Origin of the sequence: Nakamurella panacisegetis (assembly GCF_900104535.1) — a bacterium.
GTDB classification, from domain to species: Bacteria; Actinomycetota; Actinomycetes; order Mycobacteriales; family Nakamurellaceae; genus Nakamurella; species Nakamurella panacisegetis.
The window spans coordinates 1-57,671 of sequence record NZ_LT629710.1 but is presented as its reverse complement, the minus strand read 5'-3'; the positions used below and the strand labels follow the sequence as shown (position 1 = coordinate 57,671).

The following is a 57,671-nucleotide window of genomic DNA, read 5'->3' as shown; positions in this document are numbered from 1 at the left end:
TGGCGGCCGGACTACGTGATGATCGTCGTCGTCGCCATCCTGGCCATCGCCTATCTGCGCACCCGACGGCGCGCGGCCACGCAGGGAATCGCGTGGGCGCGGCACCGCGACATCGTGTTCTGGGTCGGCGTCGCGGCCACCGTCTGGACCACGAACGGCTTCCCGCAGGCCCGCGGCTTCCAGCTGATGTGGGTCTGGATGACCCAGGAGCTGCTCCTCCTGCTCATCGTGCCGATCGTCATCATGTCGGCCCAGCCGGTGTCGCTGGTGACCACGGTGCACGGACCGGACAACCTGCTCGCCCGGGCCCTGCGCACCCGGACCCTGCGGTTCCTGGGCAGCCCGTTGGTCAGCCCGGTGCTGGTGCCGGTGCTCTGCATGCTGCTGATCTTCGGCGGGCTGGGCTCGTTCGCGGTCAGTTCGGTGTGGGCCGGAGGCGTGGTTCACCTGCTGCTGCTGGCGGTCGGCGCGCTGATTGCCCTACCCCTGGTCAACACCGACGACCAACGATCGTCGCTGGCCGTCGGGCTGTCGCTGGCCGTCGGTTTCGTGGAGCTGATCCTGGACGCCTTTCCCGGCATCGCCCTGCGATTCCAGACCCATATGACGTTGGTGCACTTCGCGGTGAACCGGCCCGCCTTCTCGCCCGTCGCGATCGACGACCAGCACGTCGCGGGCGGCATCCTGTGGGTGGTGGCCGAGGTTCTCGACCTGCCGTTCCTGATCCTGGCGGCCACCCGCTGGATCAAGGCCGACGCCCGGGACGCGGCCCGGGTCGACGCCGAACTGGACGCCCGGCAGCACTGGGACGCCGCCGGTGAGGCGGTGGCCGACCCGCCGGTCGACCGCCCGTGGTGGCTGGACGACCCGGCCCTGCAGGACCGGTTCGGCGGGCACAAGGGTGTTGCTCCGGTGCGGCCGCCATCTGATCAGCCCGCCGATTGATCAACAGCGCGCCGGTCCGGATGTCGGATCCCGGCCCGACCGGGCGCAGGCGTTACGGTTCCGGCGTGACTTCCTCCGGTGCAACGCACCCTGACGATCTGACCCTGGCGCTGGCCCTGGCCGACGCCGCCGACGCGATCAGCCTTCCTCGGTTCGGCGCGTCGGATCTCAAGGTGACCGCCAAGCCCGACCTGACCCCGGTGTCGGACGCCGATCTCGCGGTCGAGACGGCCATCCGGGCCATCCTCACCGCGCAGCGGCCCGACGACGTCGTCGTCGGCGAGGAATTCGGCGGTGGGGCGGCCGACGCTCCGACCACCGGTCGCCGCTGGGTGGTGGATCCGATCGACGGCACCAAGAACTACGTGCGCGGGGTGCCCGTATGGGCCACCCTGATCGCGCTGTTCGACGGGGACGACGTGGTGGTCGGGGTGGTCTCGGCGCCGGCCCTGGCCCGGCGCTGGTGGGCCGCGCAGGGCGGTGGGGCGTTCACCCGGTTCGCCGGGGGACCGGTGAAGCAGATCTCCGTGTCGGGTGTCGCCGACCTGGCCGACGCGTCATTGACCTACTCCGATCCCAAGGAGTGGCAGGAGCAGGGCCGCGGCCCGCAGTTCGCGGCGCTGCTCGACGCCTGCTGGCGCACCCGGGGCTACGGCGACTTCCTCCCGTACATGCTGGTGGCCGAAGGGGCGGCCGATATCGCGGCCGAACCCGAACTGAGCCTGTGGGATCTCGCCGCCCTGGTGCCCGTGGTGCGGGAGGCCGGCGGCCGCTTCACCGACGTCGACGGGGCCGCCGTCGATCAGCGGACGGTGAGCGCCATGGCCACCAACGGGCTGCTGCACGCCGAGGTCGTGGCCCGGTTGGCCCGCTGACCGGCGCGCGGGCGCAAGCGCGGGCGAACGGCTGACAACCGGCTGAAATACCGCCGCGCACCGGCCAGGTCACACCGAGATAACGAGAACCGGAAGTAGAGTGACGGCTGTGATTCACCTGTCCCATGTGTCGAAGAGCTACAAAACCTCCACGCGTCCAGCACTGGACGACGTCTCCATCGACGTCGACAAAGGTGAATTCGTCTTCGTCATCGGGCCGTCCGGCTCGGGCAAGTCGACGTTCCTCCGGCTGGTGCTGCGGGAGGACGTCCCGACCAGCGGGCAGATCCAGGTGGCCGGCAAGGACCTGGGCAAACTCCGTCGTTCGAAGGTTCCGGCGCACCGCCGCCGCCTCGGCTGCGTGTTCCAGGACTTCCGGTTGCTCACCAACAAGACGGTCGAGCAGAACGTCGGCTTCGCCCTCGAGGTGATCGGCCGGCCCCGCGCGGCCATCCGCAAGATCGTGCCCGAGGTGCTGGAACTGGTCGGACTGGAGGGCAAGGCCCGGCGGCTTCCGCACGAGCTGTCCGGTGGTGAGCAGCAGCGGGTGGCCATTGCCCGCGCGTTCGTCAACCGGCCGCTGCTGTTGCTGGCCGACGAGCCGACCGGCAACCTCGACCCGGACACCAGCGCGGACATCATGCTGCTGCTGGAACGGATCAACCGCACCGGCACCACCGTCCTGATGGCCACCCACGACAACAACATCGTCGACTCGATGCGCCGCCGCGTCATCGAACTGCAGCTGGGCAAGGTGGTCCGGGACGAGTCCCGCGGCGTGTACGGGGTCGGCCGCTAACCGCGGCTGTCGAAACAGCTTCCACGTGTTGGCCCGTTCTCGGTGGCTGACGGTCACCATCTGCGAGAGGAACAAATGCGAGCCGGATATGTGTTCGGCGAGGTCCTGACCGGGCTTCGACGAAACATCACGATGACCATCGCGATGATCTTGACCACGGCGATCTCGCTGACGCTGCTCGGCGGCGGGCTGATCGTGGCCCGCCTGACCCAGGCGACCCAGGTGCTCTACGGCGACAAGGTCGAGGTGATCGTCTACCTGAGCGTGGCTCAGTCGACCAACGATCCGGACTGCCGGGACGCCGTCTGCCAGGCCATCCAGACCGCGCTGAAGAAGAACGCCGACGTCGAGCTGTCCACCTATCAGACCCAGGCCGACGCCTTCGCGCAGTACAAGCAGCGTTTCGCCGGCCAGCCCGAGATGCTGGCCATCGTGCAGGAGAAGGCGCTGCCGGCGTCCTTCCACGTGAAGCTCTACGACCCGCAGCGCTTCAAGGTGATCTCGCAGCAGTTCACCGGGCTGCCCGGGGTCGACTCGGTGAACGACCAGAGCGACTTCCTGAACCGGCTGTTCGGGCTGCTCAACGGGGTCCGCAACGTCACCATCATCATCGCGTTGATACAAGCCCTGGCCGCTCTGCTGCTGATATCGAACATGGTGCAGATCGCGGCCTACACCAGACGCACCGAGACCTCGATCATGCGGTTGGTCGGGGCCTCTCGATGGCGCACCCAACTGCCGTTCATGATCGAGGCCGTGGTGGCCGGAGTCATCGGTGCCCTCCTGTCGGTCGGGCTGCTGGTCCTGGCCAAGGTGGCTTTCATCGACAAGCTGCTCGGGTCGGTGATCAACTCCGGCGTTCTCGCCCCGCTGCAGAACTCCGACCTGGTCTGGGTGTCGCCGTACCTGGTCATCGCCGGGGCCGGTCTGGCCGCTGTCTCCGCCTACGTGACGTTGCGGCTGTACGTCCGGATCTAGCCCGGCTCCGCTCGGCGGGTGAATCCGCTGGCGCGGACGGCTAACCTGGACGGGTTATGGCAACAGACAAGAAGAAGGCCGATCGCGCCTCCGAGGCCCGGAACCTGGGCCGGTCATTGATCGCGTCGAACCGGAAAGCGCGTCACGACTACGCGATCATCGACACCTACGAGGCCGGCATCTCGCTGACCGGCACCGAGGTGAAGTCGCTGCGTGCCGGGCGGGCGTCGCTGATCGACGGGTTCGCCACCGTCTCCGACGACGAGGTGTGGCTCCGCAACGTGCACATCGCCGAATACGCCGAGGGCACCTGGACCAACCACGCCCCGCGCCGGGCCCGCAAACTGCTGCTGCACCGGTCCGAGATCGACAAACTGATGCAGAAGCTGCGCGAAGGCGGCGTCGCACTGATCCCGCTGTCGATGTACTTCTCCGGCGGCAAGGTCAAGGTCGAGATCGCCCTCGGACGCGGCAAGAAGGAATACGACAAGCGGCAGACGCTGGCCAAGCGGGACTCGGACCGCGAGCTGGCCAAGTACGCCGGCCGCCGGGCCAAGGGCATGGGCTGATCGTCCAGTTCGTGAGGTCAGCATCCCGAGGGTGGTGGTGCCTGCACGCTCGTTCGCCGGTGCGGTCACCACGAAATGACCGCCGGTGCAACGCAGCGGGGTGATCGCCCGTCTCAGCGCCATGAACAGCTCCCCACAGCCCTTCCCGGCCAACCTCCGCCGGCGCGCCCTGTCGTTCGCCGGGGCGTGCGGCGCGGTGGTGGTCCTGGCCGCCTGCTCGACCGCGGACCGGACCCCGGCCGTCGCCGCCACCTCGGCGCCGGCGTCCACGGCCCCGTCCTCCAACCCGTCCTCGAACCCGCCGTCGAGTCCCACCGCGCCGATCACGGCCTCCCCGCCCTCGTCGATCCCGGCCACATCGATCCCGGCCACATCGACCCCGGCGGCGGGCGGGACCGCACATCCGGTGCCGGCCGATTGCGACACCACCTCGGTGCCGAAAGCAGTCCCGCGGACGCCGTCGGGAGCACCCCTCATCTCCGTCACCGCCGGGGCGAACGCCTGGATCGCGCACCGTGACACCGAACCGATCCGGCTGGCCCTGTACGCCGATGGCACCGTGATCACCACCAAGGGCTACGGCAGCATCAGCGAAGCGTTGCCGGTCGCGAGCATCGGGACGGTGGCCGACTGCCTCCGGGACTGGGCCGTCACCGAGTTCGGCGACCTGATGGACCTGAACATGGGCCAGAGCCAGGTGACCGACCAGGGCACCACCGTGGTGACCCTGGCCCCGCCCGGACGGACCGTGCGGACCCTGCCGATCTACGCCTTCGGCAGCGGTGACGACGCACTGCCCGACCCGGCCCAGCGGGCCAACCGGCAACGGTTGCACACGGCCATCGCCACCGTGACGGCCGGCGTGGTCAACCAGACCTCCTGGACGCCGAACCGACTCCGTCTGATCAAGACGGCCGACGGCAAGAACATCCCGGCCCACCGCTGGCCGGGGCCGACGACGCTGCGCACGCTGCTCGCCGGTCGGACCGGCCAGGGATGCATGGAGGTCACCGGGGAGACGGCGGCCCGGGTGATCAAGGAGATCGGATCGGAGCCGATGCTGGCCCGGTGGGACGACCCGGGACGGGGAACCGGATCCGGCGGCACCTTCTACCTGGGCATTCTCCTGCCCGGACAGCCGGCCTGTGCCATCTGACGGACACGCGGGCAAACCAGGAGCGGCCCGGCCGGGAGAGCGGGTAGAGTGGATGTTGCTTGTCTCCCCGAGCTCTTGGGGGTGATTGGTCTCGACAGCGGCTGTCGAGTGAGGTGAAGCGGGCCGAGGAAGGCAACGATGATCTCGTTAACCATCCGTTGCAAAAAAATCAAGCGCCGACAACAGTCAGCGCGAGTTCGCCCTCGCCGCCTGAGCGAGTAGCGACTCCGTCAGTCCGGGTGTTCCTCCGACCCGGATACTGGCGCCGTTAAGGAGGATTACCTGACGATCCGGTAACGGGATCCGATGGGACAACAAACAGTTACTGGGCCTGTCACACCAGCACGTTCGCATGACTGGTGGGGTCAAGTAGAGACAACGCGAGCTGCGCCCGGAGAAGCCCTCACAACACAACGTTGGACGCGGGTTCGATTCCCGCCACCTCCACAGTGATGTGGTCCGACACTGAAGGCCCCACCCGATCCGGGTGGGGCCTTCAGTGGTTCTAGGCCGGAATCAGGGTGCCGATCGCGATCGGTCAGCTCGACAGCCACCCCGCCGCGGGTCGCTCCCACCCGGGTCGCTCACACCATGGCCGCGAGTGCCTTGGCCAGCCGCTCCGCCGAGCCGTCGGCGTAGCGGAGGAACAACTCCGGCTCGATCAGTTCCAGTTCCATGATCAACGGGTTGTCCTCGGGACCGACCAGATCGACGCGGGCATAGCTGAGCACGTCGGAGCCGCCCGGGACGACGGACAGGGCCGCGGCCGCCGCCGCCAGTTCGGCCCCCGAGGGCTGATGCGGCCGGTTGGACCCGCCGAATCGCTCCTGCACCCGGTAGTCGCCCTCGGCCGGCGTCTTGCGCACGGCGTGCGAGAACACCCCACCCAGGTGGATCAGTGAGCGTTCACCTTCGGACACACCCGGCTGGAACGGCTGGACCAGAGCATCGGCGGTCCGCAGGGTGGAGGTCAGATGATCCAGCGCCGCCGCCGAACCGTCGGCGAACCGTCCCACCCCGGCGCCGCCGGCCGACACGGCCGGCTTGATGACGATCTCCGGCGTGTCGAAGGAGGGCAGCACCACCGGGTCGCCGGCGGCGAAGTCGGCGGCGCGGAACAACCGGGTGGGAACGACCGGGGCGCCGGCCTCGGCCAACTCCACCAGGTAGCCCTTGTGAGAGTTCCACCGGACCACCTCGACCGGGTTCGACAACACCATCGGCAACCGCCCCAGCACGTCCAGGAACTTCGGCAGGGCACCGGTGTAGTCCCAGGTCGAACGGATGACCGCGAGGTCGGCCGGGATGTCGGAGAGGCCGTCGGCGTCCCACGGCACGATCTGCGACTTCACCCCGAGGTCGGTCAGGGCCTCGGCGACGAGCGCGGTCTCGTAGTCGTCGTGGGGGAGAACTTCGGCAGTCAGCAAGAGGATCGTGGGCACCACCGGATGCTGTCACGCGGGGATCGACGGCGCCAAACGCGGGTCAGGGCCGCGGTTCGCTCGCATCGGGGGCCGATTGACGGTGATCGACCGAGGGCTCCTTCGTCGCCTGCTTGGCCTTGCCGGCCGACTTCTCCCGTTTCGGTTTCGGCGCGATCGTGTCGTCCAGGTCGATACGCAGTCGCTCGAGTTCACCCCGCAGATAGTCGCGGGTGGCGATCTCGCCGATGGCGATCCGAAGGGCGGCCAGCTCCCGAGCCAGGAACTCCGTGTCGGCCTTGGTTTGCGCCGCGCGTGACCTGTCCTCGTCCACGGTGATCCGGTCCCGGTCGTCCTGACGGTTCTGGGCCAGCAGGATCAACGGCGCCGCGTAGGCCGCCTGCGTCGAGAAGGCCAGATTGAGCAGGATGAACGGGTACGGGTCCCACCGGAGACTGACCGCGAACAGGTTCAGCGAGATCCACAGGATCACCAGCAGGGTCTGCCAGAACAGGAACTTGCCGGTACCCAGGAATCGGGCCAGGTTCTCCGAGAACCGGCCGAAGGCCTCCGGGTCGATGTCCAGGTTGAACCGCCGGTTGCTCCGCGGCTGGTCAAGGCGCCGGCCGCGGAACTCAGGCACGGCCCGCCTCCTTCATCCGCGGGGACGTGCGGGCACGGGTGGGCATGTCACCCAGGCCGAGCTCGCGCCAGTTGTCCGGCAGCAGATGGTCCAGCACGTCATCGACCGTGACCGCCCCGAGCAGATGTTCCTCGTCGTCCACCACCGGCGCGCAGACCAGGTTGTAGGCCGCGAAGAACCGGGTCACCTCGGCCAGGCTGGCGTCGGCCGACATCCGGGCCATGTCCTTGTCGATCACGCCCGCGACCAGGTCGAACGGTGGCTCGCGGAGCAATCGCTGGGTGTGCACGGCGCCGAGATAGCGGCCGGTCGGCGTGGCCTGCGGCGGGCGGCAGATGAACACCATCGAAGCCAGCGCCGGGGTCAGGTCGGGGGAGCGGACCCGGGCCAGGGCCTCGGCCACCGTGGCGTCCGGGGTGAGCACGATCGGCTCCGGCGTCATCAGACCACCGGCGGTGTCGAACGAGTACTGCAGCAGTCGCCGGACCGGCTCCGACTCCTCCGGCTCCATCAGCTCCAGCAGCCGTTCCTGCACGCCGGAGGGCAGTTCGGCCAGCAGGTCGGCCGCGTCGTCCGGGTCCATCGCTTCCAGGATGTCGGCCGCGCGGGCCTCGTCCAGGTGGGCCAGCAGATCCTTCTGGTCCTCCTCCGGCAGTTCCTCGATGACGTCGGCCAGCCGGTCGTCGTCGAGCGCGTCGGCCACCTCGTACCGTCGGGCCGGCGGCAGGTCGCGCAGCACGGTCGCCGCGTCGGCGGCGCGGATGCCCTCGAACGAGGCCAGCAGCTGCTGGGTCCCCAGGGTGGTGTTGTCCGACAGGTCGGTGAGATCGGTGCCGCGGACGTCGGTCCAGTTCAACAGCTGGACCGGCGACCGGCGGGACAGCCGCCCGGTGCGCTCGCGGACGGCCAGCCGGTTGACGATCCAGTCGCGGGTGCGGGTGCGCTCCATCCCCGCGTCGATGACGGTGGCCGCCGACGCAGTGGTGGCGATCCGCACCTTCTTGTCGATCAGCTGACCGATCACCAGCACTTCGGTGCGGCGCTGCTCGAAGCGCCGCAGGCTGACCGACCCCGTTGACAGCGCGACGGCGTGCGATTCCAGCGAGGTGACCCGCAGCATCGGGACGAAGATCGGCCTTCGGGTGGGCAGTTCCACGACGATGCCGAGCACTCGCGGAGGCCTTCGGTCGAGCCGGAGGGCAGCGACGATATCCTTCACCTTGCCGATGGACTCGCCGCCGGGGCCGAACACGGGAAGTCCGGCCAGCTGGGCGACGAAGACGCGCGGGGTACCTGCCACCCGCTCAGACTAGGGCCAGCGGGACCCTGTCCGGACCCTCGGGTTGAGCCTCGATCGGCCCGGCCGATGTCGCACCGATCCGGCCGGCCCCGGTTGCGCGGGCCGGCATTCACATCTGGTGAACAGGTCGGTTGCGTAGGGTGTCCAAGCCAGCCCGGAATCTCCGGAGCCCGACACGGGTAACGCACTGGCGCTGAACAACTCTGCCGAGCGTGCTCTGGCAGCTGAAGAAGAAGGATTCTCCATGCGCATCCGGGCCGTCATCGCCGCCCTTCCGCTCCTTGTGCTCGCGGCGTGCAGTTCGAGCTCGACCGCCGGCTCCACCAGCTCGGGTGCGGTGGCCGGATCGTCCGGCGCGGCTGCCTCGTCGGCAGTGGCGACCGGTTCGGCCAGGTCCAGTGCCGCCCCCGACCTGGGCCCCGCGGTCCCGGCGGCCACCGCCGTCGCTCCGGCGGTGGCAGCCTCGGAGTTGCCGACCGCGACCGGCAAGTTCGGTGAGAAGCCGACGCTGACCTTCCCGAAGACCCCGGCCGTGCCGTCGCTCCAGCGGGAAGTTCTGAGTGAGGGCACCGGTGCTGTCACGAAGAAGGGTGACTACCTGGTCACCCACTATCTGGGTCAGGTCTGGGGTGGGACCAAGGCGTTCGACAACTCGTACGACCGCAAGCCGAACACCAGCACCTTCCAGATCGGCGAGGGCAAGGTCGTCCCGGGGTGGGACGTGGCGCTGGTCGGCGTCAAGATCGGCAGCCGGGTGCTGCTGAGCCTGCCGCCGTCGGACGGTTACGGCTCGGCCGGTGGGGCCAACGGCGCCATCAAGGGCACCGACACCATCGTGTTCGTGGTCGACGTCGTCGGCGTCATCTCCCCGGACGCCGCGGGCCAGACCGACGCCGTCCCGCAACCTGCGGTGAAGGGGATCCCGACCGTCACCGGTGCCTTGGGCAAGGAGCCGAAGATCACCGTCCCGAAGGGTCTGGCCGAGCCCAAGACCAACGCGGTCTACGTCCTGGCCAAGGGCACCGGCGCCAAGGTCGTCGCCGGGAACGTGCTGGCCCAGCTGGTCGTCACCGACTGGACACAGAGCCAGACCCAGTCCACGTGGCCCAAGGCCGGCGCCAAGGCCAGCGCCAGCTCGTCGACCGGGCTCCAGCAGATCACCGTCGACAGCAGCGGTGCGCTCAAGGGCCTCATCGGGGTGCCGCTCGGCAGCCGGGTGCTGGTCGTCGTGGCCGCATCGACCAATTCGTCGACCGGGCAGACCTCGTCCGCCGCGGTCGCCGTCCTGGACATCGTCGCCCAGGCCTGAATCCCGCGGCCCGATCCGGGCCGGACATCGCAACCCTCGACGGCGGGCACGAACTTTCGTGTCCGCCGTCGACGCGTGTACGGCCTAAGGCCGGGGGTCCCGACGCGGCGCCGAACGCGTCTCCCCATCAAGATGAACAACAGATGACGCTTGGTCGAACATTGATCTTGACCAGGCAAAACGCTGGTCGGGCCGATGGACACGGGATTCCGGCGCCGACATGATTCGGCCCATGACAGAGTTCATCATCTTGGTGTTGGTCATCGGGACCGCACTCGCTTTCGACTTCACCAACGGCTTCCACGACACCGGCAACGCCATGGCCACCTCGATCGCCACCGGCGCCCTCAAGCCCAAGGTCGCGGTCGCCCTGTCCGGCGTGCTCAACCTGGTCGGCGCATTCCTGTCCATCCAGGTGGCCAAGACGGTCGCGAAGGTGGTGCACATCCAGGACTCCAAGGGCGCCCCGCTGCCGTTCTTCAACGCGCCGGGCGGGCACCACCTCCTGATCACCATCGTGTTCGCCGGGCTCGTCGGCGGCATCATCTGGAACCTCACCACCTGGCTGCTGGGCCTGCCGTCCAGCTCCTCGCACGCCCTGTTCGGCGGGCTCATCGGCGCGGCCATCGCCGGCCTCGGATTCTCCAGTGGCGTCGACTGGACGCTCGTGATCACCAGCATCGTGATCCCCGCCGTGCTGTCCCCGGTGGTCGCCCTGGTGATCTCGAGCGTGGGCACGTGGCTGGTCTACCGCATCACCGCCCGCACTCCGGAGAACGCTCGTGAGAAGGGCTTCCGCTGGGGCCAGATCGGTTCGGCGTCCCTGGTCTCCCTGGCCCACGGCACCGGTGACGCGCAGAAGACGATGGGCGTCATCTTCCTGGCCCTGGTGGCCCACGGGTCCCTCTCGGCCAAGGGCGACATCCCGTTGTGGGTCAAGGTGGCCTGCGCCGTGGCTATCGCCCTTGGCACCTACCTCGGCGGATGGCGCGTCATCCGGACTCTCGGCAAGGGTCTCGTCGAGATCGAGTCGCCGCAGGGTATGGCGGCCGAGTCGGCCTCTGCGGTCGTCATCCTCACCTCGTCCCACCTCGGCCTGGCCCTGTCCACCACCCATGTCGCCACCGGCTCGATCCTGGGCACCGGCGTCGGGAAGAAGGGAGCCCGGGTCCGCTGGAATGTCGCCGGCCGCATGGCTGCGGGCTGGCTGATCACCCTCCCGGTCGCGGCCGTCGTCGGCGCCGTCTGCTGGTACATCGCCGACATGCTCAAGGGTCCGGCGGATGGCCTGTTCGGCATCCTGCTGGTGTTCGCCATCCTCGTCGCCGTCGCGACCTACATCTACGCCAGGTCCCGCCGGGCCCCGGTGCACGCCGGCAACGTGAACGCGGAATGGGACGACGGTTCGCCGGCGGCCCAGCCCCCGGCCCCGGTCGACGCCCGCAGCTCCGCCTCGGTCTGAAGGAGAACAGAGAAATGTCAACCGTCCTCACGTCCATCAGCCCGATCTGGAAGGTCCTGGCCGTCGGTCTCGTCCTCGGAGCCGGCCTGCCCGCCTTGTTCGCCCTGGGTATCCGGACCTCCGCCGGGACCGTCAAGGCCGACGGCAGTACCGCGGCGCCGAACCCGGCCGGCCGGGTCGTGGCCGGGCTCTCCTTCCTGATCGTCGGTCTGGTCGTGGTCGCCGCCATCGTGATCCTGGCCTCCACCAAGGCCTTCCTGGCCAAGTTCGGTCTCTCCTGATGTCGGTCGAGAGCAAGCCCGGCGTGATCTCGTCGGTGCTCAACTGGCTGCGCAAGGGGTACCCGGACGGGGTGCCGACCACCGACTACTTCCCGTTGCTCGCGCTGTTGCGGCGCCGGCTGACGAGCGCCGAACTGGATGAGATCGTCTCCGATCTGACCTCGTCGGGACATCTGCCGGCCGACCGCTCGGTGGTGTTGGCCACCATCGAACGGATCGCCCAGCAGGAACCAACCGAGGAGGACGTGTCCCTGGTGGCGGCCCGGCTCGCCGCGGCCGGATGGCCCCTGGCCGGTCGTCCGGAACCCACGGAGCCGTCGTCGCCGGAGCACCCGACGGTCGGCGCCGCGGCCCAGTCCACCTTCCTCAAGTCGGTGGTCGGCTGGCTGCGCGAGGGCTATCCGCAGGGCGTGCCGCCGCAGGACTACATCCCTCTGCTGGCCCTGCTGCGCCGTCGCCTCACCGACGAGGAGACGATCAAGGTCGCCCAGGAGATCATCGCGGCCGGCGACCGCCCGGCCACCCCGTCGGACATCGGCGTGCTGATCACCAAGGTGACCAACGAGCTGCCGTCCGAGGACGACATCACCCGGGTCCGCGAGCACCTCGAGGAACGGGGCTGGCCGGTCCGTCCGGTCGCCGGTTCCTGACGGCTCTCCCCGGGCCGGAACCTCGGCCGACGGCCAGGGCCACAACGTTTCCTCATCCGGGCCAGCTACGGTGACCACGATCGGTCGCACGCCGTGGAACAAGTGCAGCCCAAACGACCGGCACCAGAGGCGAAAGCCTCCGGTGCCGGTCCTGGTCGTGAGGAGTGTTGTGGCCCAGGGTAAGAAAGCCCAGACCGGATCCGGTCCGAAGCCGGCGCGCGAGCGCAAACCGGTGGTCGACCGCCGGATCCAGCCGCCTCCGGGCACCCGGCAGTCGGTGGCCGCAGCGCGGCAGACGAACGCCGCTTCCAACCGGGTCCAGCTGCGGATCGGCATCGTCGCCGTCGTCCTGATCGCGGCGGTCGTGGTGATCGGCCTGGTCATGAACAAGCAGCAGAACGCCGCTCCGGTGACCGATCACCCGACCTCGACCGCCTCGACGGCCACGGTGGACGCCGGGATCGTCACCGTCACCGGCCCGGGTGCGCCCAAACTCACGCTCGACTTCTACGAGGACGGCATCTGCCCGGCCTGCCAGGACTTCGAGGGCCAGTACGGCCAGCAGGTGATGAAGGCGGTCGACGAGGGCAAGCTCACCGTCCGCTACCACTTCATGAACTTCCTGGACGCCGAGTCGGCGTCGAAGACCTACTCGACGCGGGTGGCCGCGGCCTTCGAGTGCGTGGCCGCCATCCCGGCTGCGGAACAGCCGAAGGGCCTGTTCCTCAACTTCCACACCCGCATGTTCACCTCCGGCACCAAACCGGCCGAGAACGGGAGCGCCGACCTGTCCAACTCCGACATCGCGGCCATTGCAACCAAACTGGGTGCGCCGGCATCGGCCAGCTCCTGCATCAGCAGCGGCGCCAACGTCGACCAGGCCAAGAAGACGGCCGACCAGGCGAAGGTCACGCTGCAGGCGGCCACTCCGAGCGGCCAGGAGATCGCCACGCCGGCGGTCGTCAAGGATGGTGCGGTGCTCAACCTCAACAGCACCAAGTGGCTCACCGATCTCCTCACCTGATCTTGTCGGCGTGGCGTCGGTGCCGGGTCGGCCGGCGGCCTCGGTTCGCCCAAAACGACCGAGACCGGCGCTCTGAACTGGGGTTTCGCGCCGATTAGGAACTGCTCGGTCCCTCTTGGTAATGTTGCCGAGCAGCTTCACGGGGCTGTGGCGCAGCTGGTAGCGCACCACACTGGCAGTGTGGGGGTCAGGGGTTCGAGTCCCCTCAGCTCCACCGTGAACGCAGGGCCCGTCCTCTCCACGAGAGGACGGGCCCTGTTGCATTTGGTCCTGTGTGCTGTCCGGCTGTGTTCCGGTCGACCCCGACGTGCCCGCCCGGGGGACGGCCCGAGCGCCGCCGTAGGTTGGAGGCCGTGAACACAGAGCTTCGGGGCACGTTCGGGATGGTCGCCACCACGCACTACCTGGCCAGTGCCGTCGGAATGGCTGTGCTGGAGGCCGGCGGCAACGCGGTCGACGCGGCGGTGGCCGCCGGGTTCACCCTCCAAGTGGCCGAACCACACCTGAACGGACCCGGCGGCGACATGACCCTGCTGGTCGCCGCAGCGGGCCGCGCGCCGGAGGTGCTGTGCGGGCAGGGCCCCGCCCCGGCCGGTGCCACTCCCGCGCACTACATCGACCTCGGGCTCGACCTGGTCCCGGGCACCGGACATCTGGCCGCCGCCATCCCCGGCTCGACCATGGCCTGGCTCACCCTGTTCCGTGACCGCGGTACCAAGTCGCTCTCCGAGGTACTGGGCTACGCGATCGGCTACGCCCGAGGCGGGGTGCCGGTTCTGCCGGCCATCCATCGCGTCATCGACGGCGTGACGGACCTGCTGCGCGACGAGTGGCCCACCTCGGCCGCGATCTACCTCCGGGACGGGCACGCGCCCGCCGCCGGGAGCATCCTGACCAACCCGGCTCTGGCTGACACCTACGAACGGCTCCTGCGGGCCGGTGGTGAGGGCGATCGCGAGCAGCAGATCGATGCGGCCATCGCGGCCTGGAGGACGGGGTTCGTCGCCGCGGCGGTGGACGAGTTCGCCCGGGTACCGCAGATGGACTCATCGGGGGAGCGGCACGCCGGGGTCATCACCGGAGCCGACCTGGCCGGGTGGGCACCGACCTACGAGCCGCCGGTGTCGGCCGGTTTCGGTGAGTGGACTGTGTACAAGGCGGGCCCGTGGAGCCAGGGACCGGTGCTGCTCCAGCAACTGCAACTGCTCGAAGAACTCGGCATCGCGCCCGGTGCCACGGGTCTCGACCCGCTCGAACTGGCGCACACCACGCTGGAGGTGACCAAGCTGGCCTTCGCCGACCGCGAGGCCTGGTACGGAGATTCAGCGGCGGTGCCGCTGGCCGACCTGCTCTCGCCGGACTACACGGCGTCCCGGGCCCCGCTGGTGGGGCCGACGGCATCGATGGAACTCCGGCCCGGACGGCCGGGTGGCCGCACGCCCCGGCTGGCCGAGGGGATCGGCCGGTCGTTGGACCTTCCGCCCGAGATCGGGATCGGCGAGCCGACGGTGGCCCGGGACGGCCAGACCAAGGGTGACACCTGTCACATCGACGTCGTCGACCGGTGGGGCGGCATGGTCGCGGCGACTCCCAGCGGCGGGTGGCTGCAGTCGTCGCCGGTCATCCCGGCCCTCGGATTCGGTCTGGGCACCAGGCTGCAGATGTCCACGCTGGAACCTGGGCTGCCTGCGTCCCTGATGCCGGGGCGACGCCCGCGGACCACGCTGTCGCCGTCGATGGCCGGGCGGGGCGACCGGGTGGAGATGGCCTTCGGCACCCCCGGCGGGGATCAGCAGGACCAGTGGCAGTTGGGATTCCTGCTGCGTCTGCTGCTCGATCCGCGCGGCCGGGACCTGCAGCGGGCCATCGACGGCCCGTCGTTCCACTGCACCGCCTTCCCGAGCTCGTTCTATCCCCGGGAGAGCTACCCCGGCCAGGTCGTGATCGAGGAGCGATTCCCGGACGACGTCCTGGACGGCCTGGCCGCGCGCGGACATCAGGTGGTCCGCGCCGGACGGTGGGCCCTGGGCCGGATGTGCGCGGTGGCGCGGGATCCGATCACCGGCTGGCTCGCCGCCGGGGCCGACCCCCGGAGCAACCAGGCCTACGCCGCGGGACGTTGATCTTGTCCTGCTCGTGGCCGCCGATCGGACCCGCCCCGGTGGCCGGAACGGGTAGGGGAAAGGCGCGAGTCCCGGCGCCCCGGCGTCGTCTTCTACGCATTGTCGGACTAAGCTCCTACACGTCGCCGGTCCTGCCATTTGGGCTGCGATGCCAGTGCGCCGATTTGCTGGAGGACCGCCCGTGACAGCCGTAGCCCCACGCCCCGTTGTGAGTCGGGCGTACCCCGTCAACAAGCTCCGACCCGGAGTCGCCCTGCTGGGCTACCTGAAGACGACCGACCCGAAGACGCTGGGCAAGATGTACATCTGCACCGCGTTCTTCTTCTTCATGGTCGGTGGGGTGATGGCGCTGCTGATGCGCGCCGAGCTCGCCCGCCCGGGTATGCAGTTCCTGACCAACGAGCAGTACAACCAGCTCTTCACCATGCACGGCACGATCATGCTGCTGTTCTACGCGACGGCCATCGTGTTCGGGTTCGCGAACTTCGTACTGCCCCTGCAGATCGGCGCACCCGACGTCGCCTTCCCGCGGTTGAACTCGTTTTCCTACTGGCTGTACCTGTTCGGCTCCTGCATCGCCGTCTCCGGGTTCTTCACCCCGGGTGGCGCCGCGGCCTTCGGCTGGACCGCGTACACCCCGTTGTCGAACTCGGTGAACTCCCCGGGGGCCGGTGGCGACCTGTGGATCATGGGTCTGGCCGTTTCGGGTCTTGGCACCATCCTCGGCGCGGTCAACATGATCACCACGGTGATCTGCCTGCGCGCCCCGGGTATGACGATGTGGCGACTGCCCATCTTCACCTGGAACATCATGGTCACGTCGATCCTGATCCTGATCGCCTTCCCGGTGCTCACGGCGGCGCTGTTCGGATTGGCGGCCGATAGACATTTCGGCTCCCATGTCTTCGACCCGGCCAACGGCGGCGCGATCCTCTTCCAGCACCTGTTCTGGTTCTTCGGACATCCCGAGGTGTACATCATCGCGTTGCCGTTCTTCGGCATCGTCTCCGAGGTCTTCCCCGTGTTCTCCCGGAAACCGCTGTTCGGCTACCGCGGACTCATCTACGCGACGCTGTCGATCGCCGCGCTGTCGGTGGCTGTGTGGGCGCACCACATGTTCGCCACCGGCGCCGTGCTGCTGCCGTTCTTCTCGTTCATGACGTTCCTGATCGCGGTGCCGACCGGCCTGAAGTTCTTCAACTGGATCGGCACCATGTGGAAGGGACAGATCACCTTCGAGACGCCGATGCTGTTCGCGGCCGGCTTCCTGGTGACGTTCCTGTTCGGCGGGCTGACCGGCGTCATCCTGGCCTCACCGGCGCTGGACTTCCACGTCTCGGACTCCTACTTCGTGGTGGCGCACTTCCACTACGTGCTGTTCGGCACCATCGTGTTCGCCACCTACTCGGGCATCTACTTCTGGTTCCCGAAGATGACCGGGCGGTTCCTGGACGAGGGGCTGGGCAAGTTCCACTTCTGGACCACCTTCTTCGGATTCCACTTGACGTTCCTGGTGCAGCACTGGCTGGGCAACATGGGTATGCCGCGTCGCTACCCGGACTACCTGCCGTCGGACGGGTTCACCACCCTGAACACCATCTCGACGATCGGCTCGTTCATCCTCGGCGCGTCGACCCTGCCGTTCATCTGGAACGTCTTCCGGTCCCTGCGCCACGGCGAGGTCACCACGGCGGACGACCCGTGGGGCTACGGCAACTCGCTCGAGTGGGCCACCAGCTCGCCGCCGCCGCGCCACAACTTCACCTCGCTGCCGCGGATCCGTTCCGAGCGCCCCGCGTTCGAACTGCACCACCCGCACATGATCGAGCGGATGCGCACCGAGGCGCACCCGAACCGCGACTGGGTGCCACTGGATCAACTCGAATCCAGCGATGCCCTGAGCATCCCGAAGAGCTGACCGTTCGTCCACGGCGAGGTCCGCGCCGCGCATCTGCGCAGCGCGGGCCTCGTTGCATGTCGGTCTGAAGTTGGCACCTCTCCTGGTACGTCTCGCATCGGTAAGAAGGAAATCCGTCATGGCCTCAGTGCTGATCACCGTCAGCGGACCGGACAAGCCCGGCGTCACCGGTGTGCTGTTCACCGCGCTGTCGGCCCACCGGGTCGAAGTGCTGGACGTCGACCAGGTCGTCATCCGCGGGGCGTTGACCCTCGGAGTGCTCGTCGCGACCCCTGGTGACCCGGAATCGTTGCAGGAGCACGTCGAGCAGGCGATGCATTCGCTGGGCATGCGGGTGTCGGTGGCCATCGACCGGGCCGGCGACGACGAGCGACGCAGCGCGACCCACATCGTGGTCGTGCTGGGCCGCCCGCTGCAGGCCAGCGCCATCGGCGCGTTGGCCCGGACCTTCGGCGACATCGGGGTCAACATCGAGACCATCACCCGCATCGCCGACTACCCGGTCACCGGGCTGGAGCTCTCGGTCACCGCGCCCGACGACGAGCAACTGCGGTCGGCGGTCGCGGCCGTCGGCACCCGGGCCGGGGTGGACATCGCGGTCCAGCGGTCAGGTCTGGCCCGTCGGGCGAAGCGGTTGATCGTCTTCGACGTCGACTCCACCCTGATCACCGGCGAGGTGATCGAGATGCTGGCCGACCACACCGGCACGCGGGCCGACGTCGAGCGGATCACCGCCGCGGCCATGCGCGGTGAACTGGATTTCGCCGAGTCGCTCCGGGAACGGGTGGCCATGCTGGCCGGCCTGGACGCCGCCGTGCTGGACCAGGTCGGGGAGAGTCTCGAGCTGACCCCGGGGGCCCGGACCACGATCCGCACCCTCAAGCGGCTGGGTTACAAGTGCGGCATCGTGTCCGGCGGGTTCACCCAGGTCGCCGCGCATCTGGTGCGGGAGCTCGACCTGGATTTCGTCGCCGCCAACACCCTCGAGGTCGTCGACGGCCGGCTGACCGGCCGGGTCGAGGGCGAGATCGTCGACCGGGCCGGCAAGGCGAGGGCACTCGAGCGGTTCGCGTCGCTGTCCGGAGTGCCGATGGACCAGACCGTGGCCGTCGGCGACGGGGCCAACGACATCGACATGTTGACCACGGCCGGCCTCGGCATCGCGTTCAACGCCAAGCCGATCGTCGCCGACGCCGCGGACACCGCGTTGAACCAGCCGTTCCTGGACCCGGTGCTGTTCATCCTCGGCATCACCCGCGAAGAGGTCGAGGAGGCCGACGCCGCCGACGGTCACCTCCGCCGCGTCCCGCTCGCCTGACCGCCGTGGCCGACCGACGCTGCCTGCCGGCCTGCGCGGGCCGGCCGGCTCAGAGGACCCCGGGTGTGCCGTCGTTCGGCGTGGATCAACTTCGCAGGCATGGACGAAGTTGACGACTTCTGCCTCAGGCGTCCCAAACCGTGAAAGTTGATCCACGCCGAACCGACGACCAGGAGCCACGATGACCGGTGAAGTGCTTGCTCCGCTCCGCGCCCGTTACGCCTATTGGCTGGGCCTGGACGACGACGAGGTACTCGTCGACCGGGAAGAGGCGGCGGGCGACATCCGTGCCCTGCAGCTGTTGCTGCGGATGGAGCGGGACCGGCCCCCGTCCTGGCACACGGCATTGGCGATGGCCGCGACCGGGAGCGCGGCCATCTGCCTCGACCCCCGATCGGAACCCGACGGCGAGTGGTACGAAGCGGTGCGCGACTACTGCGCCGGGCACATCCGAAAGGTCACCCGACGCGGCCGGGGGGCCCAGTGGGAAGCGACCGCCGTACTGCCGGGGATCACGATGACCGACGGGGACACCGAGGTCAGGGCACTGGTGCCCGGGCGCGTCCAGGACCTCGACAAGCGGGTGGCCAAGCTGCAGGTCGGCGGCACCGATGTCGAGCCCGACGAGGTGGCCGCCCGGCCGGCCGACAACGCGTTGCTGATCTACCTGCCACCCGCCCCGATCATGACGCTCGGGAAGGCGATGGCGCAGACCGGTCACGCCGGGATGATCGCCGCGGCCCTACTGGCCGGTGATCAGCCACGCCTGCAGGCCTGGCTCGACGCCGGCCTGCCGTCGGCCGTCCGTCGGGCGACGGTCGATCAGTGGACCGAGTTGGCCCGGGCCACGGCGGACGACGGACGGGCATGGACCGGCGAGCGCCTGCTGGCCGTCCGGGACGCCGGCTTCACCGAGGTCGCCCCGGGCACGATCACGGCGATCGCGCGGGCCGGCTGGTGACGTTCGGGCCCTCCGGGCGCTGACGCGCGTGCGTCAGCCCGCGGTGATCCACAGGGCGGCGTAGGGCGGCAACCAGACGTTCCCTTCATCGCCCGGACGGACGGCATCGCCCGAGATCTGATCGATGCCGTCGGCCAGGCCGAACTCGGCCAAGCGGTCTCCGGGCCAGGACCGCCAGCTGTCGGTGACGTTGTACAGCTGCAGCATCGGGCCGACCGGATGCCGCCGCAGCACCGGCAGCACCCCCGGGTCGGACAGCGCCGGGATCTCGGCCGCGACCGAGGCGTGCAGGTGGGGCAGACCGGACCTGACACCGATGAGATGGCGCAGCACCCCGAACATCCGGCCGGCCGGCGTGGTGCCGTCCGTCCGGCGGGCGGCCAGGTCCCACGGCATCGACGGTCGATGAGTCCAGCGGTTGTCGTTCTCGTGCCCGGGTTCGTCGGCCCAATGCAGGTCGTTGGTCAGGGCGAGTTCGTCGCCCATCCAGACGACGGGGATGCCGCCCCAGCCGAGCACCATCGCATAGGCCACGAACATCCGCCCGATGACGAGATCGAGTGCTGCGCTGTCGTTCTGCTCGATCGCGGATTCGAGACCGTTGAGGCTGGCCGCCATTCCGCTGATCCGGCGGTCACCGGTGGCCGGGTTGTACTGGAACACCAGGCCCCGGGCCGGGGAACCGGGAAACACCCCGGAGTAGTAGTCGGACAGGAATGCCCGGTGGTCGCGCCCGGACAGGCCCAACGCCGCGGCGTCGTCGTCATCGATGGCCCAGCCGATGTCGTCGTGACACCGCAGGTACGTCACCCACGCCGTGGTGCTCGGCGCGACCGGCAGGTTCCGCAGGGCATAGGCGGCCGGCCGGGCGTCCCGCGCGGCCAGCATCGACCAGATCTGCACCATCAGCGTGTTGTGATAGGCGATGTCGCTGACCTTGCCGTGGTGGTTTCCCTGGCCGAGGTAGTGCACCAGGTCGGTCGGCCCGACGATCGCCTCAGCCTTGAAAGTCACTGCCGGACAGGCGATCCGGGAAACCGCTCGCAGGGCCTGGGTGATGAAGTGCACCTCCGGCTGATTCTGCGAGTTCGTCCCCAGTCGTTTGAACATGAAGGCAATGGCATCCAGTCGCAGGACCTGCACCCCGGTATTGGCCAGGAAGAGAATGATGTCGGCGTACTCGTAGAAGACGTCCGGGTTGGTCCACTTGACGTCCCACTGGAACGAGTTGAACGTCGTCCAGACCCAGGCCTTCAGGTCGTCGTCGAAGGTGAAATTCCCGGGCGCGAAATCCGGGAACACCTCGGGCAGGGTGCGCTCGTAGGCGTCGGGCATCGTGCGGTCGGGGTAGGTGTAGAAGTACTCCCGGTATCGCTCGTCTCCGGCCCGCGCCTTCTCGGCCCATTCGTGTTCGCGGGCAACATGATTCAGGACGAGGTCCAGGACCAGGCTGATGCCGGAGTGTCGCAGCGCGGTGGCCAGCGTGGTCAGATCGGCCACGGTCCCGAGGTCCTCCCGGACCGTGCGGTAATCGGCCACGGCGTAACCGCCGTCGCTGTCACCGGGCCGGGGCCGCAACAACGGCATGAGGTGCAGGTATGTCACGCCCAATTCCTGCAGATACCCGATCTTGTCCTGCACCCCAGCGATCGTTCCGCCGAATCGGTCGGTGTACGCGGCATAGCCCAGCATGTCGCTCTGCTGGAACCAGTCCGGCGCCAATGTGCGCTCGGCGTCCAGACGGCGCAGTTCCGGATCACGCGCCAGAAACGCCGCGGCGGCCAACCGCACGAGCCGTTCGCCCAGGCCGTCGGCATCCTCGGGGGAGTAGACGCCGGCCAGGCCGTCGCGCAGATCGGCCCACCACCGGTCGAGGCGGAGGCCGAAGGTCTCCCGCAGATCGGCTGGTGCCGCGGCGAGGGCCTCGTCGGCGATGGCGTGGACAGACTCCGGAGCGCGGCGCATCGTCTCATTCTGGCGTAAGTTCCGCCCCCGGGTGAACCCGGTCATCGAGCCGGCGCCGGACCGACGCCGAGCACGTGTTTCTGCTCGACCGTCGGCGCCGGCGAGACAGGATGCAGCCGACCGCAGGACCACCGCGGCGGAAGCGAGCGGGCGACGTACGTCCGGCTGCCCGCTGTCGAAGCATGTGTCGGGAAGCGGACGCCGGCCGGTTCGGTGCCGCCTGTCGACGGACCCCGCCCATCGATGGACCAGGCGCCGCTGCTCACCGCGCTCACCGGGTGGACGACATTCCTGGGTGCTGAACCGAGATGCGACCACGGCCCGTCGGCTATCGCTTCGGCGGTGGTTCGCCGATCGAGCCGCGGCGGTGGAATTCGGTCGGGAGGATCAGGTGCTGGTGCGGTCGGGCGGGATCGGCGATGCGCTCCAGGAGCATTTCTATTGTTCGGGTACCCAATTCATAACCCGGCTGCGCGACGGCCGAGATCGCCGGATTCGTGGCCAGCGCCCAGGGTACGTCGTCGCCCATGGCGAAAGAGATGTCGGCCGGGACCACCAGGCCGGCATCGCGGATGGCCCAGAGCACCTCGATGGCGATCACGCTGTCGGACGCGAAGATGGCGGTGGGTCTCTCGGGCAATGCCAGCAGGTCCGCGGTCACCCGGTAGGCCGCGCCGGTGACGAAACCGGCCAGTCGCAGATATTCTGCGGCCGGCGCCCTTCCGGGCAGTGTTTGCATTGCCTGCAGATAGGTCTCGATGCGGTCGGCACCGCTGGAGGTGATGGTGGAGAGCCCGTCCGGCTGGTCCAGGCTGTCCGGGTCGGCGGCCGAGATGAATGCGATGCGGCGGTGTCCGGCGGCGATCAGGGTCGCAAATGCGTCGCGCGCGCCCAACTTGTTGTCGGCGGTGACCTGGTCGCAGCCGAGGTCGTCGATCCGGCGGTCGAGCAGCACCAAGGGGAATCCTTCGAGCTGCGCCTCGACCAGGTGTTGAATGTCCGTCCGGGACGCTGCGGCGACCACGACGCCGTCCACCCGCTTGTTGAGGAGCAGTTCGAGGCCCAGCTCTTCCGCTTCCAGGCTTTCGTCGGTGTTGACCACCATGACCTGGTAGCCCTGGCGTCGGGCGGCATCGCTGATGCCGCGGGTGGTCTGCGCGAAGAACGGATTGCTCATGTCGGCCACCACCACCCCGATGGTCGAGGTCTTTCCGGTGCGGACATTCCGGGCGACGACATTGGGCCGGTATCCGAGTTGGGCGGCGGCATCGGCGACACGCGTGCGGACCGAGGGACTGACCGACCCGTAGCCGCCGAGCGCCCTCGACGCAGTGGCGCGGCTGATGCCGGCCAGGCGTGCGACATCGGCGAGAGTTGCTGCGGTCAAGTGTTTCGTCGAGGTCACGGGCAAGTTTTCTTCCTGTCGGGTCTTGACACGACTCTACCGGGGACTTCATGCTGCTCTCGTGGTTGAGATCGATCTCAACAATACGCCCCGGTCGCGCCGAGCGGGTGTCTTTCCATTGCCCGTCGTGTTCGCCCCTGGATTGAGGAGATCGCCCCGTGCCAGTTCTGGACGCCGAGTTCGCTGTGGTCGGTCTGGGTGCAATGGGTTCACATGCGTTGTGGCGGTTGGCTTCCCGTGGCAAGGAAGTGCTCGGCTTCGAGCAGTTTCAGCCGGGCCATCCATTCGGGTCGACCCACGGCAAGACCAGATTGTTCCGGACCCTGTGTCTGGAACACCCCGGTCTGGTGCCAATGGCCCGCCGTTCGATCGACCTTTGGCGGGAACTGGAGGCCGAGACGGACACGTCCATCGTCTCGTTGTGCGGCTTGTTGAACATGGGTGCCACGGAGTCCGGGGTGATCCGCGGGGTGCAGGCCGCCGCCGCGGCACACGGCCAGGCGGTGCGGAGGCTGACCGCGGCGGAGATCCGCAAGGAGTTTCCACAGCATGGACGGGTCGGCGACACCGACGTGGCGATTCTGGATCCGATCGCCGGTGTGGCCCGACCCGAAGCGGCCGTCCTGGCCGCGACGAGCGCGGCCGCGGCGGCCGGTGCCCGGCTGTTCACCCAGACCGGGGTGATCGACGTGACCGTGGTCGACCAGGGGGTCCGGATCCGCACGGCGGCGCGCGATTTCCTTGTCGCCCAGGCGATTGTCACGCCCGGACCGTGGTTGAGCCACCTGATGCCCGGCCTGCCCATGCTTCCCACCCGCACCCCGTTGACCTGGTTCACCCCGTCGCATGATCCGGGGACGTTCTCGGTCGACCGCTTCCCCGCCTTCATCCGAGATCTCGGTGAAGGCAATCGCATCTGGGGTCACGGGTCGGACACCGACCACGACGTGAAGGTCGGTCCGGAGGACGATCCGCACTACAGCCTGGTCAACCCCGATCTGGTCGACCGATCGATCAGCACCGACGACTACGCCCTGGTGTCCCGGTTGGTGAGCGAGTTCCTGCCGGACCTGGACCCGCAGCCCAGCGGTGTCGCCGCCTGCATGATCACCCGAACGCCGGATCACCAGTTCCTCCTCGGCCGCCCGTACGGCGATCCACGCCTTCTGCTGGGTGGCGGCGACAGCGGCCACGCGTTCAAACATGCCCCCGGCCTCGGCGAGGTGCTGGCCCAACTGGCCTGCGGGGAAGAGCCGTTCACGGACATCGACTTCATGGACCCGAACCGCTTCCGGTAGTTCCACCGTTCGGCAGAACGCCGACCGGCCACGCTCTGAACAGGAGATCCACCGTGACACGACCCATCGGTTCGATCGTGCGCCGCACCGGCGCCGCCGTAGCCCTGAGCCTGACCGCCGTCCTGGTCGCGGCCTGTGGCAGTTCGTCGACCAGCACCGCCGCCTCCTCCGACACCTCGGCACCGGTCGCGGCGTCGCTGGCGGCCATTTCCGCCGTCGCCGCGCCGGCCAGTCCGGCCGCGTCGATCAGTGCCGGCCCTTCCTCGGCCCAGGCCTCCGCCGCACCCGGCAGCGCGGCCGCCGTCCCGGCCGTCACGACGCAGACTCCGGGAACGTTGCTGGTCGGCACCGTGTCCGACGGGAAGCCGAACGCCTACCTGGAGAACAATCAGTGGAAGGGCTTCGACCTGGATCTGATCACCGCGATCGCGAAGGACATCGGACTGAAGGTCGAATTCCGGGCCATCGACTTCTCGGCATTGTTCCCGGCCGTCAGCTCCGGCCGGTTCGACATCGGGGCCGCCTCCAGCGCCGGAACCGTCGAGCGGCAGAAGATCGTCGGGTTCAGCAAGGGGTACCTGATCGGCTACCTGGGTGTGCTGACCAAGAAGACCTCCGGCATCACCAACGCGGCCTCGACCGCCGGCAAGCGGATCGGGCTGCTCCAGGGCTCCATCCAGGAGGCCTACGCGAAGCGGGACTTCCCGAAGGCAACCGTGGTCGAATTCCCGGACAGCAATTCCGGGGTCGCCGCCCTGGAATCGGGCACCATCGATGGCTACTTCCTCGACTACGTGGCCGGGCAGCCCTACACGAAGCAGCACACGGACCTGGTGGAGCCCATTTCCGTCCCGGCGTTCGATCTGCCGGCCGCCTTTCCGATCGCCAAGTCCAACACCGGACTGATCGCCGCGGTCAATGCGGCCATGGTGACGGAAGTGAAGAACGGTACCTATCTGCGGCTGTACAAGCAGTACTTCCCGGGCATCCCGGTCCCGGGTCAGCTCCCGCCGTACGCGCTGCCCACCTCCTGATCCGGCAGGGTGCTGTCGCGGCCGAGCCGCGGCAGCACCCGCTCCTGCACAGTAAGGGCGTGCACCGATGAACAACTTTCTGGAGACGTTCTTCAACTGGACGTACATCAAGCAGGTCATTCCTGACCTGCTGGCGACCGGCCTGAAGAACACCATCATCCTGGCCGTGAGCTCGTCCATCCTGGGCTTCGTCCTGGCCATGGTGCTGGCCGTCATGGGGCTGTCGGCTCGCTGGTACATCAGATTGCCGGCTCGCATCTTCACCGACGTCTTCCGTGGCCTGCCGGCGATCCTGACGATCCTGGTGCTCGGACAGGGACTGGCGCCGCTGGGTATGCGGATGTTCGGCCCGTCTCCGTACCCGCTGGCGATCCTCGCCCTGGCCCTGATCACCGCGGCCTACACCGGCGAGATCCTGCGGGCCGGCATCCAGAGCGTGGAGAAGGGTCAGCTGGAAGGGGCCAGGGCCCTGGGAATGACGCGTGGTTCGGCCATGTTGCTCGTCGTCATTCCGCAGGGGGTGCGTCGGGTGCTCCCGTCGCTGGTCAACCAGTTCATCGCGGTGATCAAGGACAGCAGCCTGGTGTACTTCCTGGGGCTGGTGGCCTCCGAGCGGGAGATCTTCCGCATCGGTCAGGATACGGCGGTCACGACCGCCAACCTCTCGCCGCTGGTGGCCGCCGGGATCCTCTACCTGCTGATGACGATCCCGCTCACCCATCTGATCAACTTCATCGACAAGCGGCTCCGCGAAGGCCGCCCCCACCCGGTCGCCGAACCGCTCGTCGTGCTGGATGGCGAAGCTGCGCCCGACCAACCGGTATTGATGCCGATGGAGCGTCACTGATGTCACTGATCCAGGAGACCGGCATGAAAGCCACCACGAACGTCCCGTCGTCGACGAGCATGCCGATCGATGCATCCGGCGACCCGGTGAATCTCGAGCGCTTCGACGGCGGAAGCCTTGCCGTCCAGGAGATCACGATGAGCTTCGGTCCCCTCAAGGTGCTCCACGGCGTCAGCTTCGAGGTGGCGCAGGGTGAGGTCGTCTGCATCATCGGACCGTCCGGGTCGGGCAAGTCGACCGCGCTGCGGTGCATGAATCGCCTCGAACAGCCCACCGGGGGCGACATCCTGCTCGACGGCGAGAGCACGCTCACCATGTCGGCGGATCTGTTGCGCCAGCGCGTCGGAATGGTGTTCCAGCAGTTCAACCTATTTCCACACCGCACGGTGCTGGACAACATGACGCTGCCGTTGCGGCGGGTCAAGAAGCTGTCCAAGGAGGTGGCGCGGGAGTGGGCGTTGGCCGGCCTCGCGCAGGTCGGGTTGAGTGACAAGGCCACCTACCGCCCGGTGCAGCTCTCCGGTGGCCAGCAGCAGCGGGTGGCGATCGCGCGGGCTCTGGCCATGCGTCCCGAGGCCATGTTGTTCGACGAGGCCACCAGCGCGCTGGACCCGGAACTGGTCAAGGGGGTGCTGTCGCTGATGGCCGACCTGGCGCAGCGGGGAATGACCATGGCCGTCGTGACCCACGAGATGGGCTTCGCCCGCCGCGCGGCCCATCGGGTCGTCTTCATGGACCAGGGGCAGGTGGTGGAGGACGGACCGCCGGACCAGATCTTCGACGATCCGCAGAGCCCTCGCCTGAAAGCCTTTCTCGCCGAGGTTCTCTGACCGGGAACCGGCGGCCGCTGCTCCGTGGCGGGGCCGTGGCACTGGGTCGACGACGTCGCACGGGGTTCACGCCTGCGCCGGACCCGAATCTTCGACACACCTGGAATTTCGAATGGGGAACAAACCTGATGGCATCGCACACCAAGGTCGCTGTGATCGGCGGCGGCGTTCTGGGCATCTCGACCGCCGCCGGCCTGGCGGCGCAGGGGGCCCAGGTCACCCTCATCACCCGAGATCGGCTGGGGGAGGGCGCATCCGGCCGATCGTTGTCCTGGCTGAACTCGTTCTGGACCCGCAACCCGGCCTACCACCATCTCCGGTTGCTGGGCATCGACCGGTATCGCACACTCGCCGCCCGGGAACGACCTGATTTCCTCCGCTTCGACGGCGGGCTGACCTGGGCGGCCGCCGGTGACGATGGTCACCGGGAGGCCTTCGAGCACCTGCAGTCGGTCGGGTACGACGCCCGTTGGTTGGCCCCGGAGGAGATTGCCGGCTGGACGCCCGGCGTCGACCCGGCTTCGGTTCCCGCCGACGGCGCAGTGTTCAATCCCGGCGAAGGCTGGGTGGATCTGCCGTCGCTCATTGCGCTTCTGGCGCAACGGTTCCGCGCGGCCGGGGGTGAGATCCTGGAGAATCGCGGCGACGCATCCGTGGAGGTGCGCGGTGATCGGGTCAGGGCGGTGCACACCGACGCGGGCCGTCCGCTGGAGGTCGATGCCGTTGTCCTGGCCACCGGTCCGAGTGTGCCGGCGGCCGCAGCCGCGGCCGGAGTGAACATCCCTGACGGCACCACCCCCGCGTTGCTGGTCCGCACGGCGCCGATCGACCATCCCCTCACAGCGGTGCTGAACACTCCGCGCGTCGCGGTGCGCCCGACCCCCAGTGGGTCATTCGTCCTGGATTCGGCCTGGTCCGAAGCCGAACTCGAGCTCGGCCCGGACGGCACCTACCAGCCCGGGGCCGATACCGTCGAACGGCTTCTGGGCGCCGCCTCCGCCGTCCTGGACGGGAATCCCGCCCTGGTCGTGGAATCGACGGGCATCGGGCTGAAGCCGATCCCCGGCGACGGGGAGCCGGTGCTCGGCGCCCTGCCCGGTGTGGATGGCTACCACGTGGCGTTCACGCACAGTGGCGCCACCCTCGGCCTGATCATCGGTGAGCTCCTGGCGGCGGAGGTCGTCACCGGAAAACGTTCACCGTTGCTCGATGCGTTCCGCCCCGAACGATTCGCCTGACCCTGCGCGTTCCGGACGGCCCAGAACGGTGCCGTCGACCGCCGCCACGTGTACGCGAACCCCGGCGCGCTCCAATTCCGCCAACGCCGCCGGGTCGGCCTCGCCGTCGGTGACGACGTCCGACACGTCCCGCAGTTCGCAGATGCGGGCGAAGGCGCGGCGGCCGAGCTTGGTCGAGTCGGCCACCACGATGACCCGCGAGGCCGCGTGCAGCAGGGCCCGGTCGGTGTGCGCCTCGTGCTCGCTGTGCGTGGTCAGGCCGGCGGCGGCGCTCAGTCCGTCCACGCCGATGAACGCGACGTCCACGTTCAGGTGGGCCAAGGTCATCTCCGCGAGCGGTCCGACGAGCTCGTAGGTCTGGCTCCGGGCGCTCCCACCGCACACCACCAGGTCGATGTTCGACCGGACGGCCAGATCGGCCGCGATGTTCAACGCGTTGGTGACCACGCGCAGCCCGGTCCGGGCGGCCAGTGCCCGGGCGACCTCGGTGGTGGTGGACCCGCCGTTGAGCGCTACCGCCAACGCCCCGGCCGGCAGCGACCGCGCGGCGCACTGCGCGATGGCTCGCTTTGCATCCTGGCGCTGGCCGCCCCGGTACCGCATCGGCAGCTCGTACAGCACGCCGGCGCTGACGGCGCCCCCGTGGGTACGGCTGAGCAGCTGCTGGGATTCGAGCAGTTGCAGGTCACGCCGCACGGTCGCGGCCGAAACCGACAGCTGCTCCGTCAGTTCCGGCACACCTACCGTGCCCTGGAGATTCAGGCGTTCCAGGATCAGCCCCAATCGGTCTTGCTGTCGCATCAAACGGACGATACGCGCAACGCCATGCTCATTTGCGCTCGTTCACTTGCCTAACTTTCCCGTGGGTCTGGACTGATTCAGTGGCCCGAAGGGGTTGACTCGTTCCGCAGTCGCCCTAAGATGCTCGAATATGATCGTTTAAGCGCACAGTCGAGCATTCTCGATCAAATGGGTGACCAACTCATCGGGCCGGACTCAATCTGAGCCGACAACCACGTGGGGAGACGGCATGACTCGAACAAATGGTTTCCGCTGGGGCGCAGCCGTTTGCGCCCTGGCACTGCTGACCGCCGGATCGACGGTCAGCGCGGCCGCGACACCTCCGTCCGCGGCGGTGGCACCTCCATCCGCGGCTTCCGCACAGTCGGCGGCCGCGTCGAACGTCGGCCACAGGACGCTGTCGCTCTCGGTGCCGGCCAGCGGCCGGAAGCCGGCGTACGACATCAGGGTCGGCATCGACCCGTTCCGGATCACCACGGTCCGGGCCGGAAAGACCGTGCTGGCAACGGGTTCCTCCGGTGTGTCCTGGGTGACCACGGGCGGCACGAACGTGACTGCCAGCCGCGTGGTCTCGGCCGCGTACGAGGCGAACAAGCTGATGCTCACCGTCGCCTCGGCCGGAGGGATCACGGCCAAGGTCACGATTGCTCCATCGCCGGGCCAGTACGCCCTGACCGTGGCCCCGACCACCGCTCCGGGGTCGATCGCAGTGGACTTCAACCTCACCGCCTCCGGCCACTGGTACGGCCACGGGGAGGCGACGACGCCCGCAGGCGGTCCGTACACCGATCAGCCCTGGCCGCTGGACAGCGGCACCGTGCAGGACAGCGAATTCTCGGCCGCCTCGTACAACATGGACGAGCCGTTCTGGTTCACCCAGGCCGGAACCGGTCTGTCGGTGGCCACCCAGACCAACATGTCGGTCTCGATCGCCGCGCCGCAGACCCCGCACGAAGGCATCTTCTCGGTGGAGGCCAGTGACACCCTCACCTCGACGGTCTACGTGGGGCGCAACCCCAAAGAGGTCTACAACGACTACATCGCCGTGGCCGGTCATCCCACTACCAGCCCATCGGTCGATGAATTCGCCGCACCGGCCTGGAATTCCTGGGCGCAGTTCTACACCACGGTGACCCAGCAGAAGTTCCTGGACTGGGCCAAGGGCATTCACGCCTCCGGTATCGGGGCCAGCTCGTTCAGCCTGGACGACGGGTGGATGTCGCACTACGGCGACTTCACCTTCAACAGCAAGTTCCCCGACCCCAAGGCGATGGTGGACCAGATCCACGCGATGGGCGCGAAATTCGGTCTCTGGATGACTCTCTGGGAGAACCTGGACTCGGCCAACTATCAGATCGCCGCAGCCAAGGGGTACTTGCTCAAATCGAAGGCGGACCCGAGCCAGCCGTGCACCGTCACGTGGTGGAACGGCACCGCAGGCATCGTCGACCTGGCCAACCCGGCCGCGAACAAATGGTTCACCGACCAGATCGCGGCGCTGAAGACGAGCCTGGGCGTGGACGGATTCAAGTTCGACACCCGCTTCTACGATCCGTCCTGCGCCACCGACCCCGGCACCACGGCGCAGGACTACACCACCCTCGGGGCCAAGTTCGCCAGCCAGTACGACCTGCTCGGCATGGGTATCCGCACGCACTGGACCGGCGCGCAGAAGTACGGCTTCACCACGCGGGAGATCGACAAGGGCACCAGCTGGGCGTCTCTCGGCGCGGCGTTCCACCAGGTGCTGGCGTTGTCAACGGTCGGCTACCCGTACGTCACGACCGACATGATCGGGGGCTCCGATGGCGGAACCCCGCCGACCAAGGAGGTGCTTGTCCGCTGGGCCCAGGCGGCCGCGGTGATCCCCAGCATGTACTCCTCGACGTCGCCGCTCGGGGTCACCGACCAGAACGGCAATACGGTGACCTATGACCCGCAGACCGTGCAGCTCTACAAGAAGGCCGTTGCGCTGCACCAGAATCTGCTGCCCTACATTCAGGCGCAGATCGCCCGGACGGAGAAGACCGGCGAACCGATCATCAAGCCGATCTTCTTCGACTATCCCTCCGACCAGGCCGGCTACAGCATCGGCGACGAGTGGCTGCTCGGTGATTCCATGCTGGTCGCGCCGATGTTGACCGCCGGCACCACACGCAGCGTGCACCTGCCGCCCGGGAAGTGGTTCGATGTGAACAACCACAAGGTCGTCAAGGGCCCCCTGACGATCGCCCGGTATTCGGTATCGCTGAGCCAGGTGCCGATCTTCGTCAAGCTCGGTACCGCGGACAGCGCGAACGTGATGAAGGCCGTCGGCCTGAAGTAGAGATCCCGCAGAGAATCAGCGGTGCCACGCGACAAGCCATGGCCGGCCCCCGTTCTCGGTGGCCGGCCATGGCCGATTCGCGTTGCCGCGGCTGATTCTCGACGCAGCTGCTTCGGGATGCGCAAGTCGTCAGGCTCTTCCCGGCCCGAAAACTCGACGACCGCGGACCGGGAGAGTCAGTCGGTGACCACCACGCCGGCCGCCCTCATGGCATCGACGGCGGCCTCGGTGTCACCGGGGTGCAGCTCGACGAAGCGGGTCAGGGAGAGCGGGACGGTGGTGCGATAGCCGAGGGCGACACCGTCGATCGCGGTCGCCTTCACGCACCAGTCGCCGGCCAGCCCGACCACGGTGATGGCCATGATGCCGTTCTCGTCGAGATGGGTGGACAGTTCGGTGCCGACCGTGGCCCCGGTCTCCAGGTTCTTCACCGAGAAGCCCGAGTAGCCGTCCTCCGGGCCGGAACCCTTGCGTACCACCGGCCCGTCGATGGGCAGGCCGGGTACGAACGCGGCGCCCGGGGACCCCATGACGCAATGGACGGGCCAGATCCCGCCGTCGGCGGCGAAGTGCGGGGTGTGCTCCGGGTGCCAGTCCTGGGTGTAGACGACCAGGCCGCCGGCGGCCAGCGTGCCCTCGATCTGCTCGACGATGCCGGGCAGGATCTCCTCCCCGCCGCGCACGTACAGGGAGCCGGAAGGGTCGGCAAAGTCGTGTTGCAGGTCGACCACGACCAGCGCGGTTGTCGAGTCGAAGGTGGTGCGGGACAAGGCGTTCTCCTAGGAGTGGGGGTGGATGACGGTGGGCAGGGCCGGGTCACCCTGGGACAGTTTCAGGCCTTCCCAGGGCAGGCTGACCAGGCCCTGGGTCAACCGATCGCGTGCATCCTGCAGGGACTGGCCGTCGACCCGGACGCCGCTGCGCATCAGCGGGACCGGCAGCGTCCGGTCCCCGTCCAGCGGCTCGGGAACCGGGCCGGACAGCAGGTAGACGAGTTCCTCGGTGGCCGTGCCCGTGCTGCGATGACGGCGGATCGCCCCCTTCGCCCCTCCGGTGGACTGCTTGTTCAGGCTGCGCTTGGCCACCGGACGCCCGTCGACCTCGACCATCTTGTAGACCATGCCGGCCGTCGGCGCACCGGACCCGGTGACCAACGCGGTGCCGACGCCGTAGACGTCGACCGGCTCCGCGCGCAGCGCGGCGATCGCATACTCGTCGAGGTCGCCGGAGAGGACCACCTTCGTGTCCACCGCTCCGAGAGCGTCGAGCTGGTCCCGCGCGGCCCGGGCCAGGACGCCCAGGTCACCGGAGTCGATGCGGATGGCGCCGAGGTTCGGGCCGACGACCTCGATGGCCGTCGCGATGCCGCGGGTGATGTCGTAGGTGTCGACCAGCAGGGTGGTCTCCTTGCCGAGCGACTCGACCTGAGCGGCGAAGGCGGCCGCCTCGGTGTCGTGCAGCAGGGTGAAGGCGTGCGCCGCGGTACCGGCCGTCGGGATCCCGTATCGGAATCCGGCCCCGAGGTTCGAGGTGGCGGTGAAGCCGGCGATGTAGGCCGCCCGCGAGGCGGCGACCGCCGCCTCCTCGTGGGTGCGGCGCGATCCCATCTCGATGATCGTCCGGTCGGCGGCGGCTGACCGCATCCGGGCCGCGGCCGACGCGATCGCGCAGTCGTGGTTGAGGATCGAGAGGATCACCGTCTCCAGGATCACCGCGGATCCGAAGGATCCGGTCACCGACAGGACCGGCGAGTCGGGGAAGAAGAGCTCGCCCTCCGGGTAACCGTCGATGTCCCCGTCGAACCTCCAGCGGGCCAGGTGATCCAGGGTTTCGGCGTCGAGGATCGGCTGCAGGTGGGTGAGCACTTCCGGGGTGAAGCGGAAGTTCTCGACCGCGTCCAGCACCCGGGCGGTGCCGGCCACGACGCCGTAGCGACGCCCGTTGGGCAGCCGGCGGGCGAACACCTCGAAGGTGCACCGGCGACTCGCGCTGCCGTCGGCCAGGGCCGCCTGGAGCATGGTGAGCTCGTACTGATCGGTCAGGAGGGCAGTCGACCCCGAAGATGGATGCATCCGCCCAGCCTAGGAGATGCGCCCGCGCCGGCCGTCCGGGTGATCGGTGACGGACGCTACGCGGCCGGACAGAAGATCACGGTGCGCCATTCGGAAGGATCCGGTTGCTGGTCCGGATCGGAGAGGTAACTCTCCTTCATCGGGCCGGCCGACTCGAGGTTGTGCTCCTGCATCCAGCTGCGTATGGCGTTGTAGGTGTGTTCGAGCGCGTCGTACGGGCCGACGTGAGTCGCGACCACCACCTTGTCGCCGCCCGGCCACTCGTACGGTTCGACCCGGCCATTGCCGACAACGGCTCGGGCCACCGGGAACCCGGAGATGGCATGCCAGTTGCCGTCGGCATCGGCCTCCATGTCCGGATACACGGTGAATGGCGGACCGACGGGCGGAATACCGGCCGACTGCAGATAGGACATGACCTCCCCGAATATCCGACCCACCTGTTCGCCGATCTGGCTCACCGGCGCGGCGAATCTGATCACGGCGGCCGGCTCGGGCCCCATCTCCTGGACTTCTATCTCCGGTGTCATGCTGTGCTCCTCGCCGACTCGTCGGGGATCCGGAAGGCGTGTCCTGCGGTCGGGCAGGCCACCGATCCACCGTGCCTCTGGGCGTTACTCGGGGCAACCCGCGAATGGCTGAAGAGACCGGCGCCTTCGGTGCCGGCGAGCATGCTCGCGCTCGCCGGCACCGAAGGCGAATGGGCGATCAGCCGGTGATGCTGTCGCGCCCGTTCTCCAGGTGCCCGACGTAGCGACGCGACCAGGCCGCGTCCGAGTTCACCTTGACCGCCAGGTCGTACCAGCCGCCGCTGGCCTTGAGCGGATTGACCGGATGGACGGCCGTGCTGTGCGCGGCAACCCGGTAGCTCTGCGGCCGGTCCGTCGAGTAGTTCTCGGCGGTGACCGTGAATGTCACCGCCTTGGTGCCGGTGTTGATCAGGCGCAGCATCAGCTTCGGGCGGTGCCCGAACCCGCCGTCGTGGTACTCGACCTCGGTCTGGGCCGTTGCGCCGGAAGCGGTGGTGTCACCGGTGAAGTGGCGCAGGAACCGGTTCGGTCCGACCACCGTCAGGTCGTACCTCCCGGGGGTGATGTCGACGGTCACCTTGGTCGGCTTGGTGTGGGCGGAGGTCGAGGCCTCCACCGTGTGCTGACCGGGGAACCGGCCCGGGTAGTCGGCCAGCGACTGATCCGGCGCCACGTTGTTGTAGACCGCGAAGTGACTGGCCTTCTTGACGTGCGGGCCCGTATTGCTCAGGGAGAGCTCGGCGTGCAGCTGCCCGTCGGAGCCGACGGTGACGGCGTCCAGGTTGGCGTTCGGCTGGTAGGGCAGGGGACGGGCCGGCTTGTGTCCGGCCTCCTGCTCGGGCATGGCGTTCGTGGTCACCGGCGGCTTGTACGACCCGCCGGCCGGGTCACCGATCACGGTGGTGGCCGGCAGCGTCGGCAAACCGAACACCGGGGAGCTGAAATCGAAGGCGTTGGTGAGGTCGCCACACACCTTGCGGCGCCAGTCGCTGATGTTCGGGCATCGGGCCGGCTTGCCGATGGCCGCGGTCCACTGCTCCATGAACTGGATCACCGACGTGTGGTCGGAGACCTCGGAGGTGACGAATCCACCGCGGGTCCAGGGCGAGATCAGGATCAGGGGCACCCGGAAACCGAGGCCGACCGGCAGGGGCTTGGTCAGGCCGTACTTCGCCAGCGTCCCGCCGTTCTCCAGGTAGAACTCGTCCTTCTCCCCGGGTGCCGGCACCGGCGGCGGCACGTGGTCGAACTGGCCGTCGTTCTCGTCGTAGTCGATGACGACCAGGGTGGAGTTGAACACCTCCGGATCTGCGTTCAGCGCCTTGAGCACCTCGTGGATGTAGTAGGCGCCGTCGTTGGGCGCACCGTCGGGGTGCTCGGAGAACGCCTGGTTCGTCACCACCCAGGACACCTGCGGCAACGTCCCGGCCACCACGTCGGCGCGGATGGCGTTGGCCAGGTTGTCGGCGTTGGCGGTCAGACCGGTGACCGGTTCCGGCACGTTCTTGACGCCGTTGTCGTAGAACACGTTCCCCGGCGCCGGGGTGCCGCCCTGGGTCGGGTCGTACTGGGCGAAGGTCTTGAAGTACTCCAGGCCGTTGTCGCCGTAGTCGTCCTCGCCCTGGTACACCCGCCAGCTGACGCCCGCGTCCTGCAGGGTCTCGGCGTAGCTCGGCCAGAGCAGGTTCCGGCCCAGTTCGTCACCGCCGTTGAAGGCGGTGTAGCTGCTGAACTTCTGCTGTGCGTCGATGGTTCCGCTCCACAGGTAGGTGCGGTTCGGACCCGTCGCCGACAGCACCGAGCAGTGGTAGGCGTCGCCGACCGTGTAGGTGTCGGCCAAGGCGTAGTGGAACGGGATGTCCTTGCGGTTCAGGTAGCCCAGGGTGGTCAGGCCGCCCTTGGCGAACACCCAGCCGTTCATCAGGCCGCCGAACCAGGCGCCGTGCTGGTCGTCCCAGCTGTGCGAGGTCCCGCCGTAGCCCTGGGCTCCGGTCTCGGAGCTCGGCGGCTGGTGACCCGCCGGGTAGGCCGACACCGGGGCGTCGCTGAGGTGCCAGGGGTACTGGGTCATGGTGACCGGGACGCCGGGCATGGTGGTCGGCTGCTGGAAGACGGACAGGCCGCCGGGCAGCGTGATCGTGGAGCGGTCGCCGAACCCGCGGACACCCTTGAGGCTGCCGAAGTAGTGGTCGAAACTGCGGTTCTCCTGCATCAACACCACGACGTGCTTCACGTCCCGGATGTCGCCGTGCAGGTGCGGGTGCGGGTGCGGGTGCGGCGTGCGCGGCGCTTCGGCTGCGGCCTCGGTGGCCGGGAGGGCGGCGGACATCGCCGCCGCCCCGGTGACGGCGGCGGCGCCCCCGATGAACGTTCTGCGAGAAACCTTGGACATACAACAACCTCCACGTGGTCGGGCGGAAGTCTGACCCTAGGCAGGGCGCCCGATCGGATCGCCAACGGCAGGGGAACGGGAGCCGAACGAGACACAGATACTAAGCGCGGCTCACGGTCGGCGCCTCCCTCGCCCTTGCCGTGGGACGTCGCAGAACGAACTGGTGACGCTCCGGTGACGGGGTGCGCGCGATAGTGGGCACATCGCGGTCCGGCGCCACGGATGCCCGGGCACAGACAACGAGGGGTGATCGAGGATGACACTGCATCAAGAGGCCGACGTCGTGGTGAGTCCTGCGACCGACGCGATTCGGATCGTGCCGTTGCACGTCTCGGGCGACCTGCTGGCCCCCACCGTCGGCCCAGCCGCCGCTCCGCATCTGACCTATCGGAACGGACCCTTGCTGACGAACGTCAAGGTCTTCACGGTGTACTGGGGAGCGGAATGGGAGAGCTCGCCGCTCGACGCGACGGCGACCGACCTGGACAACTTCTTCGGGACCATCCTCACCAGCCCGCTGATCGACCAGCTCGCCGAATACGGCGTGGCCGGCCGACCGATCGGGCACGGGTCGTGGATCGGGCGGGCCGTCGTCACCACGCCGGCTCACAAGCACGTTGTGGCCGACACCCGTATCCAGCACATGCTCAGCCGCGAAATCAGCGGCAACGCCGCCTTTCCCACCCCCGACGACAACACCCTGTTCTTCGTGTACCTGCCGCCCGGGGTCGCCGTCGTGCAAGGCGGCTCGCGTTCCTGTCAGGCGTTCTGCGGCTACCACAACAACTTCACCGGCGCCGATGGCAGCAATCTGTACTACGCGGCCATGCCGTACCCCGGATGTCAGGGCTGCACCGCCGGCCTGACCGATTTCGACGCGTTGACCTCGACGAGTTCTCACGAACTGTGCGAGGCAATCACCGATCCGGTGCCGGGGCAGGGCTGGTACGACGACGTGAACGGCGAGATCGGGGACATCTGCGCGTGGAAATCCCGCAAGCTCGGCGCGTACACGGTCCAGCTCGAATGGTCCAACGGGGCCGGCTCCTGCCTCTGACGCAGACGCCCGGGCAGCGCCAGCGGACCCGTCAGCTCGTGCCGGCCCGATCGGGGCCAAATGCCAATCCACTCATCGGGAAGGTGTGCCATGGGTTCATGGATCGATCTGAACAACCAACCGAACTTCAACGCCAGCACCATGCTGCTGCTCACCGACGGAACCGTCATGTGCCAGTCCGAGGGCACCCGGAGCTGGTACCGGCTGACCCCGGACGTCAACGGGAGTTACCTCAACGGCAGCTGGTCGACCCTGGCCGACATGGCGAACAGTCGGACCTACTTCGCTTCGGCGGTGCTGGCCGACGGCCGCGTCGTGGTATCCGGTGGTGAGTACAGCGATGCCGGGAGCGATACGAACAAGGGCGAGATCTACGACCCGCTGGCCAACTCCTGGTCCGACATCGGCAATCCCGGGTGGGCCCAGGTCGGCGATGCTGCCGGATGCTTGCTGGCCGATGGCCGCCTGCTGATCGGCAGTCTGTCGGACAGCCGGACGGCGATCTACGACGCCACCACGAACACCTGGTCGGCCTCTGGCAACATGGCCGCCCGGTCCAACGAGGAAACCTGGACCTTGTTGCCCGACGGATCGATTCTGACCGTCAGTTGCGCCAATCATCCCAACGCCGAACGCTATATCCCTTCCACCGGGCGATGGATCAGCGCCGGACGGACTCCGGTCGAGCTCGTGCAGGCCTCGTCCATCGAGATCGGTCCGGCCCTGCTGCTCCCTGATGGCCGGGTGTTCTGCGTGGGCGCGACCGGGCACACCGCCCTGTACACGCCCTCGGGAGACACGACCGGTACCGGGACCTGGGCGGCCGGGCCGGACTTCCCGACCGACTCATCCGGAAGGCTGCTGAAGGCCAAGGATGCGCCCGGATGCCTCCTGCCGAACGGGCGCGTGCTGTGTGTGGCCGGGCCCGCTGCCGACGGCGCCGACGACTGGCCCACGCCCACCATGTTCTTCGAGTTCGACGGCACGAACCTGAACCGGATCGCAGACCCGCCCAACGCCAACCAAGTGGTCTACGAGGGACGGATGCTGCTGCTGCCCACCGGCGAGGTGCTGTACTCCTCCGGCACCAACCACATCTGCCTCTACCAGCCGGACCCGGGCCCACAAACGAGTTGGCTGCCCGTCGTCACCTCCTGCCCGGCCGACCTGCATCCCGGCGGGACGTACACCCTGATCGGCCAGCAGCTGAACGGCTTGTCGCAGGCCGTGAGCTACGGCGACGACGCCCAGATGGCCACGAACTACCCGATCGTCCGGTTACGCAACTCATCGACCGGCGGTATGTACTACTGCCGCACGGCCTGGCATTCGACCATGGGCGTCGCGACCGGTAGCCAGTCGGTGAGCACCCAGTTCACGGTGCCGGCATCGGTGCCGACTGCGTCCTACCAACTCTCCGTGGTGGCGAACGGCATCGCGTCGGCCGAGATCTCCGTGTCGGTGGATCCGGGCAACGGGCGGGCGCAGTATCTGTTGGTCGACCGGTACTCCTCCGGAGGGGCAACCCTGTGGGCCTACGTCGACGGCGAATGGCTGGCCCGGTCGATTGGTGATGACGAATTGGCCGGGGTCGCCCAAGACCTTTTCGCCGCGAACCCGGTCGACGTCTGGTGGGACAACTTCGAAATCGACATCACCCGGGGTTGGAGGTCCTTCGCATAACGAGAAATTCGAGCGCACCACCAGGCGAAAGTCCCCTCTCGCCTCAGCGTCCATCAATGACGACGACCTGGAGGTCAGCAATGAACGAACCAAGTGCATCGGTCAGGGAGAAGCTCGCCCAGGCCACCGCGCGCCGCGCGTCCGCGCCGGACGGAACGCAGCCACCGCCGGCTCCGGCGGTCCGGTCGGCAAAACAGCCGACCATCATGCCGGCCGCCGCGCCGGACGGATCCCCCTCGGCTGGGAACGGAACGGCAACGTACTTGTTGCTCGATCACTACTTCGGCGGCTCGTCCGGAACGTTCTGGACGTTCGACGGCACGACCTGGCGAGCAGCGGGCACGTCCGAACCGGCCGACGAGCAGGGCTTGGCACAGGTTGCCTTCGCCGCGAATCGCGTCGACATGTGGTGGGACGACAGTGATGCCGTCACCGTCGTCCGGGCCTGGAAATACCTGTAGGACGGGCGGTCGGGGGCGTCGGTTGCGCCCCCGACATGGCCAACTCGGAAAACGTGATGGCGGCCAGCTGACGGGAGGGTTCCATACCCAGTTCCCGGCGCAGCGTGGCGCGGTAGCTGGCGTAGACCTGTTGGGCGTCGGTGCGGTTGCCCTCGGCCAGATGGACCTCGATCAACAGCCGACGGGCGCTCTCCCGCAACGGATCTGCCCGGACCGCGCAGAGGACTGAGGTGAGGGCGTCCGCGTGGCGGCCCAGGCTGAGCAGATCGCGCCCGGCTGCCTCCAACGCATGCAGTGCTCGCTGTCGCAGCCGAGTCCGTTCCGCCACCACCCAATCGTCGTCCCATTCCGGGAGTAGGTCGAACGTATCCACGGGGAGTCCGGTCAGCAGGTCGTCGACTGTTGCGCGACCGTTGAGCACCCGGTCGGACCAGTGGTCGAGTTGGGCGACGTCGACGAGGACGTCGGCGGCCAAGGAGATCGTGCGGGTGGTGGACGCCACCAGTTCGACCCCGGCCGGTCGTAGACGCCACAGGGCGGAGCGGAGGTTTCCCGCTGCCCGGGACGCGTTGACATCGGGCCACAGCGTGGCGGCGATGTGCCGCCGATTGCTCGGTCCCTGGATCGAGACGAACACCAGGAGGCGCATGGATCCCTCGGGTAGCACGAGGGGGCGGTCGTCGATGGTGACGTACGGACCGCCGATCAGGTGGAGGATGATTCTCCGTGGCTTCAGCGGGGGAGATTCGTCCATTCGAGGAGCATCCATTTGGTGGCCCCTTGCGTCGTTTGATCGGACCAGTATTTTCTTCGGCCGGCGGGATGCTCAGCTGTTTGGGGAACAGCGGGCCCGGTCTGGGGGGAGTTTATTCGCAATTGCGCCACGCCGCTGGACAACTGGAATTCTGCCCGGCCTGAAAAGTCGCGCTGCGGGGACCGTCGGCCGTCGAACCGCGGCGCGTGCGACGCCGAGCGGATCGTCCCGTGCCACACTGGAGTGGTGACCAGCAGTGCACCCACGACCCAGGAAACGACCGACGTCCAGGACGTCACGGCGCCCGACCCGCCGTGGGTGACCATCGTCTGGAACGACCCGGTGAACCTGATGTCCTACGTCACGTACGTGTTCCAGAAGCTGCTGGGCCACCCTCGTCCCCGGGCCGAGAAGCTGATGATGGACGTGCACCAGAAGGGCCGGGCCACCGTCTCGGTCGGCACCAAGGACGCCATGGAGGCCGACGTGCTGAAGCTGCAGGCGGCCGGCCTGTGGGCCACCATGGCCCAGGATCGGTGACGGGCCACTCCGATGCGCACGTTCAACAAGAGGTTCGGCCGGTACTCCGCCAGCTTCGAGCGGGAGGAGGCCACCCTCATCTCCGATCTGGTCGACCAGGTCCGTCAGATGCTGGCCGGTCGCCGCGCCGAGTCCTCCGTGGATCCGCTGGCCCGGCTGACCGGCATGGCCCCGGCGCCGGCCAGCGCGCCGAAGGATCCGGCCATGGCACGCCTGCTCCCGGACTTCCACGCCTCGGATGCCGAGTTCGCGGCCGGGATGCGGATGCTCCGGGAACCGGATCTGATCGCCCTGAAGGATTCGAACGCCATCCGGTTGCTCGACTCCCTGCCGCGCGGGGGCGGCGCGGTGCACCTCGACGGACCGACCGCCCAGGCGTGGGTGGCCGCCCTGAACGACGTGCGATTGGCCCTCGGCGTCCGGCTGGACATCACCGACGACGACTACGAGCTGCCGCCCGATGCCGACCCGGAGGGCATGGAGGTGGCGATCTTCGCCACATATCGGTGGCTCTCCGCCGTTCAGGACTCGCTGGTCACCGCCCTGCTGGATTGATCTGGGGGACTCGTCACCATCTCCGCCCGATCTGAAATAGGCTGGACGGCGTGTTGCGTATCCCGAATTCCATGGTCGAGTCCATCGTGGCTCACGCCCGCGCCGACCATCCTGACGAGGCGTGCGGCATCATCGCCGGCCCGGTCGGCAGCGACGCCCCGACCAGGGTGATCCCGATGGTCAACGCCGAACGGTCCCCGACCTTCTACCGATTCGACTCCGGCGAGCAACTCCGTCTCTACCGCGAGATGGACGAGCGCGACGAGGAGGTCGTCGTCGTCTACCACTCGCACACCGGCACCGAGGCCTACCCGAGCCGCACGGACATCGCCTACGCGGGCGAACCACAGGCGCACTACGTGCTGGTTTCCACCCGAGCCGCCGATTCGGTGGAATTCCGGTCATACCGGATCATCGACGGGGACGTATCGGAGGAGCCCGTGGAGATGATTCCGTAGCCGCCCGACGTTGCACCAGCTGTAACCCTGTCTTGTACGTCAGACGACCTGCTGCCTGGCCGCCAGCGCCAGGTCACATCGAGGAGAAGCAATGAGTGTTTCGGTGTCCGTGCCCACGATCCTGCGTCCGGTGACCAAGGGCGAGAAGACCGTCACCGCCGACGGTGCGACCGTCGCCGAGTTGATCGCCGACCTCGACTCCCGGTACACCGGTCTCGGTGACCGTCTGGTGAAGAACGGCGCCCTGCACCGCTTCGTCAACCTGTACGTCAACGACGAGGACGTCCGGTTCACCGGGGGACTCGAGACGACCGTCAACGACGGCGACAACCTGACCATCCTTCCGGCGGTCGCAGGCGGATCGCGCTGAGCCCAGCGCAGCGAGGCATAGACACGTGACCAGGTACGACTCTCTGGTGGAGTCGGTCGGCGGGACACCGTTGGTGGGTCTGCCGCGCCTCTCGCCGTCTCCGCGCGTCCGGGTCTGGGCGAAGCTGGAGGACCGCAATCCGACCGGGTCGGTCAAGGACCGCCCGGCTCTGGCCATGGTGGCGGCGGCCGAGGCCGACGGCCGGCTGCGGCCCGGCTGCACCGTCATCGAGCCGACCAGCGGCAACACCGGGATCTCGCTGGCCATGGTCTGCCGGATCAAGGGTTACCGGCTGATCTGCGTGATGCCGGAGAACACCTCCGAGGAACGTCGGTTGCTGCTGCGGGCCTACGGTGCGCAGATCATCTCCTCACCGGCGGCCGGGGGCTCCAACGCCGCGGTCGCCGCGGCCAAGGTACTGGCCGCCGACCACCCGGACTGGGTGATGCTCTACCAGTACGGCAACGCCGACAACGCCAAGGCGCACTACGACACCACCGGCCCGGAGTTGCTGGCCGACCTGCCGACGATCACCCATTTCGTGGCCGGTCTGGGCACCACCGGCACGCTGATGGGAGTGGGGCGGTACCTGCGGGAGAAGGTTCCGGACATCTCCGTGGTGGCCGCCGAACCCCGGTACGGCGAACTGGTCTACGGACTGCGGAACCTGGAAGAGGGTTTCGTCCCCGAGCTCTACGACGCGACCGTACTGACCTCACGGTTCTCGGTCGGGCCGGAGGACGCCGTCCGTCGTACCCGTGAACTGCTCGAGGTTGAGGGCATCTTCGCCGGGATCTCGACCGGCGCCGTCCTGCACGCGGCGCTGGGCGTTGCGGCCAAGGCCGAACGGGAGGGCCGCGCGGCGGACGTCGCGTTCATCGTGGCCGATGCCGGCTGGAAGTACCTCTCGACCGGCGTCTACGGCGCCACTGATGACGAGGCGGCGGCGTCCGGTCTCGAAGGGCAGCTCTGGGCCTGAATCGGCCCCAACCGGCACCGGGTCAGGGTTTCTCCCTGACCCGGAGACCGGCCCACCTCGGTAGCCTGGTCGGTATGACGACGCCGATGGTTCCAGGCCCGACGGGCAACGCGCCGGCCAACAAGGAGCGCAGCCTGCTCCCCGCGAAGATCAAACCGGCGGTCGTCACCGTCGGCGGCTTCGCCGTGCTGATCACGTTGATCCAGGTGGTCAACTCGCTGACGTCCTACCGGATGGATGTGCACCTGGGCATCGTTCCCCGGTCGGTCCACGGTCTGATCGGGATCCTGACGGCGCCGCTGCTGCACCTGTCCTGGCCGCACCTGCTGTCGAATCTGATACCGCTGGTCGTCTTCGGCTTCCTGATCATGGTCGGCAGCGTCCGGCAGTTCGTGGCCGTCACCGTCCTGGTCTGGCTGATCGCCGGCCTCGGCGTCTGGCTGGTGGCCGGGTCGAACTCGTACACGGTCGGCGCGTCCGGTGTCGTCTTCGGGTGGCTGGCCTACCTCGTGAGCCGCGGTGTGTTCACCCGCCGCGTCGGTCAGATCGCGGTCGGTCTGGTGCTGCTGGTGATCTACGGCGGCCTGTTCTGGACCGGCATCGTGAAGGTGGCGGTGGCCGACATCGGCGGGGCCGTGAGCGTCTCCTGGCAGGACCACCTGTTCGGCGCGATCGGCGGGGTGCTGGCTGCCTTCCTGGTGGCCAAAGCGGATGGTCCCCGCCGGCCGAAACAGACCACCCCCGCGCTCCCGCCGGGCCTCTGACCGGTCGTTCGCCACGGTCGCCCACAGTGGCCCACTAGGGTTGTCGGCATGGTCAGAGAAGATGGAAGAGCCGACGACGAACTGCGCCCGATCACGTTCACCCGGGGGTTCCAGACCCATCCGGCCGGCTCGGTGCTGGTCGAGTTCGGCGGCACCAAGGTGCTGTGTGCCGCATCGGTGACCCGTGGAGTGCCGCGGTGGCGCAAGGGGTCCGGGCTCGGGTGGCTCACCGCGGAGTACGCCATGCTGCCGTCGGCGACTCACGAACGCAGCGACCGGGAATCGGTCAAAGGCCGGGTCGGCGGCCGCACCCACGAGATCTCCCGGTTGATCGGACGTTCCCTGCGGGCCTGTGTCGACCTGTCGGCGCTGGGGGAGAACACCATCGCCGTCGACTGCGACGTGCTGCAGGCGGACGGCGGTACCCGCACCGCGGCGATCACTGGCGCCTACGTGGCCCTGGCTGACGCGGTGACCTACCTACGCCGGGCCGGAGCGCTGTCCGATCCGCAGCCGTTGTCCTGTCAGATCGCCGCCGTGTCGGTCGGGGTCGTCGGCGGCCGGGTCCGGTTGGACCTGCCGTACGAGGAGGACTCCCGCGCCGAGGTGGACATGAACATTGTTGCCACCGACGTCGGCACCCTGGTCGAGGTCCAGGGCACCGCGGAGGGCGCCACCTACTCGCGGTCAACCCTGGACGCCATGCTGGACTCGGCCCTGGCCGGTATCAAGACGCTCACCGACCTGCAGCGGGTGGCCCTGGCCCAGCCCTACCCGAAGGATCTCGAGGCGAAGCTGTGAGCCGTGTTCTGCTGGCCACCCGCAACCGGAAGAAGCTGGGCGAGTTGCAAAGGATCCTGGGCGACCAGGTCACCGTCCTGGGTCTGGGTGACGTGCCCGAGTTCCCCGACGAACCGGAGATCGGCGCCACCTTCGAGGAGAACGCGGTGGCCAAGGCGGTGCAGGCCGCGACCGCGACCGGCGAGATCTCCCTGGCCGACGACTCCGGCCTGGCCGTCGATGCCCTCAACGGGATGCCCGGCGTGCTGTCGGCCCGCTGGGCCGGACGTCACGGCGAGGACGCCGCGAACAACGCGCTGCTGCTGGCCCAGCTGGCCGACGTGCCCGATGACCGTCGAGGCGCCGGGTTCGTCTGTGCCCTGGCTCTGGCCGTTCCCGGCGCCGAACCGGTGATCCGCCGGGGTGAGTGGCGAGGACGCATCGTCAGGGAAGCCGGTGGGAGCAACGGTTTCGGTTACGACCCGCTGTTCGTCCCGGCCGAGAGCGACGTGGCCGGCGACGGCCGGACCTCGGCCCAGCTGACGCCGGCCGAGAAGGACCAGCTGTCGCACCGTGGACGCGCCATCGCGCTGATGCTGCCCGATCTCAAACTGGCCCTTGGGCTCTAGCTCAGGCGTCGGCTGCCGATGATGTGGCCGTCGCGCTTGCCCGATGCTCGGGCCAGCGTGGCGGCCACACTCGCCGCCAGCATCATCACGCCGACGATCAGGGTGAAGCCGGCGACGTTCCAGGCATTGAACTGCTGGCCCGAGAAGGCCCACTTCGTCCAGTTGTTGACGTGCGCCAGGCCGGAGGCGCTGAAGAGCGTCCAGCCGCCGATGCCGGTCAGGCCGATGCCCGGGATGACCGTCGCCCATGGGGACCACCCGTTCAGGGCGAGCGCGGCGAACAGCAGGACGGCGCCCGCCGCCGCCATCGACGCATGCTTGAGCACGGAGAGATTCGCTCCGCGGTCGGCTGCGGCGGCGATGCCGTACTTCACCCCCAGATACACGCCCCCGGCGGACAGGACGAGGCCGATCAGGGCGGTCAGGAAGGCCGGACGGACCCGCGAGGACGGCACCGCCTCGGGCGTGGACGTGGTCGGGGCCGCGACCTGGGCCGGAGGCGCGTATGCGGCCGGGTGCCCGGCCGGGGCGTAACCCGGCGTCGAGGGCGGGAAGACGGACGTCATCGTCGGTTGGGACGAGTAGTCCGAGGCCGGGGTGTACGACGGCTTCCAGGCCGGATCGTCCCCGGAGACGGGGGTCACCACTTGGGTCCGGTCGTCGACCGGCGGGTTCGCCGCTGATGTCGGGTGGGAGAAGGGCTCGGCTTGCGCGTCGGGCCCCACCGCCGATCGGTCGGAGCCGCCGGCCCCGGGATGCACGATCTGGGTGTCCTCGGAGCTGTAGTCGCCCCAGGACGCCGGAGTGTCGCGACGATCGTCCTCGGGAGCATTCATGTCAGATCCTTCCACCTGGGTTTTTCGTCCGTGAGCGGCGATTACCCGATCGTCGGACGAAAGTCGGAACGCGAGGATTGTCGCATCGACCTCCTCGAACGCCGGGAGGCGCGTGCAGACCGGCCGCAAGTCCGCCCGTAGACTTCCAACCGGCGCCATCCGAGGGCGATCCGGCCCGAGGCCCGACGGAACGGACGTCCGCACCGACAGCCTGGAAGCATCGACGAGAACAGGGGCGCGTCTTGCGAGACATCGCGGTCTTCAGTGGCAGTGCGCATCCGGAATTGGCCGCGGAGGTGTGCGCCCAGCTCGAGGTGCCCTTGCTGCCGGTGCGAGTACAGCGGTTCGCCAACGATTGCCTCGAGGTGCAGCTGCAGGCCAACTGCCGTGAACGGGACGTCTTCCTGATCCAGCCGCTGGTCACGCCGGTTCAGGAGAACCTGGTCGAGTTGCTCCTGATGCTCGACGCCGCACGCGGCGCGTCGGCCGCGCGCACCACGGTCGTGATCCCGCACTACGCGTACGCCCGATCCGACAAGAAGGAGGCGCCGCGTATCTCGATCGGCGCGCGCCTGGTTGCCGATCTGCTGGTGACGGCCGGGGCGTCGCGGGTGCTGGCCATGACGCTGCACTCACCCCAGGTCCACGGGTTCTTCAGCGTGCCCGTCGATCACCTGCATGCGCTGCGGGAGCTGGCCGGTCACTTCCGCGGCAATGATCTGTCCAACACCACGGTCGTCTCGCCCGATCTGGGCAACGCCAAGGAGGCCGCGGCCTTCGCGCGGCTGCTCGGGGTCCCGGTGGCGGCCGGCGCCAAGCAGCGGTTCGCGGACGACCGGGTGAGCATCAGTGCGGTGATCGGTGAGATCGCCGGGCGCGACATCATCGTGCTGGACGACGAGATCGCCAAGGGCAGCACCATCCTGGAACTGCTCGAACGGCTCCGCGAGCTGAAATGCCGATCGATCCGGGTCGCCTGCACCCACGGGCTGTTCGCCGGCGGTGCCTTGAAACGGATCGGCGATCAGCCGGACGTCCTCGAGATCGTCTGCACCAACACCGTTCCCATCCCGGTGTCCGAGCGCACCGACAAGCTCACCGTGCTGTCGATCGCGCCCGCCCTGGCCGAGGCGGTCCGGCGCATCCACAACGGCGAGTCGGTCAGTGCCCTGTTCGACGGGCCGCCGCCGATGCCGATCGGCGAGCCGTTGTTCTGATCCCGGGCCGGCGCGACCCGTTGCCCGAGAACGGCCTTCCGCCGAGGACGGGTACCCGGCGCCGGCTACAGAGCGATGCGCGACCCCATGACGACCGTCCGGTCCTCCGGGAGGTGGAACGCAGTCGCCGGGTTCGCGGCGTTGTGGGACAGGCCGATGAACAGGCGCTTGCGCCACGTCGCCAGGCCGGGCGCGGTGCCGCGTTCGATGGCGATGCGGGACAGGAAGTAGGACGCCGTCTCCGGGTCGAACTGCAACTCCGAGCTCATCCCGACCGCGGTGCGGAGCATGCGGGGGATGTCCTGATCGTCCTGGAACCCGACCCGGACGGCCAGGTGCACGATGCCGTCGTCGCCGTATCCCAGTTCGTCGACCGTGATCTGCTCCGCCGGGTCGACGTGCGGAACGTTCTCGGCCTGCAGGGAGACGATGACAACGTGCTCGTGCAGGACCTGGTTGAACTCGGTGTTGGCCCGTAGGGCCAGGGGTGTCGTGGTCTTGCCGGGGTGCGGGAAGACCGCCGTGCCAGGTACTCGCGGCAGTGGGTTCGCCCGCAGCTTCTCCACGAACGCCGGGAGCGGCCCCTCGGCCTCGATGCGTCGGCCGGTGATCAACTGCCGACCACGCTGCCACGTCATCATGACGGTGACGATCGCCGCCGCGATGATGAGCGGCAGCCAACCCCCGTGGACCACCTTGGTCAGGTTGGCGGCGAAGAAGGTCAGCTCGACGCCGCCGAACACCACCCCGATCACCACCAGCCGCCACATCGGCCAGCGCCAGCTGGAGCCGGCCAGGATCAGGAACAGCGTCGTGGTGAGCAGCAGGGTGCCGGTGACGGCCAGGCCGTAGGCGGTGGCCAGCTTGCTGGACGATTCGAAGGTGATCATCAGCACGAACACGCCGGCGAACAGCAGCCAGTTGACTGCCGGAACGTAGATCTGGCCGCCCTCGGCCTTCGAGGTGTGCCGGACGGTCAGCTGCGGCAGGAACCCGAGCCGGACCGCCTGCCGGGAGACGGAGAAGGCACCGGAGATGACGGCCTGGCTGGCGATGACGGTGGCGAAGGTGGCCAGGACGACCAACGGGATCCGAGCCCAGTTCGGTGCCAGCAGGTAGAACGGGTTGGCGATGGCCGACGGCGTGTGCAGGATCAGGGCACCCTGCCCGAGGTAGTTGATGACCAGGGCCGGGAAGACGAAGAAGAACCAGGAGGCGCGGATCGGCCGTCGCCCGAAGTGCCCCATGTCGGCGTAGAGCGCCTCGGCTCCGGTGATCGACAGGACCACAGCGCCCATCGCGATGAACGCGGTGTAGGGGTGATCGGTGACGAAACTGACGATGTAGGTGGGGGACAGGCCGCGCAGGATCCCGGGGTGGGCGACGATCTGCGGGAGCCCGGTGACGGCCAGCACCACGAACCACACCACCATGACGGGCGCGAACAACCGGCCGATCTTGTGCGTCCCGATGCGCTGGACCAGGAACAGGACAGCGACGATGGCGATGCCGACCGGAAGCACCACGCGGTGTGCGCTGGGGGCGACCACTTCGATGCCCTCGACCGCCGACAGCACCGAGATGGCCGGGGTGATCAGGCTGTCGCCGTAGAACAGTGCCGCCCCGATCACGCCCAGGATCATGGCCACGGCGACCCGCCGGCTGCGGGTTCCGAGCTGGCGCCGGATGAGGGCGGCCAGGGCCATGATCCCGCCCTCGCCGTCGTTGTCGGCCCGCAGGATGAAGACCACGTACTTCACCGACACGATCAGGGTGATCGACCAGAACACCAGCGAGATGACGCCGTAGACGTCGTTCGATGTCGGTTGCACCGCGTTGTGGTCGATCGAGAAGACGGTCTGCATCGCGTACAGCGGACTCGTCCCGATGTCGCCGAACACGACCCCGATCGCGCCGAGGGCCAGCCCGAACAGGCCGGTCCGGTGCGCTGCGGACGGGGTGATCGGCTCGCGGGCGTCAGCCACGGCCGAGCCGGCGGGGGCCGGGCGCGGTTCGTTCTCGGACGTCATGATCGCAAGTGTGCACGACCCGGGGCGGCGGATCATCTGCCTGGGACAAGAGTCGAAGGTCATCGGTGGGTGAGGACCGATGACCGGACGGGAGAGGTCTTGTACGCCTTGTGACTTCGGATCGGCGGATGGTGCACTCGGTGAGTGCGCACAACGCGGAATCGCGGGGCGGGCCCGGCGGTCCTGGTGGCCCTGGTGGCCCTGCTCGGGGCTGCGGCTGGCTGCACGGTCGGAGCACCGGCCGGCCGGTCGATGAACGCATCCACGTCGACCGGAGCGGCGATGGGGCCAGGAATGATGGGTCAGGAACGGGGCTACGTGTTCTCCCGGTTGACGTGCTCCGCCCCGGCCTCGTTGCCCGGCCATCGGGTGGACGTGACGTTGGCCGACATGGGCATGACCCGCATGATGGGTGGCATCGCCCCGGTGGGCTCTCACATGATGCTCCGCGCTCGCCCGTCCACGGTCGCCGCCGGCCAGGTCAGTTTCGTGGCGCAGAACATGGGATGGCGCACCCACGAGTTGGTGATCCTGCCCCTGGCCGCGGGAGCCGCCGCCGGTCAGCGGAGCGTCGGGTCCGACGGCAAGGTCGACGAGACCGGCAGCCGGGGCGAGGCTTCGAACGGTTGCGCGGCTGGGTCGGGCGAGGGGATCGGCGCGGGCCAGGTCGGCTGGGTCACCCTGATGCTGGCTCCCGGGCGTTACGAACTGCTGTGCAATCTGCAGAATCACTACTCGGCCGGGATGTACCAGGAGTTCACGGTGGGCTGAGAGCCCCCGCGCCCGAGGGCCGATCCGGGCGTTGTCGATGGATCTCGTTGATGGGTCCGGTTCGCCAGGTGGGGCCGTTCGACCCTGGTTCCGGCCGGGGGCGGCCCGCAGGATGGGTGGGTGACCCGGGCTGGACTGGTGAAGTACCTCAAGGCGAATCTCGAGCCGTGGCTGTTCGGCGTGTCGGCGGCTCTGCTGGGAGCCGGACTCGCGGCGCGGGTGGCGCGGGCCACCGGCGCGGCCGATGGCCTGTGGATTGCCGCCACCGTCATCGGTCTGGTCTTCTCGGTGACGTCGACGGCGAGGGCCCTGTTGAGGCGGCAGCCCAGCGTGGACGTGATCGCGCTGCTGGCGCTCGGCGGCGCCCTGGTCGTCGGCGAACCGTTCGCGGGAGCGATGATCGCGGTCATGCTCGCCAGTGGCGCGCTGCTGGAGGCGCGGGCCGGGGCGCGGGCCCGCCGCGAACTGAGCCTGCTGGTGGCCCGCGCTCCGCAGACGGCCCGCCTCCGGCAGCTGGACAGCATCCGTGAGATCCCGGTCGCGCAGGTTGCCCTCGGCGATCGCCTGATGGTCGGCAGCGGCGAGATCGTCCCCGTCGACGGTCGGCTGCTCGGTCCGGCGGTGCTGGATGAGTCGGCCCTGACCGGTGAACCGTTGCCGGTGGAGCGGCAGAGCGGCGACGACGTCCGGAGCGGGGTGGTGAACGCCGGCCCGGGGTTCGACCTGGTCACCACCGCGACGGCCGCCGAATCCACCTACGCCGGAGTGGTGCGCCTGGTCGAAGCGGCCCAGGCGTCCTCGGCCCCGTTCGTCCGCACGGCGGACCGGTTCGCCCTCTACTTCGTGCCGCTCACCCTGGCCCTGGCCGGCGGAGCCTGGCTGGCCAGCGGCGATGCAGTCCGTGCCGTCGCCGTGCTGGTGGTGGCCACCCCGTGCCCGTTGTTGCTGGCCGCGCCGATCGCGATCATGTCGGGCTTGTCGCGGGCGGCCGGGGTCGGCGTGGTCATCAAGGGCGGCGGGGCCCTGGAGAAACTGGCCGCCGGGCAGGTCATGTTGTTCGACAAGACCGGAACGCTGACCCAGGGCCGTCCCGAGGTCGCCGACGTCCTCACCCGGTCCGATCTGGAGGCCGACGAGTTGCTGCGGCTGGCCGCCTCGCTGGATCAGGTGTCGCCCCACGTTCTGGCCGGTGCGATCGTCTCCGCCGCCGCCCGCCGCCGGCTACCGCTGTCCGCACCGGACGACGTGAGTGAGGTCCACGGATACGGCCTGCAGGGACGGGTGGACGGGCATCGGATCCGCATCGGTAAGGCGGCGTGGATCCTCGGGGACGACACCCCGGACTGGGCTCGCCGGGCGCAACGGCGGGCCGAGATCGACAGCGCCCTCGCTGTCTTCGTGGCCGTTGACGACCAGGCGGCGGGGGCGGTGCTGCTGGAGGATCCGATCCGTCCGGACGCCCCCCGGATGCTCCGCGCCCTACGCGAGGCCGGCATCTCCCGGGTCGTGCTGCTCACCGGGGACCGGCGCGATGTCGCCGAGATGGTGGGCCGCATCGTGGGCGTGGACGAGGTGCTGTCCGACTGCGATCCCGCCCAGAAGCTGGCCGCGATCGGACGGGAGTCGGTCGCCGCGCGGACGATCATGGTCGGCGACGGCATCAACGACGCGCCCGCACTGGCGGCGGCCGGAGCGGGAGTGGCGTTGGCCGCCCGGGGTTCGACCGCGTCCTCCGAAGCGGCGGACGTCGTGCTCACCGTGGATCGCATCGACGCCATCGCGGCGGCGATCCTGATCGCCCGGCGTTCCAAGGGCATTGCGCTGCAGGCGGTGCTCACCGGTATGGGCCTGTCCCTGGTCGCGATGGCCATGGCCGCGGCCGGCCTGCTCGTGCCGGCGGTCGGTGCCGTCCTCCAGGAAGGCATCGACGTCCTGGCCATCGTCATCGCACTGCGTGCGGTGCTGCCGGCCCGTGGACAGCGAGCACCGCTCAGCGGCGCCGAGGTGGCAACGGCGGCGACCCTGCGCGCTCAACACGAAGCCGTCCTACCGGTGGTGGAACTTGTCTGCACCGTGGCCGACGGCCTGTCGGACGACAATGCCGACCTGGCCCCGGTCCGCGCCCTGCTGCACCGGCTGGAGGCCGAACTGCTCCCGCACGAACGCGCCGACGAGCAGGAGTTGGTCCCGCTCGTGGCCCGGGCACTCGGCGGGTCGGACAGCACGGCCGGGCTGAGTCGGACCCACGCCGAGATCGAGCACCAGATCAACCGTCTGCACCGGCTCGTGACCGGAACCGAAGCGACCGACGCCGCCGGAGGTGACGTGGTGGAGCTGCGGCGGTTGCTCTACGGGCTGTACGCGATCCTCCGGCTGCACAACGCGCAGGAGGACGAGGGCGCCATCACGCTCGTTTCCACCCATGCCGGGCCCTCCTGATCCGGTTGCACTCGACCGGCGTGACCGCCGGGGCCGAGAGTGCCGCACCACCTCTCTCGGCCCGGTCGTGATCACCCGCGGGCTCGTGCCGCCGATGGAATGCCTCGGCAGGGCAAACGGTTGGACTGACTAGATACCCCCTGGGGTATACCGTCGAATGACGGTCGGTCCTGAACCAGCACGCCTTGCCGGACTCAGGACCGGGCCTGAGAAGCAACTTCCGAGAGGACTCTCACCGATGGTGGCCATTGTTCCGATCGATACCCCGACGTTGGGGGATCGCAGTTATCTGGTGCATGACGGTCGGGTGGCGTTGGTGGTGGATCCGCAGCGTGACATCGATCGGGTGTTGGAGTTGGCGTCGGCGGCGGGTGTGCGGATCACTCACGTGTTCGAGACGCATCTGCACAACGACTACGTGACCGGGGGTTTGGCGTTGGCTCGGGTGACGGGGGCGGCGTATCACGTCAATGCCGCTGATGAGGTGGCCTTTGATCGGGTGCCGGTGGTGGACGGCCAGGTGGTGGAGGTCGGTCCGTCGATGCGAGTCGAGGTGATGGCGACGCCGGGTCACACGTTCACGCATCTGTCGTATGTGCTGTCGGCGGAGGGGGAGCAGGTCGGGGTGTTCTCCGGCGGGTCGTTGCTGTTCGGGTCGACCGGGCGGCCGGATCTGTTGGGTCCGGATCACACGCATGCTCTGGTGCACCATCAGTACGCGTCGGCGCATCGGCTGGCCGAGTCGTTGCCGGATGCGGCGCAGGTGTTGCCCACCCACGGGTTCGGCAGTTTCTGTTCGGCGACGCAGTCCGAGGCCACGGCGTCGACCATCGGGCAGGAGAAGCGGATGAATCCGGCGTTGACGATGGCCGAGCAGGCCTGGGTCGACGAGTTGTTGGGTGGGTTGGACGCGTGGCCGGCGTACTACGCGCGGATGGGTCCGGCCAACGCGGCGGGGCCGGGGGCGCCTGATCTGTCGGCGCCGGAGCCGGCCGACAAGGCGCAGTTGCGCGCCCGGTTGGAGGCCGGGGAGTGGTTGGTGGATCTGCGGTCGCGGACGGCGTTTGCGGCCGGGCACGTGCGGGGCACGTTCAATTTCGGTTTGGACGGGCAGTTCGCGACGTATCTGGGGTGGCTGTTTCCGTGGGGTACGCCGTTGACGTTGTTGGGTGAGAGCGCGGAGCAGGTGGCGCAGGCGCAGCGGGAGTTGGTGCGGATCGGGATCGATCGGCCGGCGGCGGCAGCCGTCGGCGGGCCGGCGGAGTGGACGGACGATTCGTTGGGCCGGATCGAGCGGGCGACGTTCGCCGATCTGGTCCAGGTCCGTCATCACCGCCCGGTGACGATCCTGGATGTGCGGCGCCGGGCCGAGTGGGACAGGTCCCATATCCAGGGTGCGGTGGGTATCCCGTTGCACGAGTTGCTGGGGCGTCTGGCTGAGGTTCCGGCGGGCGAGGTGTGGGTGCATTGCGCCGGCGGCTACCGCGCCTCCATCGCCGCGTCCATCCTGGCCGCGCACGGCATCCAGGTCGTGGCGGTCGACGACTCCTTCGACTACGCCGGCCAGGTCGGACTACCCATGACCGCGCGCTGAGCGCTCAACCGGCCGGTGGGCAATCCACCAGCCGGTTGGTCCCGGCCCCGAGATCGGCGCTCAGGCCAGCGAGAGGAACATCTTCTCCATGGCCGCCGTGTCGATGGTTTCCTGACCCCCGGATTCCAGCAGGCACTGCTTGAGACCGGTGGCCACGACCGCGAAACCGGCCCGGTCGACGGCGCGGCTGACGGCCGCGAGTTGGGCCACGATGTCCTGGCATTCCCGGCCCTCCTCGATCATCTTCAGGACGCCGCCGATCTGTCCTTGGGCACGGCGTAGTCGATTCACGACAGCGGTCATCTTGCTCGGGTCGAGTTCGACCATGGTGGCTCTCCTCTGGGAAAATGCTGGGCGTGAATGTGGAAACGCTACCGGTGGCGGCAGTCTCGGCGCCGGAGCCCGATCTCGGTACGCCCGGTCGAAGGTACCGATGGACGCAGTTCTCGTGATCCCGGGCCGCTCTTCGACCTGACCTCGAACGATACCCCTACGGGTATACAACGGGCCGATTCCCGGATTGTTCCGTTGCTCGCACGACGGCCGCCGGATACCCCAGGGGGTATAGTCGAACGGGAACCGACCCTTCGTCCTCCAGGAGTGACAAACATGTGCCGAGCAGTGAACTGCCGCCAGTGCGGCAAGACCACCTGGGCCGGCTGCGGCCAGCACGTCGATGCCGTCATGCGCGGTGTGCCCCGCGCCGAGCGCTGTCCCGGACACGCATCGGAGCCGAGCACCTCGGGCGGGGGATTCTTCGCCAAGATGTTCGGTCGCTGAGTCGGCGACCCGGGTCGATGGGCCCCTTGGCGACTAGGGTCTGGGAGGTGGACGAGACCATCCCGTGCGACACCCCGCTGCTCCGGCGCATCCGGGAGTCGGTGATCGGCGACGATCAGGTGATGCCGGGCCCGTACGGGCCGCGGCGCGTCACCTATGCCGACTACACCGCGTCCGGCCGGGCGTTGTCGTTCATCGAGGACTTCGTGCGGGACGAGGTGCTGCCGCGGTACGCCAACACCCACACCGAGTCCAGTGGGACCGGACTGCAGACCACCAGACTCCGCGAGGACGCCCGATCGATCATCTCCGACGCGGTGGGTGGCGATGCCGAGACGGTCGTCATCTTCGCCGGTTCGGGTTGCACCGGCGCCATCGACAAGCTGGTCGGCATCCTCGGGTTGCGGATCCCGGCCGCCCTCGAGGATCGCTACCAGCTCAGTGCGGCCATTCCGGTGCAGGAGCGGCCGGTCGTCTTCATCGGCCCCTTCGAGCACCATTCCAATGAGCTGCCCTGGCGCGAGACGATCGCCGACGTGGTGGTGATCCCGCAGGACGCCGATGGTCACATCGACGTCCGGATCCTGGAAGCGGAGCTGGTTCGTCACGCGGCCCGACCCTTGAAGATCGGGTCGTTCTCCGCCGCCAGCAATGTGACCGGCATTGTCAGTGACACGCACGGCATCTCGCGGCTCCTTCATGAACACGGCGCCCTGTCGTTCTGGGATTTCGCCGCCGCGGCGCCGTACATCGACATCGAGATGTACGGCCCCGCGGGTTCGGATCCGTTGGCGTACAAGGATGCGATCTTCCTCAGTCCACACAAGTTCATCGGCGGTCCGAGCACTCCAGGGGTGCTGGTCGTCCGGCGCGAACTGCTCCGCAATCGCGTTCCGGACGTGCCTGGTGGGGGCACCGTGGCCTATGTCAACCCGACCGATCACCGGTACCTCACCGACCCGGCCCAGCGGGAGGAAGGCGGCACGCCGGCCATTGTCGAGTCGATCAGGGCCGGGTTGGTGTTCCAGCTCAAGCAGGCGGTCGGTGTCACGGTGATCCGCGCCCACGAGGATCACTTCCTGCGGCGGGCCATCGCGGCCTGGCAGCAGGAGCCGAACATCGAGATCCTGGGCAACCTCGACGCCGATCGGCTCTCGATCGTCTCGTTCGTGGTTCGCGGTCGCAAAGCCGGTACCTGCATCACAACTTCGTGGTGTCCCTGCTCAACGACCTGTTCGGGATCCAGTCGCGCGGCGGCTGCTCCTGCGCCGGGCCGTACGGGCACCGCCTGCTCGGCATCGACCTGGACCACTCGCGGGCGTTCGAGCGCGAGATCGCCCACGGCTGCGAGGGAATCAAGCCGGGGTGGGTCAGGATCAATTTCAACTACTTCATCTCCGAGCCGGTGTTCGGCTATCTCGTCGAGGCGGTGCGGCTGGTCGCGCGCGAGGGCAGCCGACTCCTACCGGACTACCGGTTCGACCCCGGCGCCGGCCTCTGGCGCCATCGTCTCGGACCGGTGGAACCGCCGATGCGCCTGGGCCAGATCAGTTACACCGCGGACGGCGAGATGCGGTACCCCCACCAGGATGATCGGGCTCCCGAGAGCGACTTGGAGAAGTATCTGCAGCAGGCACGGGAGATCCTCGCCCGTCCGCGAGCCGCCGCCGATTCGGCTGAGCTGGACCGACTCTCGCTGCCGACGGGACTTCGAACAGCTGCGCTGGTTCGATCTCCCCGGCGGTCTGCTTGTCGGCCTGAGCCGGGACCGGGCGGGTCAGAGCGCCGGGCGGTGGCGGTGGTGACCGGTGCGGGCCAGGAGGACTGCGATGCAGAGAATCAACGCGCCGGACACCGCGATCAGCAGTGGCACCCGACCCTGTCCGGGGAAGTACCAGACGATGATCCACGGGATGTTGACCAGGAGACCGACCGAGCCGGCCGCCGAGAGCATCAGCTTGTCCCGAACGATGCCGAGTACCACCACCCCAACGGCCGTCGCGGCGCCGAAGGTCGGGGCGAAACCATGCCATTGGTTCCAGGTGAGTGCCGGGCTCGCCAGTACGGTGACGGTGCCGGCCACCTCGACCACGATGGGCAGGCGGGTGAGGCGGCGATCGCCGACGTAGAACAGCGCGAGGCCCGCCACGTAGGTGACCAGTCCGGTCGCCACGGGCCGCACCTTGGACGAAGTGGGACAACGTTTCCGGGGTGCGAGCACCGTCCCGACGGCCCCCGGTAGCCCAGGACGAACTGATCCTCGCGTTGCGCCCGCAATTCCGGGGACCAGGGCGCCGGCCACCAAGGCGAGTGCGGAACCGGTCAGCAGGAGCAGACCGGGACCGGGCCAACCGTTGGAGGCCATCACCCCACCGACGAGGATCGCCACGGCACCGAAGGTTTCTGTCATCCGCGGAGCCTGGATCCGGCGCCGGAGACCGACGGCGACCAGGACGGCCCGATGGTCCAGACGGCGAGGCCGGCAGGCGCCGGTGGTGCGGCGA

General features: G+C 68.6%; 52 protein-coding genes, 1 tRNA gene, 1 other RNA gene and 1 pseudogene (1 of these 55 running past the window's edge). 40 read left to right on the top strand and 15 right to left on the bottom strand.

The genetic code is table 11. The features are described from left to right. From BLS97_RS00270 to ssrA, 7 genes are all read left to right on the top strand, one after another. Positions 1–945 carry the 3' portion of a cytochrome c oxidase assembly protein gene (locus tag BLS97_RS00270; RefSeq protein WP_157695079.1) on the top strand. 57 nt of this gene lie to the left of the window's left edge, so 945 of the gene's 1,002 nt are visible here — the last part of the coding sequence; the start codon falls outside the window, past its left edge; its stop codon occupies positions 943–945. A 65-nt stretch (positions 946–1,010) separates the two neighbouring features. Further along, positions 1,011–1,820, top strand: a complete 810-nt coding sequence (hisN, locus tag BLS97_RS00265) for a histidinol-phosphatase (protein WP_231988269.1) — start codon at positions 1,011–1,013, stop codon at positions 1,818–1,820. 109 nt (positions 1,821–1,929) lie between these two features. Next, positions 1,930–2,619, top strand: coding sequence for a cell division ATP-binding protein FtsE (gene ftsE, locus BLS97_RS00260; protein ID WP_090474026.1), 690 nt, complete (start codon positions 1,930–1,932; stop codon positions 2,617–2,619). 75 nt (positions 2,620–2,694) lie between these two features. Next, positions 2,695–3,597, top strand: coding sequence for a permease-like cell division protein FtsX (gene ftsX, locus BLS97_RS00255; RefSeq protein ID WP_090474025.1), 903 nt, complete (start codon positions 2,695–2,697; stop codon positions 3,595–3,597). Positions 3,598–3,653: 56 nt separating this feature from the next. Next, on the top strand, positions 3,654–4,166 hold the full coding sequence (gene smpB, locus BLS97_RS00250) for an SsrA-binding protein SmpB (RefSeq protein WP_090474024.1): 513 nt from the start codon (positions 3,654–3,656) through the stop codon (positions 4,164–4,166). A 121-nt stretch (positions 4,167–4,287) separates the two neighbouring features. Beyond that, a complete protein-coding gene (locus tag BLS97_RS00245; protein WP_157695078.1) occupies positions 4,288–5,322 on the top strand; it encodes a hypothetical protein in 1,035 nt (344 codons plus the stop codon). 77 nt (positions 5,323–5,399) lie between these two features. Then, positions 5,400–5,772: a transfer-messenger RNA gene (gene ssrA, locus BLS97_RS00240) on the top strand. A 134-nt stretch (positions 5,773–5,906) separates the two neighbouring features. Here ssrA and BLS97_RS00235 read toward each other — a convergent pair. The 3 genes from BLS97_RS00235 to BLS97_RS00225 are packed head-to-tail and all read right to left on the bottom strand — an operon-like array spanning position 5,907 to position 8,686. Then, on the bottom strand, positions 5,907–6,764 hold the full coding sequence (locus BLS97_RS00235) for an ATP-grasp domain-containing protein (RefSeq protein WP_090480892.1): 858 nt from the start codon (positions 6,762–6,764) through the stop codon (positions 5,907–5,909). 43 nt (positions 6,765–6,807) lie between these two features. Beyond that, entirely contained in the window at positions 6,808–7,386 is a 579-nt protein-coding gene (locus tag BLS97_RS00230; RefSeq protein ID WP_090474022.1) for a DUF1003 domain-containing protein, read from the bottom strand. Beyond that, positions 7,379–8,686 (bottom strand): magnesium transporter MgtE N-terminal domain-containing protein, encoded by a 1,308-nt coding sequence (locus tag BLS97_RS00225; RefSeq protein WP_090474021.1) that lies wholly within the window; start codon positions 8,684–8,686, stop codon positions 7,379–7,381. The genes BLS97_RS00230 and BLS97_RS00225 overlap by 8 nt, the downstream gene beginning before the upstream one ends. Positions 8,687–8,930: 244 nt before the next feature. Here BLS97_RS00225 and BLS97_RS00220 point away from each other — a divergent pair, with 244 nt between their 5' ends. The 10 genes from BLS97_RS00220 (at position 8,931) to BLS97_RS00175 (ending at position 19,732) form a co-directional block, all read left to right on the top strand. Further along, a complete protein-coding gene (locus BLS97_RS00220; RefSeq protein ID WP_090474020.1) occupies positions 8,931–9,995 on the top strand; it encodes an FKBP-type peptidyl-prolyl cis-trans isomerase in 1,065 nt (354 codons plus the stop codon). A 232-nt stretch (positions 9,996–10,227) separates the two neighbouring features. Then, positions 10,228–11,457: an inorganic phosphate transporter gene (locus BLS97_RS00215; RefSeq protein ID WP_090474019.1), complete on the top strand. Its 1,230-nt coding sequence runs from the start codon at positions 10,228–10,230 to the stop codon at positions 11,455–11,457. 14 nt (positions 11,458–11,471) lie between these two features. Next, a complete protein-coding gene (locus BLS97_RS00210) occupies positions 11,472–11,738 on the top strand; it encodes a hypothetical protein (RefSeq protein WP_090474018.1) in 267 nt (88 codons plus the stop codon). Then, positions 11,738–12,388, top strand: coding sequence for a DUF3349 domain-containing protein (locus BLS97_RS23315; protein ID WP_090474017.1), 651 nt, complete (start codon positions 11,738–11,740; stop codon positions 12,386–12,388). Before BLS97_RS00210 ends, BLS97_RS23315 begins: the two co-directional genes overlap by 1 nt. A 169-nt stretch (positions 12,389–12,557) precedes the next feature. Further along, on the top strand, positions 12,558–13,412 hold the full coding sequence (locus tag BLS97_RS00200) for a DsbA family protein (RefSeq protein ID WP_157695077.1): 855 nt from the start codon (positions 12,558–12,560) through the stop codon (positions 13,410–13,412). Positions 13,413–13,553: 141 nt separating this feature from the next. Next, positions 13,554–13,626 (top strand) — tRNA-Ala (locus BLS97_RS00195). Between the two features lie 130 nt (positions 13,627–13,756). Further along, a complete protein-coding gene (locus BLS97_RS00190; protein WP_407938027.1) occupies positions 13,757–15,535 on the top strand; it encodes a gamma-glutamyltransferase family protein in 1,779 nt (592 codons plus the stop codon). 181 nt (positions 15,536–15,716) lie between these two features. Further along, complete coding sequence (gene ctaD, locus BLS97_RS00185) at positions 15,717–17,453, top strand: aa3-type cytochrome oxidase subunit I (RefSeq protein WP_090474015.1); 1,737 nt, start codon at positions 15,717–15,719, stop codon at positions 17,451–17,453. Positions 17,454–17,571: 118 nt separating this feature from the next. Next, entirely contained in the window at positions 17,572–18,771 is a 1,200-nt protein-coding gene (gene serB / locus BLS97_RS00180; protein ID WP_090474014.1) for a phosphoserine phosphatase SerB, read from the top strand. Positions 18,772–18,952: 181 nt separating this feature from the next. Beyond that, positions 18,953–19,732, top strand: a complete 780-nt coding sequence (locus BLS97_RS00175; protein ID WP_090474013.1) for a peptidyl-tRNA hydrolase — start codon at positions 18,953–18,955, stop codon at positions 19,730–19,732. Between the two features lie 33 nt (positions 19,733–19,765). Here BLS97_RS00175 and BLS97_RS00170 read toward each other — a convergent pair whose 3' ends face one another. Both BLS97_RS00170 and BLS97_RS00165 read right to left on the bottom strand, forming a co-directional pair. After that, positions 19,766–21,697, bottom strand: coding sequence for an alpha-amylase family protein (locus tag BLS97_RS00170; protein ID WP_090480886.1), 1,932 nt, complete (start codon positions 21,695–21,697; stop codon positions 19,766–19,768). 328 nt (positions 21,698–22,025) lie between these two features. Then, entirely contained in the window at positions 22,026–23,102 is a 1,077-nt protein-coding gene (locus BLS97_RS00165; protein ID WP_172832186.1) for a LacI family DNA-binding transcriptional regulator, read from the bottom strand. A 158-nt stretch (positions 23,103–23,260) separates the two neighbouring features. Here BLS97_RS00165 and solA point away from each other — a divergent pair, with 158 nt between their 5' ends. From solA to BLS97_RS00140, 5 genes are all read left to right on the top strand, one after another. After that, positions 23,261–24,400 carry an N-methyl-L-tryptophan oxidase gene (gene solA / locus BLS97_RS00160; RefSeq protein WP_090474011.1) on the top strand — a complete coding sequence of 380 codons (1,140 nt, stop codon included), beginning with the start codon at positions 23,261–23,263 and terminating at the stop codon, positions 24,398–24,400. Between the two features lie 53 nt (positions 24,401–24,453). Further along, positions 24,454–25,434 (top strand): ABC transporter substrate-binding protein, encoded by a 981-nt coding sequence (locus tag BLS97_RS00155; RefSeq protein ID WP_090474010.1) that lies wholly within the window; start codon positions 24,454–24,456, stop codon positions 25,432–25,434. Between the two features lie 67 nt (positions 25,435–25,501). Next, the gene (locus BLS97_RS00150; protein WP_090474009.1) at positions 25,502–26,281 is read left to right on the top strand and encodes an amino acid ABC transporter permease; all 780 of its coding nucleotides are present in this window, start codon (positions 25,502–25,504) and stop codon (positions 26,279–26,281) included. After that, entirely contained in the window at positions 26,281–27,111 is an 831-nt protein-coding gene (locus tag BLS97_RS00145; protein ID WP_407938026.1) for an amino acid ABC transporter ATP-binding protein, read from the top strand. Before BLS97_RS00150 ends, BLS97_RS00145 begins: the two co-directional genes overlap by 1 nt. 128 nt (positions 27,112–27,239) lie before the next feature. Beyond that, positions 27,240–28,349: an NAD(P)/FAD-dependent oxidoreductase gene (locus BLS97_RS00140; protein WP_090474008.1), complete on the top strand. Its 1,110-nt coding sequence runs from the start codon at positions 27,240–27,242 to the stop codon at positions 28,347–28,349. Here BLS97_RS00140 and BLS97_RS00135 read toward each other — a convergent pair. Further along, a complete protein-coding gene (locus tag BLS97_RS00135) occupies positions 28,308–29,150 on the bottom strand; it encodes a DeoR/GlpR family DNA-binding transcription regulator (RefSeq protein ID WP_090474007.1) in 843 nt (280 codons plus the stop codon). The genes BLS97_RS00140 and BLS97_RS00135 overlap by 42 nt on opposite strands. 229 nt (positions 29,151–29,379) lie before the next feature. Between BLS97_RS00135 and BLS97_RS00130 the strand changes: the two genes are divergently transcribed. Further along, entirely contained in the window at positions 29,380–31,476 is a 2,097-nt protein-coding gene (locus BLS97_RS00130) for a glycoside hydrolase family 31 protein (RefSeq protein ID WP_090474006.1), read from the top strand. Between the two features lie 176 nt (positions 31,477–31,652). Here the strand turns inward: BLS97_RS00130 and BLS97_RS00125 are convergent, their stop codons facing one another. From BLS97_RS00125 to BLS97_RS00110, 4 genes are all read right to left on the bottom strand, one after another. After that, a complete protein-coding gene (locus BLS97_RS00125; RefSeq protein WP_090474005.1) occupies positions 31,653–32,246 on the bottom strand; it encodes an isochorismatase family protein in 594 nt (197 codons plus the stop codon). Positions 32,247–32,255: 9 nt separating this feature from the next. Further along, the gene (locus BLS97_RS00120; RefSeq protein WP_090474004.1) at positions 32,256–33,548 is read right to left on the bottom strand and encodes a nicotinate phosphoribosyltransferase; all 1,293 of its coding nucleotides are present in this window, start codon (positions 33,546–33,548) and stop codon (positions 32,256–32,258) included. 56 nt (positions 33,549–33,604) lie between these two features. Then, positions 33,605–34,078 carry a GyrI-like domain-containing protein gene (locus BLS97_RS00115; RefSeq protein WP_090474003.1) on the bottom strand — a complete coding sequence of 158 codons (474 nt, stop codon included), beginning with the start codon at positions 34,076–34,078 and terminating at the stop codon, positions 33,605–33,607. Positions 34,079–34,256: 178 nt separating this feature from the next. Further along, positions 34,257–36,470, bottom strand: coding sequence for a phosphocholine-specific phospholipase C (locus BLS97_RS00110; RefSeq protein WP_090474002.1), 2,214 nt, complete (start codon positions 36,468–36,470; stop codon positions 34,257–34,259). A gap of 256 nt (positions 36,471–36,726) precedes the next feature. Here BLS97_RS00110 and BLS97_RS00105 point away from each other — a divergent pair, with 256 nt between their 5' ends. From BLS97_RS00105 to BLS97_RS00095, 3 genes are all read left to right on the top strand, one after another. Further along, entirely contained in the window at positions 36,727–37,527 is an 801-nt protein-coding gene (locus BLS97_RS00105; protein WP_090474001.1) for a hypothetical protein, read from the top strand. Between the two features lie 90 nt (positions 37,528–37,617). After that, on the top strand, positions 37,618–39,210 hold the full coding sequence (locus BLS97_RS00100; protein ID WP_090474000.1) for a Kelch repeat-containing protein: 1,593 nt from the start codon (positions 37,618–37,620) through the stop codon (positions 39,208–39,210). Positions 39,211–39,290: 80 nt separating this feature from the next. Further along, positions 39,291–39,671: a hypothetical protein gene (locus tag BLS97_RS00095; RefSeq protein ID WP_090473999.1), complete on the top strand. Its 381-nt coding sequence runs from the start codon at positions 39,291–39,293 to the stop codon at positions 39,669–39,671. Here BLS97_RS00095 and BLS97_RS00090 read toward each other — a convergent pair. Continuing rightward, complete coding sequence (locus BLS97_RS00090) at positions 39,640–40,425, bottom strand: AfsR/SARP family transcriptional regulator (protein WP_157695076.1); 786 nt, start codon at positions 40,423–40,425, stop codon at positions 39,640–39,642. The two genes, BLS97_RS00095 and BLS97_RS00090, sit on opposite strands and share 32 nt — an antisense overlap. Positions 40,426–40,668: 243 nt before the next feature. Here BLS97_RS00090 and clpS point away from each other — a divergent pair, with 243 nt between their 5' ends. From clpS to rdgB, 8 genes are all read left to right on the top strand, one after another. Next, complete coding sequence (clpS, locus tag BLS97_RS00085) at positions 40,669–40,965, top strand: ATP-dependent Clp protease adapter ClpS (RefSeq protein WP_090473997.1); 297 nt, start codon at positions 40,669–40,671, stop codon at positions 40,963–40,965. 12 nt (positions 40,966–40,977) lie between these two features. Then, positions 40,978–41,520, top strand: a complete 543-nt coding sequence (locus tag BLS97_RS00080) for a DUF2017 domain-containing protein (RefSeq protein ID WP_090473996.1) — start codon at positions 40,978–40,980, stop codon at positions 41,518–41,520. A 71-nt stretch (positions 41,521–41,591) separates the two neighbouring features. Beyond that, on the top strand, positions 41,592–41,978 hold the full coding sequence (locus tag BLS97_RS00075) for a Mov34/MPN/PAD-1 family protein (RefSeq protein ID WP_172832334.1): 387 nt from the start codon (positions 41,592–41,594) through the stop codon (positions 41,976–41,978). A gap of 91 nt (positions 41,979–42,069) precedes the next feature. After that, positions 42,070–42,348: a MoaD/ThiS family protein gene (locus BLS97_RS00070; protein ID WP_090473994.1), complete on the top strand. Its 279-nt coding sequence runs from the start codon at positions 42,070–42,072 to the stop codon at positions 42,346–42,348. 25 nt (positions 42,349–42,373) lie between these two features. Further along, positions 42,374–43,327 carry a PLP-dependent cysteine synthase family protein gene (locus BLS97_RS00065; RefSeq protein WP_090473993.1) on the top strand — a complete coding sequence of 318 codons (954 nt, stop codon included), beginning with the start codon at positions 42,374–42,376 and terminating at the stop codon, positions 43,325–43,327. A 74-nt stretch (positions 43,328–43,401) separates the two neighbouring features. After that, positions 43,402–44,091: a rhomboid family intramembrane serine protease gene (locus tag BLS97_RS00060; protein WP_197676330.1), complete on the top strand. Its 690-nt coding sequence runs from the start codon at positions 43,402–43,404 to the stop codon at positions 44,089–44,091. Positions 44,092–44,139: 48 nt separating this feature from the next. Further along, positions 44,140–44,892, top strand: a complete 753-nt coding sequence (gene rph / locus BLS97_RS00055) for a ribonuclease PH (protein ID WP_090473992.1) — start codon at positions 44,140–44,142, stop codon at positions 44,890–44,892. Continuing rightward, the gene (gene rdgB / locus BLS97_RS00050; protein WP_090473991.1) at positions 44,889–45,500 is read left to right on the top strand and encodes an RdgB/HAM1 family non-canonical purine NTP pyrophosphatase; all 612 of its coding nucleotides are present in this window, start codon (positions 44,889–44,891) and stop codon (positions 45,498–45,500) included. The genes rph and rdgB overlap by 4 nt, the downstream gene beginning before the upstream one ends. Here the strand turns inward: rdgB and BLS97_RS00045 are convergent. Next, positions 45,497–46,336, bottom strand: coding sequence for an RAD23 family protein (locus BLS97_RS00045; protein WP_090473990.1), 840 nt, complete (start codon positions 46,334–46,336; stop codon positions 45,497–45,499). The genes rdgB and BLS97_RS00045 overlap by 4 nt on opposite strands. Positions 46,337–46,578: 242 nt before the next feature. On the opposite strand from BLS97_RS00045, the gene BLS97_RS00040 reads away from it, so the two are divergent. After that, positions 46,579–47,553 (top strand): ribose-phosphate diphosphokinase, encoded by a 975-nt coding sequence (locus tag BLS97_RS00040; protein ID WP_090473989.1) that lies wholly within the window; start codon positions 46,579–46,581, stop codon positions 47,551–47,553. A gap of 65 nt (positions 47,554–47,618) precedes the next feature. On the opposite strand, the gene BLS97_RS00035 is transcribed toward BLS97_RS00040, so the two are convergent. Then, positions 47,619–49,583, bottom strand: a complete 1,965-nt coding sequence (locus BLS97_RS00035; protein ID WP_090480879.1) for a potassium transporter Kup — start codon at positions 49,581–49,583, stop codon at positions 47,619–47,621. A gap of 144 nt (positions 49,584–49,727) precedes the next feature. On the opposite strand from BLS97_RS00035, the gene BLS97_RS00030 reads away from it, so the two are divergent. The 3 genes from BLS97_RS00030 to BLS97_RS00020 all read left to right on the top strand — a co-directional run bounded on the left by BLS97_RS00030 (position 49,728) and on the right by BLS97_RS00020 (position 54,387). Then, positions 49,728–50,354, top strand: coding sequence for a hypothetical protein (locus BLS97_RS00030; RefSeq protein ID WP_090473988.1), 627 nt, complete (start codon positions 49,728–49,730; stop codon positions 50,352–50,354). 120 nt (positions 50,355–50,474) lie between these two features. After that, a complete protein-coding gene (locus BLS97_RS00025; RefSeq protein WP_090473987.1) occupies positions 50,475–52,793 on the top strand; it encodes a heavy metal translocating P-type ATPase in 2,319 nt (772 codons plus the stop codon). A 238-nt stretch (positions 52,794–53,031) separates the two neighbouring features. Continuing rightward, positions 53,032–54,387, top strand: a complete 1,356-nt coding sequence (locus BLS97_RS00020) for an MBL fold metallo-hydrolase (RefSeq protein ID WP_090473986.1) — start codon at positions 53,032–53,034, stop codon at positions 54,385–54,387. Positions 54,388–54,447: 60 nt separating this feature from the next. Here BLS97_RS00020 and BLS97_RS00015 read toward each other — a convergent pair whose 3' ends face one another. After that, positions 54,448–54,714, bottom strand: coding sequence for a metal-sensitive transcriptional regulator (locus BLS97_RS00015; protein WP_090473985.1), 267 nt, complete (start codon positions 54,712–54,714; stop codon positions 54,448–54,450). A 282-nt stretch (positions 54,715–54,996) separates the two neighbouring features. Between BLS97_RS00015 and BLS97_RS23165 the strand changes: the two genes are divergently transcribed. Both BLS97_RS23165 and BLS97_RS00005 read left to right on the top strand, forming a co-directional pair. Next, positions 54,997–55,167 (top strand): hypothetical protein, encoded by a 171-nt coding sequence (locus BLS97_RS23165; RefSeq protein ID WP_090473984.1) that lies wholly within the window; start codon positions 54,997–54,999, stop codon positions 55,165–55,167. A gap of 17 nt (positions 55,168–55,184) precedes the next feature. After that, positions 55,185–56,972, top strand: a pseudogene (locus tag BLS97_RS00005) (aminotransferase class V-fold PLP-dependent enzyme). On the opposite strand, the gene BLS97_RS23310 reads toward BLS97_RS00005, so the two are convergent. Further along, on the bottom strand, positions 56,945–57,671 hold a 727-nt coding region (locus BLS97_RS23310; protein WP_231988266.1), incomplete at its 5' end, for a hypothetical protein. The pseudogene BLS97_RS00005 and the gene BLS97_RS23310 sit on opposite strands and share 28 nt — an antisense overlap.

What these genes read in the sequence shown, in the direction of transcription:
- ftsX (WP_090474025.1), top strand. Translation starts at nt 2,695, where the DNA reads ATGCGAGCCGGATATGTGTTCGGCGAGGTCCTGACCGGGCTTCGACGA.
- smpB (WP_090474024.1), top strand. Translation starts at nt 3,654, where the DNA reads ATGGCAACAGACAAGAAGAAGGCCGATCGCGCCTCCGAGGCCCGGAAC.
- BLS97_RS00245 (WP_157695078.1), top strand. Translation starts at nt 4,288, where the DNA reads ATGAACAGCTCCCCACAGCCCTTCCCGGCCAACCTCCGCCGGCGCGCC.
- BLS97_RS00220 (WP_090474020.1), top strand. Translation starts at nt 8,931, where the DNA reads ATGCGCATCCGGGCCGTCATCGCCGCCCTTCCGCTCCTTGTGCTCGCG.
- BLS97_RS00215 (WP_090474019.1), top strand. Translation starts at nt 10,228, where the DNA reads ATGACAGAGTTCATCATCTTGGTGTTGGTCATCGGGACCGCACTCGCT.
- BLS97_RS00210 (WP_090474018.1), top strand. Translation starts at nt 11,472, where the DNA reads ATGTCAACCGTCCTCACGTCCATCAGCCCGATCTGGAAGGTCCTGGCC.
- BLS97_RS23315 (WP_090474017.1), top strand. Translation starts at nt 11,738, where the DNA reads ATGTCGGTCGAGAGCAAGCCCGGCGTGATCTCGTCGGTGCTCAACTGG.
- serB (WP_090474014.1), top strand. Translation starts at nt 17,572, where the DNA reads ATGGCCTCAGTGCTGATCACCGTCAGCGGACCGGACAAGCCCGGCGTC.
- BLS97_RS00175 (WP_090474013.1), top strand. Translation starts at nt 18,953, where the DNA reads ATGACCGGTGAAGTGCTTGCTCCGCTCCGCGCCCGTTACGCCTATTGG.
- BLS97_RS00170 (WP_090480886.1), bottom strand. Translation starts at nt 21,697, where the DNA reads ATGCGCCGCGCTCCGGAGTCTGTCCACGCCATCGCCGACGAGGCCCTC.
- BLS97_RS00150 (WP_090474009.1), top strand. Translation starts at nt 25,502, where the DNA reads ATGAACAACTTTCTGGAGACGTTCTTCAACTGGACGTACATCAAGCAG.
- BLS97_RS00145 (WP_407938026.1), top strand. Translation starts at nt 26,281, where the DNA reads ATGTCACTGATCCAGGAGACCGGCATGAAAGCCACCACGAACGTCCCG.
- BLS97_RS00140 (WP_090474008.1), top strand. Translation starts at nt 27,240, where the DNA reads ATGGCATCGCACACCAAGGTCGCTGTGATCGGCGGCGGCGTTCTGGGC.
- BLS97_RS00135 (WP_090474007.1), bottom strand. Translation starts at nt 29,150, where the DNA reads ATGCGACAGCAAGACCGATTGGGGCTGATCCTGGAACGCCTGAATCTC.
- BLS97_RS00130 (WP_090474006.1), top strand. Translation starts at nt 29,380, where the DNA reads ATGACTCGAACAAATGGTTTCCGCTGGGGCGCAGCCGTTTGCGCCCTG.
- BLS97_RS00120 (WP_090474004.1), bottom strand. Translation starts at nt 33,548, where the DNA reads ATGCATCCATCTTCGGGGTCGACTGCCCTCCTGACCGATCAGTACGAG.
- BLS97_RS00115 (WP_090474003.1), bottom strand. Translation starts at nt 34,078, where the DNA reads ATGACACCGGAGATAGAAGTCCAGGAGATGGGGCCCGAGCCGGCCGCC.
- BLS97_RS00110 (WP_090474002.1), bottom strand. Translation starts at nt 36,470, where the DNA reads ATGTCCAAGGTTTCTCGCAGAACGTTCATCGGGGGCGCCGCCGCCGTC.
- BLS97_RS00105 (WP_090474001.1), top strand. Translation starts at nt 36,727, where the DNA reads ATGACACTGCATCAAGAGGCCGACGTCGTGGTGAGTCCTGCGACCGAC.
- BLS97_RS00100 (WP_090474000.1), top strand. Translation starts at nt 37,618, where the DNA reads ATGGGTTCATGGATCGATCTGAACAACCAACCGAACTTCAACGCCAGC.
- BLS97_RS00095 (WP_090473999.1), top strand. Translation starts at nt 39,291, where the DNA reads ATGAACGAACCAAGTGCATCGGTCAGGGAGAAGCTCGCCCAGGCCACC.
- BLS97_RS00090 (WP_157695076.1), bottom strand. Translation starts at nt 40,425, where the DNA reads ATGGACGAATCTCCCCCGCTGAAGCCACGGAGAATCATCCTCCACCTG.
- BLS97_RS00080 (WP_090473996.1), top strand. Translation starts at nt 40,978, where the DNA reads ATGCGCACGTTCAACAAGAGGTTCGGCCGGTACTCCGCCAGCTTCGAG.
- BLS97_RS00075 (WP_172832334.1), top strand. Translation starts at nt 41,592, where the DNA reads ATGGTCGAGTCCATCGTGGCTCACGCCCGCGCCGACCATCCTGACGAG.
- BLS97_RS00070 (WP_090473994.1), top strand. Translation starts at nt 42,070, where the DNA reads ATGAGTGTTTCGGTGTCCGTGCCCACGATCCTGCGTCCGGTGACCAAG.
- BLS97_RS00060 (WP_197676330.1), top strand. Translation starts at nt 43,402, where the DNA reads ATGACGACGCCGATGGTTCCAGGCCCGACGGGCAACGCGCCGGCCAAC.
- rph (WP_090473992.1), top strand. Translation starts at nt 44,140, where the DNA reads ATGGTCAGAGAAGATGGAAGAGCCGACGACGAACTGCGCCCGATCACG.
- BLS97_RS00045 (WP_090473990.1), bottom strand. Translation starts at nt 46,336, where the DNA reads ATGAATGCTCCCGAGGACGATCGTCGCGACACTCCGGCGTCCTGGGGC.
- BLS97_RS00035 (WP_090480879.1), bottom strand. Translation starts at nt 49,583, where the DNA reads ATGACGTCCGAGAACGAACCGCGCCCGGCCCCCGCCGGCTCGGCCGTG.
- BLS97_RS00020 (WP_090473986.1), top strand. Translation starts at nt 53,032, where the DNA reads ATGGTGGCCATTGTTCCGATCGATACCCCGACGTTGGGGGATCGCAGT.
- BLS97_RS00015 (WP_090473985.1), bottom strand. Translation starts at nt 54,714, where the DNA reads ATGGTCGAACTCGACCCGAGCAAGATGACCGCTGTCGTGAATCGACTA.
- BLS97_RS23165 (WP_090473984.1), top strand. Translation starts at nt 54,997, where the DNA reads ATGTGCCGAGCAGTGAACTGCCGCCAGTGCGGCAAGACCACCTGGGCC.